This window comes from Streptomyces sp. NPDC051582, assembly GCF_040681715.1.
GTDB lineage: Bacteria > Actinomycetota > Actinomycetes > Streptomycetales > Streptomycetaceae > Streptomyces.
On the sequence record NZ_JBFAZJ010000034.1, the window covers coordinates 1 to 57671 of the forward strand.

The window sequence follows — 57671 nt, forward strand, 5'->3', positions numbered from 1 at the left end:
CGCGGTGGCGCCCAGCTCCTTGGCGATCAGGCCCTCCTGGATGCCGACCAGCGCGGTCGCGTGCGTCAGGTTCGGGAAGTACCCGATCCGGACCTGCGACGCCGACAGCTTCCTGCCGCCGCCGGCCGCGACGTCCGCCCTCTTGTCCTGCGCCTGGTCGGCCTGGGACCCGTAGCCGCAGGAGGCGAGTGCGCCGATCAGCAGCGGCAGGGCGGCAGCGGCGACCAGGCCGCGGCGCAGGGCGGTGAAGGTGGTTCGGGTGGCAGGCACGGGAGGGCTTCCTCTCGTAGCGTCATCTCATGACGCACGTCTTCGTCTGCGGAGCAAGGGCAGGTGGTGCTCGTGGGGGCTGAGCGTCATCGCGCACATCGCGCCACCCCTCCCTGGCCGCTGCCGAGGCGGCCGCTGCCCACGCGGCCGCCTTCCTTGGCGAACGTGGAGTAGATGTCGGAGGGCATGGGCTAGAAGTCCCAGCCTTCGTCGTCGGCCTGGACGGTCGTCCGGGCCTGCGAGGCGAAGGACTCGCCCGCCATGCCCGCCGCCAGGGTGGTGCCGTCGGCCGGGTCGATCAGCAGGAAGGAACCGGTGCGGCGGGAGTCGGCGTACGCGTCGAGCGCGAGCGGCTCGGCGGTCCGTACGACGACACGGCCGATGTCATTGGCCACCAGCTGCCCGGGGTTCGGGTGCTGGGACAGGTCGTCCAGGGTCAGCCGCGAGGGGATCTCCTTGACGATGGCCTTGACCGTGCGCGTGGTGTGCTTGAGCAGCACCCGTGCACCCACGGCCAGCGGCTGGTCCGCGACGTGGCAGACGGTCGCGATGACGTCCTGAGTGGTGGCGGGCGGGTTCGCGGACGGCGCGATCAGGTCGCCGCGCGAGATGTCGATGTCGTCGGCGAGGCGGACCGTCACCGACTGCGGGGCCCACGCGATGTCCACGCTCTCGCCGAGGGCGTCGATCCCCGCGATCACCGAGGTACGGCCCGAGGGCAGGACGGTGACGGCCTCGCCGACGCGCAGCACGCCGGAGGCGATCTGGCCCGCGTAGCCGCGGTAGTCGGGGTGCTCGGCGGTCTGCGGGCGGATCACGTACTGCACCGGGAAACGGGCCGGGCAGGCGGTGAGGTCGTGGCTGACCGGGACGGTCTCCAGGTGCTCCAGCACCGTCGGGCCGCCGTACCAGTCCATGTGGGCGGACGGCTCGACCACGTTGTCCCCGGCGAGCGCCGAGATCGGGATCGCGGTGATCTCCGGGACGCCCAGGTCGGAGGCGTACGCGGTGAACTCCTCGGCGATCTTGGCGAAGACCGACTCCTCGTAGCCCACCAGGTCCATCTTGTTGACGGCCAGGACCACGTGCGGAACGCGCAGCAGGGCCGCGACGGCGGCGTGCCGGCGGGTCTGCTCGATCACGCCGTTGCGGGCGTCGACCAGGACCACGGCCAGGTCGGCGGTGGAGGCGCCGGTGACCATGTTCCGCGTGTACTGCACGTGCCCGGGGGTGTCGGCGAGGATGAACCGGCGCCGGGCGGTGGCGAAGTAGCGGTACGCCACGTCGATCGTGATGCCCTGCTCCCGCTCGGCCCGCAGGCCGTCGGTCAGCAGCGCCAGGTCGGGGGCGTCCTGACCGCGCTGGGCGGAGACGGCCTCGACGGCCTCCAGCTGGTCCGTCAGGATCGACTTGGAGTCGTGCAGCAGCCGTCCGACCAGCGTGGACTTGCCGTCGTCGACGGAACCGGCGGTCGCGAAGCGCAGCAGCGTGGTCGCTGCAAGGTCGGCAAAGTCGGCGACCTGATCGGTGGTGGAGCTCATGTCTAGAAGTACCCTTCGCGCTTGCGGTCTTCCATCGCGGCCTCGGACATCTTGTCGTCGGCGCGGGTCGCGCCCCGCTCGGTGAGCCGGGAGGCGGCGATCTCGGTGATCACGGCGTCCAGCGTGGTGGCGTCGGAGTCGACGGCACCGGTGCAGGACATGTCACCGACGGTGCGGTAGCGGATGAGGCGCGTCTGGGGCGTCTCGCCCTCCTTGGGGCCTCCCCACTCGCCGGCCGTCAGCCACATGCCGTTGCGCTGGAACACCTCGCGCTCGTGGGCGAAGTAGATCTCCGGGAGCTCGATCTCCTCGCGGGCGATGTACTGCCACACGTCCAGCTCGGTCCAGTTGGACAGCGGGAACACGCGCACGTGCTCGCCGGGTGCGTGGCGGCCGTTGTAGAGCTGCCACAGCTCCGGGCGCTGGCGGCGCGGGTCCCACTGGGAGAACTCGTCCCGCAGGGAGAAGACGCGCTCCTTGGCGCGGGCCTTCTCCTCGTCGCGGCGGCCGCCGCCGAACACGGCGTCGAACTTCAGCTGCTGGATCGCCTCCGTGAGGGGGACGGTCTGCAGCGGGTTGCGGACCCCGTCCGGGCGCTCGCGCAGCTTGCCGGCGTCGATGTACTCCTGGACGGAGGCCACGTGCAGGCGCAGGTTGTGCTTGGCCACCGCGCGGTCGCGGTAGTCGAGGACCTCGGGGAAGTTGTGCCCGGTGTCGACGTGCAGCAGCGTGAACGGCACGGGCGCCGGCGCGAACGCCTTGAGCGCCAGGTGCAGCATGACGATGGAGTCCTTGCCGCCGGAGAAGAGGATCACCGGCTTCTCGAACTCGCCCGCGACCTCGCGGAAGATGTGCACGGCCTCCGATTCGAGGGCGTCGAGGTGCGACAGCGCGTACGGCGCGTCCGTCTCGTCGTGGACGTGTGCGACGGTGGCCGTCATGCCAGACCCCTCTCGGTGAGCAGCGCGTGCAGGGCCGAAGCCGACTCCTGCACGGTCTGCGTGTGCGACTCGATGCGGAGGTCCGGGGAGTCCGGAGCCTCGTACGGGTCGTCGACGCCGGTCAGACCGGAGATCTCGCCCGCCGCCTGCTTGGCGTACAGGCCCTTCACGTCACGCTCGGAGCAGACCTCGACCGGGGTGGCCACGTGGACCTCCAGGTACGAGGTGCCCTCGGCGGCGTGCCGCTTGCGGACCGCCTCGCGGCTGTCCGCGAACGGCGCGATCACCGGCACGAGCGCCTTGACGCCGTTGCTCGCGAGGAGTTCGGCGACGAAACCGATCCGCTGCACGTTGGTGTGGCGGTCCTCCCGGGTGAAGCCCAGCCCGGCGGAGAGGAACTCGCGGATCTCGTCTCCGTCGAGGACCTCCACGCGGTGGCCCTCGGAGCGCAGGCGCTCGGCCAGCGCGTACGCGATGGTGGTCTTGCCCGCGCTCGGCAGCCCGGTCAGCCACACGGTGGCGCCCTGGTCGCTCACGCTCATCTGCTTGTTCTCCGTCGCGTCCATGAGAGAAATGGGGTCGGTCATCAGCCGTGCAGTCCGCACTCGGTCTTGGCCCGGCCGGCCCAGCGGCCGGCCCGCGCGTCCTCGCCCTCCGCCACGCGGCGGGTGCAGGGGGCGCAGCCGACGGAGGCGTAGCCGTCCATCAGCAGCGGGTTGGTCAGGACCCCGTGCTCGGCGACGTAGGCGTCCACGTCGTCCTGGGTCCAGCGGGCGATCGGGGAGACCTTGACCTTCTGCCGCTTCTCGTCCCAGCCGACCACCGGGGTGTTCGCCCGGCCGGGGGACTCGTCGCGGCGCAGGCCCGTCGCCCACGCGTCGTACGCGGTCAGGCCCTCTTCCAGCGGCTTCACCTTGCGCAGCGCGCAGCACAGGTCGGGGTCGCGGTCGTGCAGCTTCGGGCCGTACTCCGCGTCCTGTTCGGCCACCGTCTGCCGCGGGGTCAGGGTGATGACGTTGACGTCCATCACGGCCTCGACCGCGTCACGGGTGCCGATCGTCTCCTCGAAGTGGTAGCCGGTGTCGAGGAAGACCACGTCCACGCCGGGGAAGGCGCGGGAGGCCAGGTGGGCGACGACGGCGTCCTCCATGGAGGAGGTGACGCAGAACTTCCGGCCGAAGGTGTCGGCCGCCCAGCGCAGGATCTCCAGCGGCGACGCGTCTTCGAGGTCGCGCCCGGCCTGCTCGGCGAGGTCCTTGAGACTCACGTCTTGCTCGGTGGTCATATCTCGTCCCCTCCAGCGGTGTCGGACCGGACACCCCGGGCCAGCAGCCCGAGGTACTTCAGCTGGAAGGCCCGGTTGCAGGCCCTGCATTCCCAGGCGCCGTGGCCCGTCTCGTTCGGGAACAGGTCCTCGTCGCCGCAGTACGGGCAGTGGAAGGGTGCCGCTCGCTCGCTCACGACAGGGCCTCCTCGGAAGCCCGCGCCGCCCAGGTGGCGAAGCGTTCGCCGGACTCGCGCTGCTCCTGGAAGCGCGTGAGCACCCGCTCGACGTAGTCGGGCAGTTCGGCCGAGGTGACCTTCAGACCGCGGACCTTGCGGCCGAACCCGGCCTCCAGTCCGAGCGCGCCGCCCAGGTGGACCTGGTAGCCCTCGACGCGGTTGCCGTCGTCGTCCAGGACCAGCTGGCCCTTGAGACCGATGTCCGCCACCTGGATACGGGCACAGGCGTTGGGGCAGCCGTTGATGTTGATGGTGATCGGCTCGTCGAACGCCGGGATGCGGCGCTCAAGTTCGTCGATGAGGGCGGCGCCGCGCGCCTTGGTCTCGACGATCGCCAGCTTGCAGAACTCGATGCCCGTGCAGGCCATCGTGCCGCGGCGGAACGGCGAGGGGCTGACCCGCAGGTCCAGGGATTCCAGGGCGGAGACGAGCGAGTCGACCTGGGCCTCCTCGACGTCCAGGACGATCATCTTCTGCTCGGCGGTGGTACGGACCCGGCCCGAGCCGTGCGATTCGGCGATCTCGGCGATCTTGGTGAGCGTGGAGCCGTCCACCCGGCCGACGCGCAGGGCGAACCCGACGTAGAAACGGCCGTCCTGCTGCCGGTGGACGCCCACGTGGTCGCGCCACTGCCCGGCCGGCTGCGCGGGGGCGGGGCCGTCGGTGAGCGGCCGCTTGAGGTACTCGTCCTCCAGGACCCGGCGGAACTTGGCCGGGCCCCAGTCGGCGACGAGGAACTTCAGCCGGGCGCGGGTGCGCAGGCGGCGGTAGCCGTAGTCGCGGAAGATCGAGATGACGCCCTCGTAGACGTCCGGGACCTCGTCGAGCGAGACCCAGGTGCCCAGGCGCACGCCCAGCTTGGGGTTGGTGGAGAGCCCGCCGCCGACCCAGACGTCGAAGCCGGGGCCGTGCTCCGGGTGCTCCACGCCGACGAACGCGATGTCGTTGATCTCGTGCGCCACGTCGAGCAGCGGCGAGCCGGAGATCGCGGACTTGAACTTGCGGGGCAGGTTGGAGAAGTCCGGGTTGCCCACGATGCGGCGGTAGATCTCGTCGATGGCGGGCGTGCCGTCGATGATCTCGTCCTCGGCGATGCCGGCGACGGGGGAGCCGAGGATGACGCGGGGCGTGTCACCGCAGGCCTCGGTGGTGGAGAGGCCGACGGCCTCCAGGCGGCGCCAGATCTCCGGGACGTCCTCGATCCGGATCCAGTGGTACTGGACGTTCTGGCGGTCCGTGATGTCGGCGGTGCCGCGCGCGAACTCCTGCGAGATCTCGCCGATGACGCGCAGCTGCTCGGTCGTCAGCCGGCCACCGTCGATGCGGACCCGGAGCATGAAGAACTCCGCGTCCAGCTCCTCGGGCTCCAGGACGCCGGTCTTGGTGCCGTCGAGGCCCTCCTTGCGCTGGGTGTACAGACCCCACCAGCGCATCCGGCCCCGGAGGTCGTTGGGGTCGATCGAGTCGAAACCCGCCTTGGAGTAGATCGTCTCAATGCGTGTCCGCACGTTGAGACCGTCGTCGTCCTTCTTGAACTGCTCGTTGCCGTTGAGGGGGGTGTGGTGTCCGACGGCCCACTGGCCCTCGCCGCGGTGACGGCCGGTCTTGCGGCGCGCGGCGGCTGCGGGAGCTGCGGCTGCGGTCGTTTCGGGGGTGGCGGCCATGGCGGTACGTCCTTCTTCGGCGGCTCGTTGCAAGGGCAGGGGGAGGGGCGGCGAGTGCCCCTGTCATCAGCCCTGCCGCTGAGCAGGTGCGGCCGATCGCCACCCGATTTCCCGGTTGTGCCGGTGGTCAGGGCGGTGTTCTGCCTTCAGGGGACTGCGGGCGGCTGCGCCTCCGCTACGACGGTGTGCGGGGCGCTGTGCCGGGGCTGCGCGGCGGTGGCTGGTTCCGTCAGCGCGCCGAACAGATGGCACTGGACATGCGGCCGAGGTCGACGTGCCGCCGACTCACCAAGGCAATTCCAGCTCCATTCATGGCGGAAGCGTGTCATGTGCCGATTGGAGGAGTCCACTACTGTCCACAATCCGGACGATGTAGTCCCGTATTTCGAGATGGCGTGACGCCCGTCACGTTGTGCGGGTGCACGGGGGGCGGCCCGGAAGGAGTCCCTCCGGCCGCCCGCGCCGCAGCCGTGTCCCGACCCCCTGGGCCTGGTGTGCCTTGCGCCCTATGCCTTGCGCCTTGCGCCTTGCGCCCTATGCGCCCGGCCAGGGGCCGGGGGTGGGGGCGCTCTCCTTCTGCTCCGTCTCCGTCTTGAAGAGCTTGAAGCCGCGGCGGAGGTAGTTGTCCATCGCGGTCGGGCCGTCCTGGCTGCACGTGTGCAGCCAGACCCGCGTCGTCGCCTCGCGCCCCGGCCAGCGCTCCGCCAGGGACCAGGCCGCCTCGACGCCCAGCGTCAGCAGGTGGCCCCCGATGCGGCGACCGCGGAAGTCGGGGAGCAGCCCGAAGTACATGATCTCCACCACGCCGTCGGCCTGCGGGTCGAGCTCCACGTACCCCGCCGGCGTCCCGCGCTCGTACGCCACCCAGGTCTCCACACCGGGACGGCCCAGCTGCTCCACCCACTGCGCCCGGGTCAGGGACAGCCGGTCCGTCCAGTGGATGTCACCGCCCACCGAGGCGTAGAGGAAGCGGCTGAACTCCGGCGAGGGGACCTCCGCCCGCCGGACCGTGATCTCAGGTCCTGGGACGGCGGCCCGGGCCAGGTCCTGCGGCGAGGCCATTTCCAGGGACCAGGTGGTGAGTGTGATGGTGCTCATGCAGGTCAGGGAATCACGCCGGCCCCCGCCCGGCCCAGCCGGGCCCTGACCACCGCCGGCGCCGTCGAGTGCGGCAGCAGCGCCGCCGGGTCCTCGGGTCGGATCAGCTCCACCTCGACGTCGTCCGCGAAGCGGTACGGCCGGTGCGTCAGCACCCCGGCCAGGTGTCTGCGTACCCGGGACAGCTCCGCCCTTACCGTCACCGTTCGCGTCGGATCCCCGAACAGCTCCGCCGCCAGCTCCGCCGCCGACCGCCCGCGCGGGCTCTCCGCCAGCAGGAACAGCAGCTCCGCGTGGCGCGGGCTCAGCTCCTGGGACCAGCTCCCGGCGGCCCCGTACACCGTCGCCGACCAGGCGCGCGGCCGGCTCAGGTCCAGCACCACCCGGCTCGCCGCCGCGGCCGTGCCCGGCGCCTGCGCGACGCGCAGCAGCCAGCCGCCCGGCAGCGGCTCCACCACGCAGTCCCCGAGCTGCGCCACCCACACCCGGCCGGGCCCGAACCCCTTCGGCAGCGCGATCCGGTCGGTCGGGGCCAGCCCCGTGACCGCCGCCGACCAGCCCTGGGGGTCCACCGCCAGGGCCCGCCCCGGCAGCCGGGCCAGCAGCGGCGAAGCGACCGCCCGCAGCCGCTCCAGCGACTCCAGGTGCCGGATCCGCAGCTCCCGCTCCGCGAGGCGGGCCACCGAGCTCACCCACGCCAGCGTGGCCGGGTGCATGGTGGCCAGCGGCCCGCTGACGTCCACCACGCCCAGCAGCCGCCCGTCGCGCGGGTCCCGCACCGGCGCCCCCGCGCAGGTCCAGTCGTGGTGGCTGGAGACGAAGTGCTCCGCCGAGAAGACCTGGACCGGCTGCCGGGTCACCAGGGCGGTACCCACCCCGTTCGTGCCGACCACCGCCTCGTCCCAGTCGGCGCCCACCGAGAACCCGAGCCGGTCCGCCTTGCGCAGGATCGAGGAGGCCCCCTCCCGCCACAGCAGCCGCCCCTCCGCGTCGGCGACGACCATGATGTGCAGCGCCGTGTCCAGCGCCGGCAGCAGCCCCTCGCGCAGCACCGGCAGGATCTCCCGCAGCGGCGAGACGTGCCGCCGCTCCTCCGTCTCGGCCGCCGACAGCATCCGCGAGCGCGCGTCCCGGTCCGGGTGCACCCCGCCGGCCAGCATCCGGCGCCAGGACTCGGCGATCTGCGGGCGGGGTTCCGCCGGCGGCCGGTCCCCCGCCAGCGCCGCCGCCCGTACGCCCTTGAGCAGACGCGCGGCCTCCCGCGCGTCCATGGCCGAGATGCGTGCCACATCGACCGTGCTGCCTGCGGTGTAGGCCACCGGAACCTCCCCGTGCGGAACGAAAGGCAGAGAACGCAGAGAACGCAGAGAACGCCGAGAGTGCCGAGAACTCAGAGGACTCAGAGGACTCAGAGGGTTGCAACGGTATGCAACTCTCGCCGATGACCGGGCACCCGACCGAAACTGTCCGTACGTCGCCTCGCGGCGTGACAGCTCCTCCTCGGGGCTTTCGGATCAGGGGTGGTGCCGAGTCGGCGCGGCGCCACCCCTGCTCCCGGTCGGCGGGCCCGGATCCCGGCTCGGACCTGTTTGGGGACAGGTACCCGAACCTAGCCCGCGATCCGCGCCCGTTCGACCAGCGCGCCCAGATGCAGGCTGTGCGGCAGCGTGCCGAAGGCCGCGCCCCAGTCGCCGCCCAGACGCGAGGCGCAGAACGCGTCCGCCACCTCCGGCGGCGCCCAGCGCACCAGCAGCGAGCCCTGGAGCACCAGGGCCATGCGCTCCACCACCCGGCGCGCCCGCGCCTCGATGCCCTCCAGGTCCGCGAGCTCCGTCAGCAGCCCCTTGATGGCCGAATCCAGCCGGTGGTCGGCGCCGCGCGCCCGCCCGACCTCCTGGAGGAAGGCGTTCAGCGCCATCGGCTCCCGCTGCAGGGCCCGCAGCACGTCCAGGGCCTGCACGTTGCCCGACCCCTCCCAGATCGAGTTCAGCGGGGACTCGCGCAGCAGCCTCGGCAGCCCGGACTCCTCGACGTAGCCGTTGCCGCCCAGACACTCCAGGGCCTCCGCCACCATCGGCGTACACCGCTTGGTCACCCAGTACTTCGCGGCGGGCACCGCGATGCGCAGGAAAGCCCGCTCCTGCTCCGTCCCGGCGTCGTAGGCGGCCGCCAGGCGCAGCCCCAGCACCGTCGCCGCCTCCGACTCCAGGGCGAGGTCGGCCAGCACGTTGCGCATCAGCGGCTGCTCGATGAGCCGTGCTCCGAAAGCAGAGCGGTGCTCCGCATGGTGCACGGCCTGCGTCAGCGCCTGCCGCATCTGCGCCGCCGCGCCCAGCACGCAGTCCAGCCGGGTCGCCGAGACCATCCCGATGATGGCCCGCACCCCCCGACCCTCCTCGCCGACCCGTCGCGCCCACGTCCCGTCGAACTCCACCTCGGCCGAGGCGTTCGACCGGTTGCCCAGCTTGTCCTTCAGCCGCTGGATCGCGAACACGTTGCGCGTGCCGTCCGGGAGCACCCGCGGCACCAGGAAGCACGTCAGACCGTCCCCTCCGGAGGAGGCCACCTGCGCCAGTACCAGGAAGGCGTCCGACATCGGCGCCGAGCAGAACCACTTGTGCCCCGTCAGCAGGTACTCGCCCGACGCGTCCAGGGGCTTCGCCGCCGTCGTGTTCGCCCGTACGTCGCTGCCGCCCTGCTTCTCCGTCATCCCCATGCCGAACAGCACCCCGGCCTTCTGCGCCGCCGGCCGCAGGTCCTGCTCGTACACGTGCGAGGTCAGCCGCGGCTCCCACTCCGCCGCCAGCTCCGGATCCGTCCGCAGCGCCGGTACCGCCGCATGGGTCATCGAGACCGGACAGCCGTGCCCCGCCTCCGCCTGGGACCACACGAGGAACCCGGCCGCACGGCGCAGGTGTCCGGCCGGGCGCCCCCACGCGTCGGTCAGCCCGGCGCCCACCGCGTGCCCCAGCAACCGGTGCCAGGCCGGGTGGAACTCCACCTCGTCGATCCGGTTGCCGTAGCGGTCGTGCGTGTGCAGTTCCGGCGGGTTCTCGTTCGCCATCGCACCCCACCGCAGGGCCTGCGCCGAACCCGCGGTGCGCCCGAGCTCGTGGAGCTCCTCCCGCACCTCTCCGAGGAGTTCGGGCGCCGCGGCCGCGAGGTGGCGCTCCACTCCCTCCCGCAGTGCCCGGTCGGTGCCGTAGACGTCGTAGCCCACCAGGGGAGGGACCTGGTTGGTGACTGTGTGGGTGGTGGCTGCCATGCGGATACCGTAAGGACGTGCAGCCAGCAAAAGAAACACCCGAGCGGGTCCACGAGCGGGTCCCCGGGCGACTCCACCGGGCCCGTGCCCTCTACCGCAACGTCTCCAAGCGCAAGATGGCGTGGCTGCTGCTGAAAGACACCGTCAACTCGTGCATCGAGTACCGGATCCTCGGCCTCGCGGCGGAGGCGGCGTTCTTCACGCTGCTCTCGCTGCCGCCGCTGTTCCTGGGCCTCCTGGGCCTCCTCGGCTACGTCGACGGCTGGACGGGCGGCACCTTCGTGGCCTCCATCGAGGAGAACATCCTCAACGCGGTCGGCACCGTCCTCTCCGACCGGGGCGTCAACGACATCGCGAAACCGATGCTCGACGACGTCACCAAGGCCGGCCGCCCGGACCTGATCTCCCTCGGTTTCGCCTTCGCCCTCTGGTCGGGCTCGCGCGCCGTCAACGTCTTCATCGACACCATCACCGTGATGTACGGGCTCGACGGCCAGCGCGGCATCGTCAAGACCCGGCTGCTCGCCTTCCTGCTGTACGTCGTCGCCCTGGTGATCGGCGCCGTCGTGCTGCCGCTGATGGTGGCCGGGCCCGACGCGGTCGTCCGCTGGGTGCCCTGGAGCACCGAGGTGATCGCCGTCCTGTACTGGCCGATCGTCACCTTGCTGTCCATCGCCTTCCTGACCACGCTCTACCACGTGTCCGTACCCGTGCGCTCCCCGTGGATCGAGGACGTCCCGGGCGCGCTCGTGGCGCTCGCCATGTGGGTGCTGGGCTCGTTCCTGCTGCGGATCTACCTGACGAACACCGTCGAGGGCCCGACCATCTACGGCTCGCTGGCCGCCCCCGTGGCCGTCCTGCTGTGGATCGGCGTGTCCGCCTTCGCCGTGCTCGTCGGCGCGGCCGTGAACGCCGCCATCGACCGCGTCTGGCCCTCGGTGGCCACCGCCGCGGCCCGCGAGGCGAACGAGCGGGCCCGCGAGGCGGAGGCCGCACAGCTGATCGCGCGCGCCGCCGCCTGGCGGGCCCTGGCCGAGGGCGAGTCGGAGGACGACGAGGACGGGGACGGCGCGATGCCCTCCGAGTTCCCGGAGCGCTGGTCGAAGTTCCTGCCGCCGGAGGACTACTCGGCCCGGCTGCGCAAGCACTGACCTCGACCGGCCCCGCCCAGCCCGGCCCAGCCCAGCCCGGCCCAGCCCAGCCCAGCCCGGCCCGGCCCGGCCCGGGGCGAAGGCGTAGCGTGGCGGCTGTGTACGAGGAACGGCCGTCCCCGCTGGTGCCCGGCGCGGTCGTCTGGCGGCGCACCGGAGCCCCGGGCGGGCCCGTGCTGCCCGACGGCTGCATGGACCTGCTGTGGGTGGGCGGGCGGCTGCTGGTGGCAGGCCCCGACACCGGGCCGCACCCCGCCGGGGAGGTGCCGGGCGGCGCCTTCGCCGGGCTGAGGTTCGCCCCGGGAACGGCGCCCGCGCTGCTCGGCGTCCCGGCGCACGAGCTGCGCGACCGCCGGATCGAGCTCGCCGACCTCTGGCCGGAGCCGCAGGTGCGCGCCCTCGCCGAGCGGATGAGCGCGTACGAGGACCCCGGCGCGGGGCTGGAGCGGCTGGCCCGCGGCCGCGCGGCGCGGAGCGCTCCCCCCGACCCCCTGGCCTCGCGCGTGGCCGCCGGGCTCCGCGCGGGGGAGTCCGTCGCCGCCGTGGCGGCGGTGGTCGGCCTCGGGCCCCGCCAGCTCCACCGGCGCTCCCTCGACGCCTTCGGCTACGGACCCCGCACGCTCGGGCGCGTGCTGCGGCTCCAGCGGGCGCTGGAGCTGGCCAGGCGGGGGCTGCCGCAGGCCGAGGTGGCCCACCGGGCCGGCTACGCCGACCAGGCCCACTTCGCCCGCGAGGTCCGGACGCTGGCCGGGACCACTGCGGGGGCCTACGCGGCGGCCTACGCCCCGGCCGGGTCCGCGGCCGGCTCCTGAGCGGCGGCGAACAGGGACACCGCGCAGCCGTCCGGGTCGAGCACGGCGGCGTAGCGCTGCCCCCAGACGGCGTCCCAGGGCTCCAGATGGCCCTCGTACCCGGCGTCCGTCAGCTCGGCGTACACCGCGTCCACCTCGGCGGGGGACCCGCACAGGAATGCGAGCTCCCGCCGGCCGCCGCCGGTGGGCGGGGTCCAGGACGGGTCGAAGGAGCGGACCACGTCCTGCGTGTCGAAGCCGATCCGGAGCCCGCCGGGGAGGACGGTTTCCACGTGCGGCTGCTCCTCCGCGCCGGCCGGGAGGTCCAGGCCCAGACGGCGGTAGAAGGCGAGCGAGGCGGCCATGTCGGAGACGACGAGGCCGATCATGTCGAGTCGGGGAGTCGTTCGGGAAGTCATGCGGCCAGGCTAGGAGCGGACCGGCACGCCGGTCTTGAACGAATCGGACACGCTCCCGGCCGAGTGGCCGAGTGGCCGAGTGGCCGAGTGGTGGAAAAAGAAGCCCGAAAAGAAACCCGAAAAAGAGTTGGCGCGCTCCGGAGGCCACTTGCTACGGTGATCCGGTTCCCGCCGATCGGTGCGGAACTGCCAGTACGTGCATGACCCGGAGGTGAGTTCGTTGATGACTGTCGTTGCGCAGGGCGCTGCCCGCATCCAGAAGGCCATCAATGTCACTTCCGTGGTCTCCGGCTGACCTCACACCTCTTCGCGCGCCGCTGAGCGCGCGCTGCCGGGGCCACCCTGTGAAGGGTTTCCCTTGTCTTTCTCTTCTTCCCACCCGTCTTCTTCCTCCGCGTACGCGTCCGCCCTCGCCCCCTTCGGCTGGGACGAGGCGTGGGAGGCCGAGTACGCCCCGTACACCGGCCAGGACCTGGTGCCCGGCCGTGTGGTGCGCGTGGACCGCGGCCAGTGCGACGTCATGACCGCGGACGGCATCGTCCACGCCGACACCGCCTTCGTCACCCCGCACGACCCGCTCCGCGTCATCTGCACCGGCGACTGGGCCGTCGTCGAGGCGGCCGGCAACCCCAGGTACGTCAAGACGTACCTGCCGCGCCGGACCGCCTTCGTGCGCTCCACCTCCTCGAAGCGGTCCGAGGGACAGATCCTCGCCGCCAACGTCGACCACGCGATCATCGCGGTCTCCCTGGCCGTCGAGCTGGACCTCGGCCGCATCGAGCGCTTCCTGGCCCTCGCCTGGGAGTCCGGGGCGCAGCCGCTGGTCGTCCTGACCAAGGCCGACCTCGTACCGGACCCGGTGACGCTCGCGCACCTGGTCCAGGACGTGGAGACCACGGCGCCCGGCGTCGCGGTCCTCACCGTGTCCTCGCACACCGGGGAGGGCACGGACGTACTGGCGGCGATCGTCGCCGGCGGTACGAGCGTGCTGCTCGGCATCTCGGGCGCGGGCAAGTCCACGCTGGCGAACGCGCTGCTCGGCTCCGACGTCATGGCGGTCCAGGCCACCCGCGACGCGGACGGCAAGGGCCGGCACACGACGACCACCCGCAACCTGCTGGCACTGCCCGGCGGGGGCGTCCTCATCGACACGCCCGGACTGCGGGGCGTCGGCCTGTGGGACGCCGGGACCGGGGTCGGCCAGGTCTTCTCGGAGATCGAGGAGTACGCGGCCGACTGCCGCTTCCACGACTGCGTGCACGAGGCCGAGCCGGGGTGCGCCGTGCTCGCGGCGGTCGACAACGGCGAACTGCCGGAGCGGCGCCTGGAGAGCTACCGCAAGCTGCTCCGCGAGAACGAGCGGATCGTCGCCAAGACGGACGCCCGCCTCCGCAACGAGATCCGCCGGGACTGGCGCATCAAGTCGGCGGAGGGCCGCGCCAATTACGCGGCGAAGCGCGGCGGCCGGCACTGAGCCCCGCCCCCGGGCGCCTGCCCCTCCCCCGAGGAGGGCAGGTGCCCGGGCACCCACGGGTCAGGCCTCGTCCAGGCCCCACGCGAACACCCGGTCCGGGTGGATCCGGATCACCTCCGGGCTGAAGTGCGGGCCCAGCGCGTGCGGGCCCACCTCCAGCGTGGCCCGGCCGCGGATCTCGACGCCGCGGACCTTCCAGGGCCGGGTGCTCGCCAGATCGTCCACCACGAGCGAGAGCCGCGGGTTCTTCTCCAGGTTGCGCCACTTCTTCGTCGACCCCATGGCCATGCCGCCCACCAGGACCGTTCCGTCCTCCTGCGGGAAGAACCCCACGGGGTTGGCCTGCGGCTGCCCGGTCGCGTCCACCGTCGCCAGCCGCCCCAGCCGCTGCGAGCGCAGGTACGCCAGCTGCGTCTCGCTGAAACCCTCGAACTCCGTCATGGAACCCAGCCTCGCAGCGCCCCGCACCCCCCGCATCGGGCCTGCGGCCGAGCAGACGTAGATCCATGGCCCTACGCCGTGAGCCCGGCACGATCCGAACGGCGCGGCCCGAGCCGCCCCGCCCGCCCGAGCCGCCCGACCGCCCCGCCCGCCCCGAGTCAGTCCGCCACCACCGCGCCGAGCCAGGCGCCCACCACCATCAGGCACGCGAGCAGTTCCACCAGCACGCTCGTGCCCACCGCCCGCATCACCGCCCGTACCGAGGCCCAGGCCTCGCCGTGCGTGCCCAGCCGCAGCCGCTCGCACAGGTAGATGCCGCCCATGAAGCCCGGAACCGCCCCCAGCACCGGGATCACCACGAAGCCGAGCAGCGCGCCCGCGCCCGCGTACGCCGCCATCCGGCGGCTGACCCCCACCCCGCGCAGCTGCCGCGGCGGCAACTGCCACTTGACCACCTGGACCACCAGCAGCAGCGCCGTCGTCGCGACCAGCAGGGACCATGCGAGCGCCGACCGCTCGTGCAGCGCCCACCACATGACCCCCGCCCAGACCAGCCAGGTGCCCGGAACGCCCGGGACCAGCACCCCGAGCACCCCGAGCAGGAGCACCAGCCCCACCAGGAGCAGCTGAGGCAGATCCATGCGCTCAGCCTGACCGACCGTGGCCCATCGGGCCACCCAGCCATCCGGCCGCCAGGCCACTCCTACCGGGCCACCCAGCCCCTCTCGTACGCGTGCCAGCCCAGCTGGAGCCGCGTCGTGACCCCGGACAGCTCCATCAGGCCCTTGACCCGCCGCTGCACCGTCCGCAGCCCCAGCTCCAGGTGCTTCGCCACGCTCGCGTCCGTCATCCCCGCCAGCAGCAGCGTCAGGATCTCCAGGTCCGTGGTGTCCGGCACGCCCCCCGACTCCTCCGCCGAACCCGTCGCCCCGAGCCGCAGCGGCAGCGCCTCGCGCCACACCGCCTCGAAGAGCCCCATCAGGGACTCCAGCAGACCCGACGCGTGCACCACCAGCGCCGCCGGCTCCGCCCCGCGCGCCGTCAGCGGGACCATCGCCAGGGAGCGGTCGGCGATCACCAGCTTGGTCGGGACCTCGCCCGTCACCCGGACCTGTTCACCCCGCGCGAGCGCGGTCGACGCCTCCCTGATCCCGGTGGGCAGGGCCAGTACCTCCCGCTCGATCACCACCCGGTACGCCACACCCCGCACGGCGGCCCGCTCCTCGGCCTCGTTCTCCATCCCGGTGACCACCTGGGGCCGGCCGCTGACCAGCGCGCACACCTCCTCCGCCGCGCCCAGCTGGAGCTGGTGGAAGCGGTGCGCCACCGCGCTCGCGCCCGTCACCACCTCCACCAGGTCGTGCACCGCCGGCTCGGCGGCCTCCGCCCGGTACTCCTGCGCCAGCAGCGCCGCCGCCAGCTCCGCCTGCTCCAGCTCGTGCCGCTGCTGCGTCAGCAGCGCCCCCAGCGCCACCCCCGGCGGGGCCGCCACCCAGCGCCCGGGCCGGGTGGAGGACTGCGCCGCCAGCCCGTGCCGCTCCAGATGCCGCAGCGCCCGCTCGGTCTGCGGTACCGGCAGGGTCAGCCGGTGCGCGAGGTCGGGCACCTCCGCCGCCCCCAGCGCCACCAGTACGCGGTACGCCGACTCCTGGCCCTCGTCCAGGCCTATGGCGTTCAGCAAGCGGTCCACCCACCCTCTCCACACCGTTCGTGGCGGGAAGCGGCCACGGCGCAAACCCGCCGCGGACATCATCGCCGCACCTCCCGCCTCTCTGCCAGGGTGACGCCACCGCAGCACCAACATCCGCCGGTCAGAAGCCACTTGCGGGCAGCTTTGCCGTGCAATGCAGCAGTTGGCCGGAATTCACCTGGGGAGAGCGATGCGCCCGATATCGCGTACGGCGGTGGGAGCGGCCGCCGCGGCCGTCCTGGCCGTCACCGCCATCGGCCCGTCGGCGGCACAGCCGATCGACGGAGCGCCCGGCGGAGCAGGGAAGAGACCGATCACGGGGAGCGAAACGGCCGGGGGACAGCCCACGGCCACGGTCACCGTGACCCTGGTCACCGGCGACCGGATCCTGGTCTCCACCGACCCGGCCGGGCGCCCCGCCGCCACCGCCATGCCGCGCGAGGACGGCTCGCAGCCGCTCGTGCAGACGCGCCAGAACGGCAAGGACCTCTACGTCTACCCCGAGAGCGCGGTCAAGGCCCTCGCCGCCGGCAAGGTCGACCACGAGCTCTTCAACGTCACCGGCCTGATCCGGCAGGGCTACGACGACGCCCGCACCAAGAAGCTCCCGCTCATCGCGGTCTACGACGGATCCCCGGACCTGGCGCGCAGCACGCCGCCCGCCCCCCGCGGCGCCGAGCGCTCCCTCGTGCTCGGCTCGATCGGGGCCGTCGCCCTCGCCGCCGACAAGCAGCAGGCCGCCGCCTTCTGGGCCGACGTCACCGACACCCGCTCCCGCGCGGCCGGCGGTCTGAAGAAGCTGTGGCTGGACGGCAAGGTCCGGGCGAACCTGGAGCGTTCGACGAAGCAGGTGAACGCGCCCGCCGCCTGGGCGGCCGGCTACGACGGCAAGGGCACCAAGGTCGCCGTCCTCGACACCGGCACCGACCTGGAGCACCCGGACCTCAAGGGCCGGGTCTCGGCGTCGAAGAACTTCACCGACTCCGACACCGACGCGGACCGCCAGGGCCACGGCACCCACACCATCTCCACCGTCGGCGGCTCCGGAGCCGAGAGCGGCGGCGCCAAGAAGGGCGTCGCGCCGGGCGCCGAACTGCTGAGCGGCAAGGTCCTGGACGACCAGGGCTACGGCCTCGATTCGTGGATCATCGCCGGCATGGAGTGGGCCGTCGAGAGCAAGGCCGACGTGGTCTCCATGAGCCTCGGCGACCCCTCGCGGACCACCTGCGACGACCCCATGTCGGCCGCCGCCGAGCGGCTCGCGCAGAGCGGCTCCACCCTCTTCGTCATCGCCGCAGGCAACTCCGGCCCCGGCAACAACACGGTCTCCTCGCCCGGTTGCGCGCCCAGCGTGCTCACCGTCGGCGCCGTGGACCGCGACGACACCACGGCCTCCTTCTCCAGCCGCGGCCCCGCCGGACTCCAGCACACCCTCAAGCCCGAGATCGCCGCCCCCGGGGTCGGGATCTCCGCCGCCGCCATGGGCGGGCGCGGGGTGTACGCGTACCAGTCCATGTCCGGCACCTCGATGGCCACCCCGCACGTCGCGGGCGCCGCCGCCATCGTCAAGCAGCGCCACCCCGACTGGACCGCCCGGCAGGTCAAGGCCGCCCTCGTCGGCTCCGCGAACTCCGGTGTCCCCGGGGACGTACGCCAGACCGGCGGCGGCCGCCTCGACGTGAAGGCGGCCGTCGACACCACCGTGACGAGCGCCCCGGCCGTGCAGGGCGGCTCGTACGCCTGGCCGCAGGACCGCAGCGACCGGACGGGCGTCGACATCCCGTACACCAACGCGGGCACCCGGCCCGTCACCCTGGACCTCGCCGTCGAGAAGGTCACCGGCAACGACGGCTCGGCCGTCCGCAGCCGGATCGCGGCCCTGGACCGCACTGCGGTGACCGTCCCGGCCGGCGCCACCGTCAAGGTGCCCCTCGCCCTCGACCCGGCGGCCCGGCTGGAGCGCTCCCAGTACGGGGACGTCACCGGACGCGTCGTCGCCACGGCCGACGGAGTGCACGTCTCCACGCCCTTCTCGCTGTACGTGGAGCCGGAGACCGTCACCCTGCGGGTGAAGCTGATCGACCGCGCGGGCAAGCCGGCCGCCGGACCCTCCTCCCTCGACGTCATCGGCACCGACGACGCCAGCGGGGAGCGCCGCTTCAACGACGGGGCCGCGGACCAGGTCTACCGGGTGCGCCCGGGCTCCTACTTCCTCTCCGCCTTCGTCGGCACCCCCGACGCCGGCGACGGGGCCGCGCTGTACGACTCCCTCGCCTACCTGGGCCGCCCCCAGACGGAGGTCAAGAAGGACACCGTGGTCGTGCTGGACGCCCGCAAGGCGGCCCGGCTCTCGATCGCGACCGACCGGCCCACCGAAGCCCGCAGCACCACCCTCGCCTTCTCCCGGTACTGGGACCGGTCCTGGCTGCACGCGGGCACGGCGATGGGCGGGCGGACGATCCGCGGGTACTACGCCTCGGTCGAAGGCCGGGCGCACGAGGGCGAGTTCGAGTTCGGCAGCTACTGGCGGGCGGCCGCTCCGCTGATCTCCGAGCTGAAGGTCGCGGGCGGCCCGGCGCTGCACCCGATCACCGCCTCGACGGGCAGCGACAACCTCGACGGAGCGGGCAGCGCGCCGCTGGTCGACGCGGGCGCCGGTACGCCCGAGGAGCTCGCGGCCGCGGCTGTGAAGGGTGCGATCGTCCTGGTCAAGGCGGTGGACGGCTCGTTGTACGAGGTCGCGGACCACGCCAGGGCGGCCGGTGCCAAGGCCGTCCTCGCCCACCGCGAGGCCCCCGGCCGCTGGACCGGCTTCACCGGCTACACGGGCGGCTCGCTTCCGGCGCTGACCATCGAGCGCGGGGAGGCGCAGGCACTGCTGGCGCGGCTCGCCGCGGGCAAGGTCACGCTCAACTGGAAGGGCGGCGCGAGGAGCCCCTACGTCTACAACCTCGCGCAGGTGGAGCAGGGCGAGGTGCGGGGGGACCGGACCTACCGGGTGCGGGACCGCGACCTCGGCGCGGTGGAGTCCACGTACCACTCGATGGGCGTCGCCGCCGACTTCACCGACCTGACCGGCGCGTACCGGCCGCTCGGCAACGCCGTGTACTTCGGCGGTCTGGACACGGTCGCCGTACCGGGCGAGCGCACCGAGTTCTACTCCGCCGGGGACACGGCCTGGGACCACCTGGTCTCCAGCAGCTTCCCCTGGGGCGAGCTCATGACCGACCGGCAGCGCACGTACGCCAAGGGCTCCGAGCGGAGCGAGAGCTGGTACGACGGGGTCATCGGGCCGGTCGCCGGGCGTGACCTCGCGGGCAGGCCGCAGCTGGCCGCCGAGCGGCAGGGCAACCTGATCGGCTTCGCCTCCGCGATGTGGGGCGACAGCGGACACTTCGCGCAGCCGGGCTCCTTCGGGGACGCCGGGGGGCTGGTCCTGAAGCGGGACGGAGAGCAGATCGGCGACAGCTGGTACCCGTCCGGGGTCTTCGAGGTCCCGGCGCAGGAAGCCACGTACGAACTGACGCAGCAGATCGAGAAGTTCGGGCAGCCGGCGCGGACCTGGCAGCGTTCGCAGGCGGTGACCACGACGTGGACCTTCCGCTCGCACCAGGATCCGGCCCAGTACTCCCAGTCCCTCCCGATCCTGTTCCCGTCGGTCTCGATCCCGGCGGACGGCATGAAGACGCTGCCGGCGGCGAACGGGCAGACGATCGGGCTGGGGGTCACGGGGCACGCGGGGTACGCGCCGGGGGCGCTGAAGTCGGCGAAGCTGGCGTACTCGTACGACGGTGAGCACTGGACGCAGGCGGCCGTCACCGAGCGGAACGGGCGGTGGTCGGCGGTCGTCGACCACGCCGGCGCCGAAGCCGGCCGGCAGGTTTCGCTGAAGGTGGAGCTCACCGACGTGAACGGCGCGGCCGTCGCCCAGACGGTCGTGCGGGCGTACGACATCCGTTAGGTCGTACGAGAGATACGGAAGGGGTCCACCGGGCGGCGGCCCGGAGGACCCCTTTTCGCGTATTCGACGTTTTCTGCCGCTGCGGGGGGCCAAGAATGGGCCCATGAGTCAGCAGGGCGCGGACGACTGGTGGCAGAAGCTGTACGGAACCCCGGACCCGGACCCGGCCCCCACCCCGGACCCGGGCGACACCCTGGAATCCCGCTTCCGCTCGGCGTCGTCCCTCACACACCGGGTCCCGCACCAGGGCCCGCCGGGGCCGGCCGGGTCCGTGGCGCCGGGAGCCGAGCCGCCGGGAGCCGAGCCGCCCGCGCCGCCGGGAGCCGCGCCACCCCCGCCCGCCGCCCCTCCGGGCCCCGCCCCGTCCGTGCCACCGGCGGCCGGGGCCGGGCGCCGGCCCGGGGCCGTACCGCCCGAGTGGGGGCCGGGTTCCGTGCCGCCGGTGCCGCCGGTGCCGCCGGTGCCCTCCGTGCTGCCCCGGCCGCGCCGGGAGGCCGATCCGGAGCCGGGGCCGCCGCCCCGGGACCCCCGGGAACCGGGGATGACGGGGTACGGCCTGGGCAGTGTGACGGTGCCGCCGGTGCTCCCGGAGGAACCGTCCGAACGGCCGGTCCGGCACTGGGGCGCCCGGCCCGGCCCGGCCCCCGGGACCACTCGCCCCGATCCCGATCCCGAGGCCGCAGCCGCGACCGGTCCGGGAACCCGGCCCTGGCGCGAGCCCTCGCCCGGGGCCGGCCCCGCACGCGATCCGGGCTCCGACGCCGAGCCTGCGGCTCCGTGGGAGGCCCCCGGCGGCCGGCCGGTCGCCGGTCCGCGGCCCGGCTCCGAGCCTCCGGCCGGTCCGGGAGGGCCGTCCCGGACCGGGACAGGCCCCGAGCCGTCGACCGGACCCGGCGCCGGGACGAGCGCGGACCGGGAGGCGGACGCCGGCACGGAGCCTGCGGCGCCATGGGAAGCCCCCGGTGCCCGGCCCGGCTCCTGGCCTGCCGAGGCCCCGCCCGCGGCCGATGTGACGGCCCGCGCCGACGTCCGGCCGCTGGCCGGGGATCCCGTTGCCGGCGAGCCCTGGTCCGGGGCCGGTGTCGATGCCGGTGTCGGGGGTGGGGAGCGGCCCGTCGTGGGGTTCCTCGGGGACCGGGCGCCCACGTACGCCGCCGAGCCGGGGGCCCTGCCCGTCGCCGATCCCGGGGCGCTGGACGAGCTCGTGCCCGACACCGTGCTCGAAGGGGCCCGGCACGGGGCGTACACCCTGCGGGCCACCTCCGTGCGCGGGGACTCCGCCCGGTTCCGCGGCGAGGCCCGGCGGGACTTCCTGCTGACCGCCCGCTTCGGCACCGGCGACGACGCCCTCGTCGTCGCCGCCCTCGCCGGAGGCGACCGCTCCGCCCCCGGGGCGGCCGAGGCCGCCGCCGAGCTGTGCCGGTGGATCGCCTCCGCCGTCGGCCGCAGCCGCGAGCGCCTCGCCGACGACATCCGCGCCGGCCGGCGCGAGGCCCTGCGCTCAGGGCTCCAGCGGCTCACGGACCGCGGCTACGGCCGCCTGCGCGCCCACGCCGCCGAGCTCGGGCTCCCGGAGGAGGCGTACACCGCCGGCCTGCGCGTCCTGCTGCTCCCCATCGACCCCGAGTGCAAGACCCGCGTCTGTTTCGGCTCGGGCGCCGGCGGCCTGTTCCGGCTCCGGGACGGAGCGTGGCAGGACCTGGAGCCGGAACCCGCCGGGGACTCCGCCGACGGGTTCCGGTTCCGCGCCGCCGCGGCCCGGCCCCGCGACACCCTGCTCCTGTGCTCCGGCGGGCTCGCCGACCCCATGCGCGAGGAGGCTCTGCTTTCGGCCGAGCTCGCGGCCCGCTGGGCCGACCCCGAGCCCCCCGGCCTGGCGTCCTTCCTCGCGGACACCCAGCTCCGCCTCAAGGGCTACGCCGACGACCGGACGGCAGCCGCCGTCTGGGAGGCGTGATCGCGCTGGTGCGGGGTGCTCGCGCGGGAGCGGCCCCGCAGCACATGGCTGCGGGGCGCCCAGTGGGGTTGCGTAGGGTCAGTCGACCATCTGCCCGTCCTTCGAACCGCCCACGCACGTCATCCCGACCACCTTTCCGCCGGCGTCCGTGCACTCACCCGGGGTGAGGCTCTCGGTGTGGGCGGTGGCGGTGGCGTTGTGGGTGGCGGCTGTGGCGGTGGCGGCACCTGCGAGGCCGAGCCCGGCGAAGGATGCCGTGGCGATGACGGCGACGAAAATTCGTCGAATGCGCATGTGGGTCCCCTTTCGAGGATTGGCTTGGTTGGGCCACTGACCAGCTTGATCTTCACCCGTTCGGGCGGCGCGTTGGGTTACTCCATTCGGGTGAATCCGGTGGAGCCGGACCGGCTGCCGGCGGGGTGCGGCGTTCACCGTCGGCACGGGCATGTGCAACGTGTGGGCGGCGCGCTATCTTTCCCCGAACGGAAAGCGGCGCGCGGTGCGCCGGTCGCGGCCGTCAAGTGGTGTCGATGCCGGGTGACGGCGGTTCTCCCTGCTGATGGGAGATTTCCTCACCCCGGTGCAGTACGACCTGCCCGTCAAAGTGGTCCTCTTCGACAACTCACCCTGCGAAATGGCCTAGTTGCAGATGCCGGTTTCCGGCCTTCCTTCGTGCGGAACGGCCCGCCACCACCCGGATCGCGCGGCGACCGGCCCTGCGGCGGGGGCGTTCGGAGCCCGGGAGGAGGGGGCCCGGGCAGCTCGCGGGGGCTCTGAGGGGCGGGTTCCGGCACGAGGGGCCCGCCGCGGTGGACGGGGCGACCGGTTTCGGCGCCCTGTCGGTTCCCACCGGGATCGGTGTCGAGAGGGTGACCGGTTTCGCTCTTTCCGACGAAGGACCCTGCTTCGAAGTGGCGCGGGAAGGATGATCCGGATGGCTCGATCCGGCCCGTGCGACGTGCCGCCCCCGCAAGCCCGCAGGAGTGCGGATTGCCCCGGCGGGCATGCATCCCCGTAGACCAGTTCGAGACCACGGGAACTTACGGGGGAGGACATCGCCGTGCGGGTGGGGGCGAAGACCGGGAAGCAGTGGGGGAGAGGGCGGCCAGAACCGCGTGAACCGTCCGTCCAGGACGGGAGAGCGGTGGACGCGCTGGAGATCACCCGAAGCATACGCCGGGCGGATCACAAGGCGGTGGGCGAAGTGCGCAGGGCGTTACGGGAGTTGATGCGCCACCGGTGTCCGGCCGATACCGCCGAGGTGGCCGAGCTGCTGATCACCGAGCTCGTCACCAACGCCCTCGTCCACACCGACCAGGGCGCCGAGGTGTCCGCGAGGCTCGCCGCGGACCGGCTGAGGGTGGAGGTCCGGGACTACGTCTCGCGCCGGCCCCGGCCGTACGTACCGACCGCCGACGACGGTACGCACGGCCGGGGACTGATGCTGGTGCAGGCCCTCGCGGACGCCTGGGGCGTGGACGCGCCCGTCCAGGCGGGCGGCAAGGTGGTGTGGTTCGAGTTGGGCGGCGCCCTCGGGGGCCGGGCCTACTCCGGGGCGTACGACGCGGGGCCCGCCTGAAAGGCGGGCCCCGTGGGGTCGTTCCGGCGTGCGGTCATCAGCCGAACTGCTGCTCCAGATCCTTGAGTTTGCGTTCGAGCGAGTCGAGACGGGGGATGGTCTGGGTGTCGTCCTCGGCGGTCAGGTCCACCGTCCGATTGCCGGTCACCTCAGCGGTCTCGGGGCCGTGTACGGCCTGCAGGGAGGGCCGGCGGGGCGGGGCGGGCAGCTGTCCCGTTTCCGGTATGGCCGGCTCCGCGCCGACCGGCGCGGAGCCCGACCCGGGGGCCAGCCCCGGCACGTCGACCTGGCGGGCGCGGGATCGTCCGAACGCCCGGTTCTGCCTGCCCAGGGCCTTGATGCGGGCCCGGTCCAGACGGTTCTGATCGCGCCGGCGGTGGCGGTCCTGCTCCCGCTCGCGCTTGTCCTCGCGTACCTCGTCCACCGCCTCGTCGAGGGTGCGGACCCCCTCCAGCAGCATGAGCGACCAGGCGCCGAAGGTCTCCCGGGGGGCCCGCAGCCAGCGGACCATCCGGATCTGCGGCAACGGCCTGGGGATCAGGCCCTGTTCGCGCAGGGCGGCCCGGCGGGTCTGCTTGAGGGCGCGGTCGAAGAGGACGGCCGCCGAGAGCGACATGCCGGAGAAGAACTGCGGAGCGCCGTCGTGCCCGATGCCCCGCGGCGCGTGCACCCAGTTGAACCAGGCGGCCGCGCCCGCGAACAGCCAGACCAGCATGCGGGAGCCGAGGGCCGCGTCTCCGTGGCTCGCCTCGCGGACGGCGAGCACCGAGCAGAACATGGCGGCGCCGTCGAGACCGAAGGGGACCAGGTATTCCCAGCCCCCGGAGAGGTTCAGGTTCTGCCGGCCGAAGCCGACGAGCCCGTGGAACGAGAGCGCCGCGGCGACCGCCGCGCAGCAGAACAGCAGGACGTAGGAGGCGGTTCCGTAGACGGCTTCCTTGCGCCGCCGTCGTTCTTCGCTGCGCTCCCAGGTGTCTTCGGCCGCGGCCTTCTCGCCTTCCCGCTTGCCCCGGGCCAGTACCGCAACTGCCGCAAGTACGCCCAGGATCAGCAGGCTGCCGGGCAGCAGCCAGTCCAGCGATATGTCGGTCAGTCTCATGCGGATGTCCCTTGCCTCTGCCTCGCGTGTGCGGCCTTCGGGAGCCATGGTGACGCAGGAGATCGGCCCGGCATGCGGGTTTCGGGGCAAGTGGACGCCATCGGGGGGTGGGGCCCGCCGGATAGGGTGTTGTGGCTCGAACTACCGCTCGTACGACCGGAGTCGAGTTCGATTACGGTCAGTCGTACGAGTGGGTTCAGAGGTCAGGCGGCAGCCGTGAGGCGGACGATGCGGTCCGCGTCACAGGTGCGGGGACAGGTGGTGCAGGTGTCCTCGGGCCGGATCGTGTAGAAGAGGCAGCAGCTGGCCCGGTCCCGGGTCGCCAGCCGTTCGCCGCGGGGGCCGGAGAGCGTGCGGAACGCCGCGCCGGCGGCGTACGGGGCCGTCCGGCCGGGCAGCAGCGCCTCCAGCTCGGCCATGGCCCGGTCCTCCTCGTCCACGAGCTTGCCCAGGTGCCAGACGCCCGAGACGATCTCGTCGGTCACCATGCCCCACAGGGCGCGGCGGCCGCGCCGCATGCGCGGGCCGAAGCCGTCCAGCAGCGGTTCGAGGTGGTGGGCCACCGCAGCCCGTACCTCGGCGCGCAGCGCCTCCTCGTCGGGCACGACACGGGCCCCGGGGAGAGCGGCCGCCGGATCGTCCGGCAGGCAGGCGAAGGACTCGACGCGCACGCTCATGCGGCCCCGGGTCCGGTGGAACGCCACGTCCCGCGCCGACAGGCGGGGTACCCGGCGGTCGAGGAACCAGGGGGCCGTGATGAGCAGGCAGGCGGGCCAGGCGTACCGGTGCAGCCCGAAGGTGGCCACCACGTCGGGGCGGGCCTGGCGGCCGTAGTCCCGCAGGACCTGGGCGTCGTCCCAGGCGAGGTAGCCGTCGACCTCGGCCCCGCCGGCCGCGAGCGCCTCCGCGCCGATCCACCCCACACCGCGGGGGGCGGGCTCGTGCGCCGCGCGTTCGACGACCCGGAGGCGGTCGTACGCCTTCGACAGGCGTGCGTACGCGTCCGCCACCGGGGAGCCGGCCGGGGGCAGGGCGACGACGGAGCTGTCGGGCATGGCGGGACCACCGATTCACACGGGCGAAAGTAAGAGAGGTAAGCCTTACCTTAGCTGATCTAGGGCGGCCGTACCAGCACCTGCCGGACCGGTTCGCCTATTCTCGGGAGGCACGCGTCAGGTCGAGACCCCGAGGAGGACCGAGTGCGCGAAGCGGCCCGCGTCGGGGTGGAGGCGCTGATTCCGGCGCAGAAGGTGCTGCGGCATTCGGTGCGCGGGCAGGTGCTCGACGCGCTGCGCGCGGCGCTCGTCGACGGGGAGCTGGTGCCGGGGGAGATCTACTCCGGGCCCGCTCTGGGGGAGCGCTTCGGCGTCTCCGCGACGCCCGTGCGCGAGGCGATGCAGCAGCTGGCGCTGGAGGGGGCGGTGGAATGCCTCCCGAACCGCGGCTTCCGGGTGCTCTCGCGTACGCCGCGGGCGATGGCCGAGCTGGCGGAGGTACGGGCCCTGCTGGAGGTACCGGTGGTGCTGCGGCTGGCCCGTGCGGTCCCGGCGCAGGCCTGGGCGGCGCTGTGGCCGGCGGCGTCGGCGGCCGCCGGGGCCGCCGAGGCCGGTGACCCCGCGGGGTACGCCGACGCGGACCGGGCCTTCCACCGGGAGCTGCTGTCGCTGGGCGGGAACGAGCAGCTGGTCTCCGTGGCGCAGGACCTCCACCGGCGGTCCCGGTGGCCGCTTCCCGGCGTTCCGCGGGCCCGGCGGGCGGAGCTCGTGGCGGACGCGGCGGAGCACACGGTTCTGCTGGAGGCCCTGATTGCGGGTGATCTCCCGCTGGTGGAGCAGGTGCTCCGCAGGCACTGCGGCGTGGGCTGAGCCGGGGCGGCCCCGCGGGGGCGGCCCAGCGGGGCCGTTGCCCCACCCGCCGCGGCCCCGGACATCCCGGCCGCCCCCGGCCCCGCCTCCGCCCCGGCCTACACGCCCGCGGGGCTGGGCCTGTCCGGGTGGAGCTGGTCCGCCAGCCAGGTGGGGATGCCGCCCAGGAGGTGGAACAGGCGGCGGGCCTCCGCGCGCAGGCGGGCCGCTTCCGGTTCCTGTTCGGCTTCGGCCAGGGCCGCCAGCGCGGGGGCCGTACCGATCAGGAAGCCCAGGTCCTCGCGGATCCGCAGGGACTCCGCGAAGCCCTGGCGGGCCTCCGCCACCTCCCCGTCCCGCAGCGACAGCGCCGCCAGGTGGCGCCAGGTGAAGGACAGCAGCAGGGTGTCCCCGTGCGCCAGCGCCCCGGCATGGGCCCGGCGGTACGCGGGACGGGCCGACTGCGGGGCGTCCGCGAGGTGCTCCGCGACCAGCCCCCGCCGGAAGTCCAGCAGCGGGCGGGTCCGGGATCCGGGGGACAGCAGCGCCGCCGCCCGGCCCAGCGCCGAGCGGGCCTCGTCCGAGCGGTCGCGGACCCCGAGCACGGTCGCCGCGTACGCCAGCTGCCCGCGCTCGCAGGCCGCCGCGCCCCGCTCGTCGTCGTCGTGGGCCACCGCCTCCGCGACCCGCAGGGCGTCCTCCGCCTCGGCCCAGCCCTGCCCGGTGAACAGGCACCGCTCGACCAGCAGCGCGGTCCGCTGCACGGCCGCGCCGGCGTCGTGCAGGTGAGGCGTCAGCAGGGCCGCCGCGTCGCTCCAACAGCCGCGCGAGCGCAGCCGCCATATCGCCCGCTGGAGGGGATCGTCTCCCCCGGTAGATCCGGCACCGGACATGGCGGTATCCGCCACATTGCCCTCCCCAAAGCAACCAAGCAGCACGTCGTTGAGCCCTGGGGCGAAATGAGAGCACGGATCGGAGCCTTCGGCCAAGGGGTCGGGTGAACTCTTTCACAAAGTCCGGACGACGTGTCAGGGGCCCCGCGCCGGCTCCCGGCCGCGCGGGCGGCCCCCCGGGCCGGATCCGCTCAGCTCATCCGCAGTGCCAGGAAGAAGTCGAGCTTGTCCTCCAGCCGCGAGAGGTCACGCCCCGTCAACTGCTCGATTCGCCCGACCCGGTACCGCAGCGTGTTGACGTGCAGGTGCAGCCGCGTCGCGCAACGCGTCCACGAGCCGTCGCAGTCCAAGAACGCCTCCAGCGTCGGGATGAGCTCCGCGCGGTGGCGGCGGTCGTAGTCGCGCAGCGGGTCCAGCAGGCGCGCCGTGAAGGCGCGGCGCACGTCGTCCGGGACGAACGGCAGCAGCAGCACGTGCGAGGCCAGTTCGTGGTGGCCGGCCGCGCAGACCCGGCCCGGGCGCGCCGCGGCGACCCGGCGGGCGTGCCGGGCCTCCTCCAGCGCCCCGCGCAGCCCCTCGGCGGAGTGCACGGCCGCGCTGACGCCCAGCGTGAGTCGGCCGTCGTCGGCGAGGCCCGCCTGCAGGGGTTCGCGTACGACGGAGAGCAGCTCGTCGGCGTGCAGGGCGCGGTCCGGGCCCTTCTCCTCGCCCGGCTCCGCGGGGAGCGCGGGCAGCGGTACGAGGGCGATGGCCTCGTCGCCGGCGTGGGCCACGGCGATGCGGTCCGAGGGCTCGGGCCCCGAGACGGACGGGTCGACGAGGATCTCCTCCAGCAGCGACTGGGCCACCGGGCCGCCGGGGATGTCCCCGCCGTCCCAGTCGACCCGCGCCACGACGACCTGCCAGTGCGGGGCGGTGCCCAGCCCGGGCAGCAGCACCGGGGCCGCGACCCGAAGGCGGGCCGCGATCTCGGCGGGCGCGGCGCCCGTCTGGACCAGCTCCAGCACCTCCTGGGCGAGCCGGCGGCGCACCGTACGGGCCGCGTCGCGCCGGTCGCGCTCGACGGCGATCAGCTGGGTCACGCCCTGGAGCAGGTCGAGCCGCTCGGCCGGCCAGTCGCCGGCGTCCGCCTCGACGGCCAGCAGCCAGTCCGAGAGCACGCTTTCGCGCACGTCACGGGCCCCGGGGCCGCCCGGGCCGCGGCCCGCTCCCCTGATCGGGAAGAGGGAGTACGTAATACCCTGGATGGAGATCCGGTGCGGGCCCCTGCGCCCGGTGCGGACCGCCGCCAGGTGTTCTCCGGCCAGGGCCGCACACACGCCCGGCGCCAGGGGTTCGCCCGCGCCGGCGATCTGCCGGCCCGTGGGGGACAGCACCCAGGCGCGCAGATCGAGGTCGGTGGTGAGCAGATCGAGCACCACATCGGGTCCACCGCCCGCGGGACCCGAGGTCATCAGGCGGCGATGGCGGTCCACGACCGCCGCGAGATCGCCCGCGCGCTCGCCGGAGACCTGCCGCACCACGTACTCCGTGATCGTGGCGAATGCAACGTCTTCGTTCACAGCGAACAACGGCAGCCGGTTGCGCCGACAGGCTGAAACGAGATCGTCGGGGATGTCCCCGAGCTCGGCCTCGCCGGCCGCGAGGCCCGCGACGCCCGCACTCGCGAGGATTCGTACGAACGGCTCGGAATCGGCCGAATTTCTTCGCCACGCCAGGCCGGTGAGGACGAGTTCGCCCCCGGTGAGGTATCGGCTGGGATCTCGTAGGTCGGTCGTCATGACGCCGCGGACCGTCCGGTCGAGTTCGTCCTCGCCGCCCAGCAGCCGCAGCCCCAGCGCCTCGGTTTCCAGCAGTGCGCGCAGCCGCATGGTGTCGCCGCCGATCTGTCTCGAATGTTGCCGTTGGAAATCGGGCAGGTCGTTGCATCCTGCCTTTCATACGAATCTACAAGACGAGGGAGGCCGCCAGCCAACTCCTTCATGGTTTCGGTGACTGCACCCGAGGGACGCACGGCTTGTGTACTGACTCCACACCGCGTTAACAGCACGTGAACGACCAGTCGAGGGCCCGAGGGCCTCCTGGCTTGAAGTGAACGACACGATGAAGAAGAAGAGAGCCGCACATGGACTTCCTTCGCCCCGCCAGCTGGGAGGAGGCACTCGCCGCTAAGGCCGAGTACCCCACAGCTGTGCCGATTGCGGGTGGCACCGACATCATGGTCGAGATCAACTTCGACCACCGTCGGCCGGAGTACCTCCTGGACCTGAACCGCATCGGTCTGCTGCGGGAGTGGGAGGTCGGCGAGGACGTGGTCCGGCTGGGCGCCTCCGTTCCGTACACGCAGATCATGGAGAACCTGCGCACGGAGCTCCCCGGTCTCGCGCTCGCCTCGCACACGGTCGCGTCCCCGCAGATCCGCAACCGCGGCGGCGTCGGCGGCAACCTCGGTTGCGCCTCGCCGGCCGGTGACTCCCACCCCGCGCTGCTCGCTGCGGGCGCCGAGGTCGAGGTGGAGTCCGTACGCGGCTCCCGCCTGATCCCGATCGACGAGTTCTACACCGGCGTGAAGCGCAACGCGCTCGCCGCCGACGAGCTCATCAAGACCGTCCACGTGAAGAAGGCGGACGGTCCCCAGCAGTACTCCAAGGTCGGCTCCCGCAACGCGATGGTCATCGCCGTCTGCGCGTTCGGCCTGGCGCTGCACCCCGAGACCCGTACGGTCCGCACCGGCATCGGATCGGCCGCGCCGACCCCGATCCGTGCGAAGGCCGCCGAGGAGTTCCTGAACGCCGCGCTCGAAGAGGGCGGTTTCTGGGAGTCCGGCAAGGTCATCACCCCGTCGATCGCCAAGCAGTTCGGTGACCTCGCCACCGGCGCGGCCAACCCGATCGACGACGTCCGCGGCACGGCGAAGTACCGCCGTCACGCGGTAGGCATCATGGCTCGCCGCCAGCTCGTCTGGACCTGGGAGCAGTACCGCGGAACCGGCCACGGCCGCTCGCTCGAAGGGGCTGCGTAATCATGCGCGTCAATTTCACCGTCAACGGCCGTCAGCAGGAAGCCGACGACGTCTGGGAGGGCGAGTCCCTCCTCTACGTGCTGCGCGAGCGGCTCGGCCTGCCGGGTTCGAAGAACGCCTGTGAGCAGGGCGAGTGCGGTTCCTGCACCGTCCGTCTCGACGGCGTTCCCGTCTGCTCCTGTCTGGTGGCGGCCGGCCAGGTCGAGGGTCGCGACGTCGTGACCGTCGAGGGTCTGGCGGAGTTCGCCAAGCAGCGCGAGGAGCACGGCCACGGCGGTGCCTGCGGCACCGGCGGCGGCTGCGGCTCCAAGGGCGGCGTCACCCTGGACGCGGCCAAGCAGTGGCAGGCCAAGCCCGCCGACTCGCAGACCGGCGAGGGTGTGGAGCTCTCCAACATCCAGCAGGCCTTCATCGACGCCGGCGCCGTGCAGTGCGGCTTCTGCACCCCCGGTCTGCTGGTGCAGGCCGACGCGCTGCTCGAAGAGAACAGCTCCCCGTCCGACCAGGACATCCGTGAGGCCCTGTCCGGCAACCTCTGCCGCTGCACGGGCTACGAGAAGATCCTCGACGCGGTCCGCCTGGCGGCCGCACGTCAGGGAGAGGCGGTCTGACCATGGCTCAGAACACCCGCACGGTACCGGCCGGCACGCCGACCAACGTCACCCAGAAGCACAACAAGGGCGGCATCGGCGAGTCCACGCTCCGCCCGGACGGCACCCTCAAGGTCACCGGCGAGTTCGCGTACTCCTCGGACATGTGGCACGAGGACATGCTGTGGGGCCAGACGCTGCGCAGCACCGTCGCCCACGCCGAGATCGCCTCGATCGACATCTCCGAGGCCCTCGCGATGCCGGGCGTCTACTCGGTGCTCACGTACGACGACCTGCCGGCCGAGATGAAGAACTACGGCCTGGAGATCCAGGACACCCCGGTGCTGGCCAACGGCCGGGTGCGCCACCACGGTGAGCCGGTCGCCCTCGTGGCCGCCGACCACCCGGAGACCGCGCGCCGCGCGGCCGCCAAGATCAAGATCGACTACCGCGAGCTGCCGCTCGTCACGGACGAGGCCTCCGCCCTCGCCCCGGACGCGCCGCTGATCCACCCGGGCCGCGACGACCACCACTCCGGTCACGTCCCGCACCCGAACGTCGTGCACCGCCAGCCGATCATCCGCGGCAACGTGGAGGAGGCCCGCAAGCGCGCCGACGTCATCGTCGAGGGGGAGTACACCTTCGGCATGCAGGACCAGGCCTTCCTCGGCCCGGAGTCCGGCCTCGCCGTACCCTCCGAGGACGGCGGCGTCGACCTCTACGTCGCCACCCAGTGGCTGCACTCGGACCTCAAGCAGATCGCCCCGGTCCTCGGTCTCCCTGAGGAGAAGGTCCGCATGACGCTCTCGGGCGTCGGCGGTGCCTTCGGCGGCCGCGAGGACATCTCGATGCAGATCCACGCCTGCCTCCTGGCCCTGGCCACGAACAAGCCGGTCAAGATCGTCTACAACCGGTTCGAGTCCTTCTTCGGCCACGTGCACCGCCACCCGGCGAAGCTGTACTACGAGCACGGCGCCACCAAGGACGGCAAGCTCACGCACATGAAGTGCAAGATCGTCCTGGACGGCGGCGCGTACGCGTCGGCCTCCCCGGCGGTCGTGGGCAACGCCTCCTCGCTGTCGGTCGGTCCGTACGTCCTGGAGGACGTGGACATCGAGGCGATCGCGCTCTACACGAACAACCCGCCCTGCGGCGCGATGCGCGGCTTCGGCGCCGTCCAGGCCTGCTTCGCGTACGAGGCCCAGATGGACAAGCTCGCGGCGAAGCTGGGCATGGACCCGGTCGAGTTCCGCCAGCTGAACGCCATGGAGATGGGCACGATCATGCCCACCGGCCAGGTCGTGGACTCCCCGGCGCCCGTCGCCGAGCTGCTGCGCCGGGTCAAGGCCCGCCCGCTGCCGCCGGAGCGCCAGTGGGAGAGCGCCGGCGAGGGCGCGGACGTCCGTGCGCTGCCGGGCGGCCTGTCCAACACCACCCACGGCGAGGGCGTCGTGCGCGGCGTCGGCTACGCGGTCGGCATCAAGAACGTCGGCTTCTCCGAGGGCTTCGACGACTACTCCACCGCCCGCGTGCGCCTGGAGGTCATCAACGGCGAGCCCGTCGCGATGGTCCACACGGCCATGGCGGAGGTCGGCCAGGGCGGTGTCACCGTCCACGCGCAGATCGCCCGTACGGAGCTGGGCGTCACACAGGTCACCATCCACCCGGCCGACACGCAGGTCGGCTCCGCCGGTTCCACGTCCGCCTCGCGGCAGACGTACATGACCGGTGGCGCCGTGAAGAACACCTGCGAGGCCGTCCGCGAGGCGCTCCTGGAGATCGGCCGCCGCAAGAACGGGTCCTACCACCCGGCCTGGGCGACCGCCGAGCTGCTCCTCGAAGGCGGCAAGATCGTCACCGACGGCGGCGAGGTCCTCGCGGACATCGCCGACATCCTGGAGGGCGAGGACGCGATCGACCTGGAGCTGGAGTTCCGGCACCGGCCGACCGTCGCCTTCGACCTGAAGACCGGCCAGGGCGACGGCCACGTCCAGTACACCTTCGCCGCGCACCGCGCGGTGGTCGAGGTGGACACCGAGCTCGGCCTGGTCAAGGTCGTCGAGCTGGCGACCGCGCAGGACGTCGGCAAGGCCCTGAACATGCTCTCCGTGGTCGGCCAGATCCAGGGTGGCACCACCCAGGGCCTGGGCGTCGCGATCATGGAAGAGATCATCGTGGACCCGAAGACCGCGAAGGTGCGCAACCCCTCCTTCACGGACTACCTGATCCCGACCATCCTCGACACCCCGACCATCCCGGTCGACGTCCTGGAGCTCGCCGACCCGAACGCGCCGTACGGCCTTCGCGGCATGGGCGAGGCCCCCACCCTGTCGTCCACCCCGGCCGTCATCGCGGCGATCCGGGCGGCGACCGGTCTGGAGATCAACAAGACGCCGATCCGTCCGGAAGCCCTCACCGGCACCCTCTAGGACGGCACGGTCCGGGGGCCGCGAGGCCCCGCCGCAAGGCCCCCGGACCCCTACAGACTCTCCGGGCGGTGTGACACCGGGAACGTCACACTTCCTGTCCCACCGCCCGGAGCCAGAAGTCCGGAGTACGAAAACCGCACCGCTCGCGGTCGTTCCACCGGCAGCACCCCCACGGAAACACCCGGTCGCCCCGGCACCCCGGAGCCGCCACCAGCAGCACACCAGTACCGCAGAACCCCCGCAGTACCCGCAGTACACGCAGTGCATTTCGCGTCGCCTCGGGCCGTCACCCCGGGTCGTGCAGCCAAACGGAGTTTCCCAAATCCCGCGTCTCCAATCTTTATGCGGGTGCCCCTTTGAACCTTGGGAGTTAGGCACCATGACCCAGTCGTCTGTGGAGCCCAAGACCAGCGCGGAAGAGGCCGGCGACGGCTCTCGCAACCCCGCCGGGCGTTCTTGGCTCGACCGGTACTTTCACATCACGCACAGAGGTTCCAACGTCGGCAATGAGATTCGTGGCGGAGTCACGACCTTCATGGCCATGGCGTACATCCTCTTGCTCAACCCGCTGATCCTCTCCGGCAAGGACGTCGCCGGAGACACCATGAGCCAGAAGGCTCTGATCACCGCCACGGCCTTCGCCGCGGCCCTGACCACGCTCCTCATGGGCTTCGTCGGCAAGGTGCCGCTGGCCCTGGCCGCGGGCCTGTCGGTCTCCGGGGTGCTCTCCTCGCAGGTCGCGCCCCAGATGACCTGGCCGCAGGCCATGGGCATGTGCGTGATGTACGGCGTCGTGATCTGTCTCCTGGTCGTCACCGGCCTCCGAGAGATGATCATGAACGCGATCCCCCTCGCGCTCAAGCACGCCATCACCATGGGCATCGGCATGTTCGTCGCCCTGATCGGCCTCGTGAAGGCCGGCTTCGTCGGCAACGGCGGGGAGTTCTCCCCCCCGGTCCAGCTCGGCCCGATCGGCCAGCTCTCCGGCTGGCCCGTCCTGATCTTCTGCATCACCCTGCTCGCCATCTTCATGCTCCAGGCCCGCAAGGTCCCCGGCGCGATCCTGATCGGCATCGTCGGCGGCACCGTGATCGCCGCGATCGTCAACGTCGTCGCGGACGTGGACCCGAAGGCCTGGAAGAACGGTGCGCCGACCCTGGACGGGTCCGCGGTCTCGATGCCGGACTTCTCGCTCTTCGGCCAGGTCTCCTTCGGCGGCTGGGGCGACGTCGGCGCCATGACGATCGGCATGATCGTCTTCACTCTCGTGCTCGCCGGCTTCTTCGACGCGATGGCCACCATCATCGGCGTCGGCACCGAGGCCAAGCTGGCCGACGACAAGGGCCGCATGCCGGGCCTGTCGAAGGCGCTGTTCATCGACGGTGCCGGCGGCGCCATCGGCGGCCTGACCGGCGGTTCCGGCCAGACCGTGTTCGTGGAGTCCGCCACCGGCGTCGGGGAGGGTGCCCGCACGGGCCTCGCCTCCGTCGTCACCGGCCTCTTCTTCGCGGCCTGCCTCTTCTTCACCCCGATCACGCAGATCGTCCCGGGTGAGGTCGCTTCCGCGGCCCTGGTGGTCATCGGCGCGATGATGATGCAGAACGCCCGCCACGTGGACTGGGCCGACAGCGCGACCGCCATCCCGGTCTTCCTGACCGTGGTGCTCATGCCCTTCACGTACTCGATCACCGCGGGCGTCGCCGCCGGTGTGATCTCCTACGTGGCCATCAAGATCGCACAGGGCAAGGCCCGTGAGATCGGTGCCTTCATGTGGGCACTGACGGTGATCTTCGTGATCTTCTTCGCGGAGCACCCGATCGAGGCATGGCTCGGGGTGAAGTAAGGCGGGGCCGGTGATCCGGCCCCGACCCTCCGCGCATCCGATACTGGTAACCGAACCTCTTTGAGGAGGCCGCAATGCTGGACATCGCCGAAGAACTGAACCGGTGGGTCGAGCAGGGACGTGACTTCGCCGTGGCCACGGTGGTGGCGGTCGGCGGGAGCGCGCCCCGGCAGCCCGGAGCCGCGCTCGCCGTCGACAGCGAGGGCACGGCCATCGGATCGGTCTCCGGCGGATGCGTGGAGGGCGCGGTGTACGAGCTGTGCCAGCAGGCGCTGGAGGACGGCGAGACCGTCCGCGAGCGCTTCGGATACAGCGACGACGATGCCTTCGCCGTGGGCCTGACCTGCGGCGGGATCATCGACATCCTCATCACCCCGGTGCCCGTGGGATCCCCCGCCCGGGAGGTGTTCGCGGCCGCGCTGGCGGCCGCGTCCCGCGGTGAGGCCGCGGCGCTCGCCCGGATCGCGGAAGGGCCGGCCGAGCTCCTGGGCCGCGCCGTGCTCGTCCGGGGCGAGGGCGGCCACGAGGGCGGTTTCGGGGGACACCCCGAGCTGGACCGCACCATCGCCGAGGAGGCCCGCGCCATGCTCGACGCCGGCCGCACCGGCGTGCTGGAGATCGGCGCCGACGGGCGGCTGTGCGGAGAGCCGCTCAAGGTGCTCGTCGAATCCAGCGTCCCGCCGCCGCGGATGATCGTCTTCGGTGCGATCGACTTCGCGTCCGCCCTGGTGCGGATCGGCAAGTTCCTCGGCTACCACGTCACCCTGTGTGACGCCCGGCCCGTCTTCGCGACGAAGAACCGTTTCCCCGAGGCGGACGAGATCGTCGTCGAATGGCCGCACCGCTACCTTCGGGCCCAGTCCTCGGCGGGCGCGGTGGACGGCCGGACCGTCCTGTGCGTGCTCACCCACGATGCCAAGTTCGACGTCCCGCTCCTCGAACTGGCCCTCAAGCTGCCCGTCGCCTACATCGGCGCCATGGGCTCCCGCCGCACCCACGAGGACCGCAACAAGCGCCTGCGGGGCGTCGGCGTGACCGAGCTGGAGCTGGCCCGGCTGCGCTCCCCGATCGGCCTGGACCTCGGCGCCCGCTCCCCGGAGGAGACCGCGCTGTCCATCGCCGCGGAGATCGTCGCGAACCGCCGCGGGGGCTCGGGCGCGGCCCTCACCGGAGCGCACATACCGATCCACCCGGACATCTCGAAGACGGTGATCGGCCGGATCGGATCGGTCGCCTGAGGCGCCGAGGCACCCGCGGAAGTACCCGCACGGCTATCGGCCGAGGTACGGACGGACAGGGCGCGACCCCGTGAGGGTTGCGCCCTTTTGCTGTTCCGCCTATTTTACCGGCCGGTAACAGCGCCTTCCTGTAACGGAGTTGAGCGGATGTCCCGCACCGCACGCACCGCCCGTACGGCACGCACCGCCCGCACCCCCGTCCGTACGCTCCTCGCCGGCTGCGCCCTGGCCGCGGCCTCGCTGGCGGGCGGCCCGGCCTCGGCGTCCGCACCGGCCGCCGGAGCCGCCGCCGGCGCGGACGTCCGCGAGGTGCTGTTCGTCGGCAACAACTGGGAGGGCACCGCGGATGTGCTCGCCTCCACCGGCGATCTCGCCAAGGTGGGCCGGATCAACATGATCCCCGACAAGGAGGAGCGGCTCCGGGAGATCTACCTCAACCCGATCAAGCTCGCCTTCTTCCTCGGCATCCGCGGCGGCGCGGGCGAGGGCCACGACCAGTTCGTGGACGACATGTACACCACCCCCGACGGCTCCGCCGTGGTCGCCTCCCGTCCCAGCTTCGCCGACGTCGTCTCGATCGACGTCCGCACGGGCCGGATCAACTGGCGCTTCCCCGTCTCCGGCTTCCGCTCCGACCACATGGCGGTCTCGCCGGACGGCACCCGCGTCGCGGTCTCCGCCTCCACCGCCAACACCGTGCACGTCCTCGACATGGCCACCGGGCGCCAGCTCGGCTCCTTCCCGACCGGCGACAAGCCGCACGAGAACACCTTCAGCCGCGACGGCCGCTTCCTGTGGAACAGCTCCATCGGGGACGTGACCTCCGCCCTCGACGCGCCGTGGCTGGACTGGACGAAGGGCGACCGGAAGATCACCGTCGTGGACGCGCAGACCTTCCGCACGGTCCGGGTGATCGACATGCGCGAGCGGCTCGACGCCTTCGGCCGCTCGGACCTCTCCGACGCCGTCCGGCCGATGTCCTTCACCCCCGACGAGTCGAAGCTCTACTTCCAGGTGTCCTTCTTCAACGGGGTCGTGGAATACGACGTGGCCACCGACCGGATCACCCGGATCAAGGAGCTCCCCCGCCACCCCGCCACCAACGCCGACCGCACCACCTGGGTCAACGACTCCCGCCACCACGGCATGTCGATGAGCCCGGACGGGACCAAGCTCTGCGTCGCGGGCACCATGGACGACTACGCCACCGTGGTGGACCGCGCCTCGCTCACCGAAGGGCCGCTGGTGCCCGCGAACAAGCCGTACTGGGCCACCGTCGACGGGGACGGCACGGCCTGCGTGATCTCCGAGAGCGGCGCGGACCAGGTCACCGCCATCGACTTCGCGACCGGCGCCAAGCGGGTGTCCGTCCCGGTCGGAGACCACCCCCAGCGCGTCCGGATCGGTCACGTCCCCACGGGCTGGACGGGCCCGCGGTAGCGGCGCCCGCCGGCCACCCCGGCCCTTATGGGGTGACCGGTCCGCGATGACCGATTAGTCTCCCGATCATGGTGGACATCCGTGAGGTACCCGAAGCCGACATCGACCGCGCTCTGGAGCTCGCGTACCTGGTCTTCCACGACCGCCCCGAAGAGGAGGGCCGCGAACGCCACCACGCCCTCCTGCGCACCTGCGCGCGCCTCGGCGCGTACGACGGGGACGCGCTGGTCGGGTTCATGGCCGCGCACGACTTCCGGCTCTCGGTGCCCGGGGCGGACCTGCCCTGCCCCGGGCTCACCTTCGTCAGCGTCGCCCCCACCCACCGCCGCCGCGGCGTGCTCACCGCGCTGATGGACGAGCAGCTGCGGCGCACGGCGGCCGCGGGCAGCCCGATCGCCGCACTGTGGGCCTCCGAATCCGCCATCTACGGCCGTTTCGGCTACGGTTCGGCCACCCAGGGCGCGACCATCGAGATCGACTCGACCCGGCCGCTGGCCCTGCGCATCGCACCGGACCCGCGCCCGCTGCGGCTGGTCGACCCGCAGGACGCGCTCGCCGTGATCGGGCCCCGCCACGAGGCGGCCCGCGCCGGACGGGCCGGCCGTCCGACCCGCGACGCGGAGCGCTGGAACGAGTCCTGGCTGTGCGAACAGGACGAGGAGGACGAGGAGTTGAGCCCGCCCCGGATCATCGCCCTCGGCGATCCGGGCGAGCCGATCGCGGGATACGTGCTCTACCGCACGAAGCACGAGGCCGACGGCGGCCCGGCCCGCAGCCCCGGCCTGGTCCGCGTCGACGAACTGGAAGCGGACACCCCGGCGGTGGCCGCCGCCCTGTGGGAGTGCCTGGCGGGCCTCGACCTCACCGGCAGGGTCTCCGCGTGGGGCCGGCCCCTGGACGACCCGCTGCTGCGGTTCGCCGCCGACCGGGACCAGGTCAAGGTCACCGCCCAGTTCCCGGCGCTGTGGCTGCGGCTGGTCGACGTGGGGGCGGCGCTGACCCGGCGGTCCTGGGCCGCGCCGGTGGAGGTGGTGCTGGAGGTGGCCGACGCACGGCTGCCGGCGAACGCGGGGCGCCGCCGGCTGAAGGCGGGGCCGGGCGGGGCCGCGTACGAGGACGCCGCCGCCCCCGCCGACCTGGAGTTCGACGTACGGGACCTCGCGGCCTGCTACCTGGGCGGGACACGGGCCGTCGAGCTGGTCGCCGCCGGACTGGTGGCGGAGCGGACGCCCGGCGCGGCGGCGGCCCTGGACGCGGCCCTGCACACCCCCCTGCTGCCGCACACGGCGGACGAGTTCTGAGGCGTACGGGCCGCGGCCCGGCGGCGGGGGCGGGGGCGGGGGCGGGCGGACCGTCCCCGCCGCCGGGCCGGGCGGGATCAGCCGGGCAGCGAGATCCGGGCGGCCGCCATGCCGAACGAGGAGCTCCGGCCGAGCGGTGCCCCCGGGCTGCGGCCGCCGGTCTTCGGGTGCAGGTCCTCGTCCCGGTACCGACGTACGCTCCGGTGCCAGTTGAGGACCGCGGCCATCCAGTCCTCCAGCTCCCGCACGTACGCGTCGAGCGAGGCCCGTGCCTTCGCGTCGAGCCCGTAGTCCTCGTACAGCAGCGGCAGTTGGTGGTCGCGGATGTGCTCGAACTCCTTGGTGCGCTGCACCATCAGGTCGGCGACGACGGCGAACGCCCGCGGATAGTCGATGTCGAAGAAGTTCTGGGTGACCAGGACGTGGTTGTGCACCTCGCCCTCCACCTCGATCTCCTTCTGGTACGAGAAGAGGTCGTTGGTGATGCACCCGACGTCCGCCGCCGCGCTCTCCAGCGAGCGCATCACCCCGTCCCGGTGGACCTCGGGCGGCACGCCGTCGCCCTCGTGGCCGAGTTTGGCGAGGAACATCGTCATGTACGAGCCGAACGTGAAGCGGCGCATCTCGGCGTAGTCCACCGGGTCCGGAATCCGGTTCACGACCGCGTTGCCGATCTCCCAGACCCAGCTGTCCAGCATGCCGATGACGTGCCCGCGGAACTCCGCACGCACGGCGCGGCTCATCCCGGCGACCGTCCGCGCCCACAGGTCCTTCAGGCTGCGCTCCATCGCGGTGACGGGCTCCGGGGCCTCGGCCGGGTCCACCGGGATCATCGAGATCAGCCGGTCGGTCGCCACCCGGGCGGCTCCCGGGGACTTCGAGCCGGCGAACACCTTGGGGTAGTAGTCGTCCGCGTACGTGCCCCAGGTGAGCCACTGCGCGCTCAGGCACAGTGCCTCGGCGGTGGCGTCGGGGTCGATGCCCGCCGAGCACAGGGCGAAGTCCATGCCGACCAGCTTGTCCTCGTCCCAGATGTCGGAGCCGGGATCGCCGGGCTGCGGCTCCAGCAGGCCCATCTCCCGGGACCAGAGCACCAGTTCGCGGCGGGCCAGGTCCAGGTGCGGGCTGAGGGTGAGGGGGAAGGGCAGCGAGAAGTCGGGCAGCAGCGAAGGCCCCACCTTCTGGAACGGCACGTGTGTGAAGCTGCGCCGGCGCAGCTCCATGGCGCGCGGGGTGAACAGCGAGCGCAGGTCGAGGGCGGCGGTGCCCGGTCCGGTGGGCAGGAAGGGCAGGGTGAGCGGGGCGGCCGCGCCGCCCTTGGCCTCCTTGTTCATGTAGCGGCTGGAGACCATGTGCCATTCGTGGCCGCCGGACTGCCAGTCCTGGAGCCCCTTCGCGTACGCGAGTACGGATGCCGTCTCGACCGGGTCGAGGCCGTGCCGGACGGCGAGCGCGGGGACCTCGGCGAGCGCCGTGTGCTCGAACTGCTGGAGCCTTGAGGTCAGCAGGTCGTTCGAGAGGTCGGCGGCCTCCTGGGTGGTGCAGTCCAGGAAGGTCTCCAGGACCAGGACGGCGTTGGAGAGTTCGCCCTCCTGCTCCACCTCGCGCTGGTAGGAGAAGATGTCGTTGCGGATGTGCACCGCGTCGGAGAAGGCGTCACGGAGCACTTCGAGCGGACGCGCGTGCGCGACCCGGGCCGGGACCTCGGCGGACACGTACTCGATCAGCCCGGCGGACCAGGGGGCGCCGCCGACCTTGCGGCGCATCTCGATGTATTCGAGAGGGTTGGCCACCCGGCCGATGTTGATGTTGTGCAGCTCCCACATCGACTCGTTGAGGAGGTTCCTGGTCGATTCGGAGAACCGTTCCCTCCAGTCCATCGACATCGCGGGCACGGTCCGCGACCACAGGTCCTTGAGGCCCGCCTCGACCGGGTTCGCCGGCTCGGGGAACCCGTCGGCGAGGTCCATCGGCATGAAGGCGGCCAGCCCGTCGAGGTACTTCTTGGCGCCCGCGCGGTCCTGGGTGCGCTTGTAGACCTCCAGGAAGTGGTCGTCGAAGAAGAAGACCCACACGTACCAGTCGGTGACCAGGTCCAGCGCGTCGCCGCCGCAGTCGGGGTGGGTGTACGAGCACAGCAGCGCGTAGTCGTGCGAGTCGAGGTCCCGCTCGTCCCACACGCCCGACCCCTCCAGCATCCCGAAGCCGCGGGCCCAGCGCTTGGTGTGCGCTCGCGCGGCCTCCAGACGGGGGTTCAGGCGCGCCGGATACGGCACATAGAAATCCGGCAGTCGAAACGGCTGTGTCACGGCGGGCTGGACCTTTCGTCCGAGGGCGCGGGGGCTCCCTTGCCTGCGGCCCCCGCACGAGATCAGCAGGGCCTTGCCCGATCCGCTGCCGGGACAAGGAAGAGTTCACCGCTTCAGGTGACACGTGAGCCGTTCCGGGACGCGCGTGGCGCGTGGGGGATACGCACACGGCGAAAGCCGTCCCCCTCGCCCACGGCGGGGGCGAGGAGGACGGCTTCCAGAGAGCGGGGCGCTCGGAGCGGTCTACTCCGAGTCGGCTTCCAGGTTGCCTTCCGTGTCCAGGTAGACCTGGCGCAGGGATTCCAGGATCTGGGGGTCCGGCTTCTCCCACATGCCGCGGGACTCGGCCTCCAGGAGGCGTTCCGCGATGCCGTGCAGGGCCCAGGGGTTGGCCTCCTCCAGGAAGGCGCGGTTGGTCGGGTCCAGGACGTACGTCTCCGTCAGCTTGTCGTACATCCAGTCGGCCACCACGCCCGTCGTGGCGTCGTAGCCGAAGAGGTAGTCGACCGTCGCCGCCAGCTCGAAGGCACCCTTGTAGCCGTGGCGGCGCATCGCCTCGATCCACTTGGGGTTCACCACGCGGGCGCGGAAGACGCGGGAGGTCTCCTCCACGAGCGTGCGGGTCTTGACCGTCTCCGGGCGCGTGGAGTCGCCGATGTACGCCTCCGGGGCCGTGCCCCGCAGCGCGCGGACCGTGGCCACCATGCCGCCGTGGTACTGGAAGTAGTCGTCCGAGTCGGCGATGTCGTGCTCGCGGGTGTCCGTGTTCTTCGCGGCCACCGTGATCCGCTTGTACGCGCTCTCCATCTCCTCGCGCGCCGCCCGGCCCTCCAGTCCGCGGCCGTACGCGTAGCCGCCCCAGACCGTGTAGACCTCCGCGAGGTCGGCGTCGGTACGCCAGTCGCGGGAGTCGATCAGCTGGAGGATGCCGGCGCCGTACGTGCCCGGGCGCGAGCCGAAGATGCGGGTCGTCGCGCGGCGTTCGTCACCGTGGACGGCCAGGTCCGCCTGGGCGTGGGCCCGGATGAAGTTGTCCGTGGCGGGTTCGTCCAGCCCCGCCGCCAGCCGTACCGCGTCGTCCAGCAGGCCGATGACGTGCGGGAACGCGTCCCGGAAGAAGCCCGAGATGCGCAGGGTCACGTCGATGCGGGGACGGCCCAGCTCATCGAGCGGGATCGGCTCCAGGCCCGTGACGCGGCGCGAGGCCTCGTCCCAGACCGGGCGGACGCCGAGCAGGGCGAGCGCCTCGGCGACGTCGTCGCCGGAGGTGCGCATCGCGCTGGTGCCCCACAGGGACAGGCCGACGGAGGCCGGCCATTCGCCGTTGTCCGTGCGGTAGCGGGTGAGCAGGGAGTCGGCCAGGGCCTGGCCCGTCTCCCACGCGAGGCGGGAGGGAACGGCCTTCGGGTCGACCGAGTAGAAGTTCCGGCCCGTGGGAAGGACGTTCACCAGGCCGCGCAGGGGGGAACCCGAGGGGCCCGCCGGGACGAAACGGCCGTCGAGGGCCGCCACCACGTGCGTGATCTCGTCCGTCGTGCCCGCCAGGCGCGGAACGACCTCCCGGGCCGCGAAGTCCAGTACGGCCGCCACGTCGCCCGAGTAACCGGCCGCGACCGAAGCCACCGCCTCCGGCGCCCAGTTCGCGTCCTCCATCGCCTGCACCAGCGCGCGGGCCGCCTCCTCCGCCTCGTCGGCGGTGGTACGGGTGGCGGCGGACTCGTCCAGGCCGAGCGCCTCGCGCAGGCCGGGCAGGGCCGTCGTACCGCCCCAGATCTGGCGGGCGCGCAGGATCGCGAGGACCAGGTTGACCCGGGCCTCGCCGGTCGGCGCACCGCCCAGGACGTGCAGTCCGTCGCGGATCTGGGCGTCCTTGACCTCGCACAGCCAGCCGTCGACGTGCAGCAGGAAGTCGTCGAAGCCGTCGTCGTCCGGGCGCTCGTCCAGCCCCAGGTCGTGGTCCAGCTTCGCGGCCTGGATCAGCGTCCAGATCTGCGCGCGGATCGCCGGCAGCTTCGCCGGGTCCATCGCGGAGATCTGCGCGTACTCGTCGAGGTGCTGCTCCAGGCGCGCGATGTCCCCGTACGACTCCGCGCGCGCCATCGGCGGCACGAGGTGGTCGACCAGGGTGGCGTGCACCCGGCGCTTGGCCTGGGTGCCCTCGCCCGGGTCGTTGACCAGGAAGGGGTAGATCAGCGGCAGGTCGCCCAGCGCGGCGTCGGGCGCGCACGCCGCCGACAGGCCGGCGTTCTTGCCCGGCAGCCACTCCAGGTTGCCGTGCTTGCCCAGGTGGATCATCGCGTCGGCGCCGAAGCCGCCGTCCTGCGCGCCCGCCTGGATCCAGCGGTACGCGGCCAGGTAGTGGTGCGAGGGCGGCAGATCGGGGTCGTGGTAGATCGCGATCGGGTTCTCGCCGAAGCCGCGCGGCGGCTGGATCAGGATGAGCAGGTTCCCGCGGCGCAGCGCGGCGAGGACGATGTCGCCCTCAGGGTTCGCGGAGCGGTCCACGAACATGTTGCCCGGGGCCTCGCCCCAGTGCCGCTCCACGCTTTCGCGCAGCTCGGCCGGGAGCTCGGCGAACCACCGCTTGTAGTCGGCGGCCGGGATCCGGACCGGGTTGCGGGCCAGCTGCTCCTCGGTCAGCCAGTCCTGGTCGTGGCCGCCGGCCTCGATCAGGGCACGGATCAGCTCGTCGCCGTCGCCGGAGACCAGGCCCGGGATGTCCTCGACGGGACCGAAGTCGTAGCCGCCCGCGATGAGCGTGCGCAGCAGCTCCACGGCGCTGGCCGGGGTGTCGAGGCCGACCGCGTTGCCGATGCGGGAGTGCTTGGTGGGGTACGCGGACAGGACGAGCGCGACCTTCTTGTCGCGGCGCTCGATGTGCCGCAGCCGGGCGTGCCGGACGGCGATCCCGGCGACGCGGGCGGCGCGCTCGGGGTCGGCCACGTACGCCGGCAGCCCGTCCTCGTCGAGCTCCTTGAAGGAGAACGGGACGGTGATCAGGCGGCCGTCGAACTCGGGGACGGCGACCTGCGTCGCGGCGTCGAGCGGGGAGAGGCCCTCGTCGTTCTCCTCCCAGGTACTGCGCGAGCCGGTCAGGCACAGGGCCTGGAGGATCGGCACGCCGAGCCCGGCGAGCGCGCCCGCGTCCCAGGACTCGTCGTCGCCGCCGGCCGAGGCGGTGGCGGGCTTGGTGCCGCCGGCCGCGAGCACCGTGGTCACGATCGCGTCCGCCGACTCCAGTTCGGCGATCAGCTCCGGCTCGGGCGCGCGCAGGGAGGACACGTACAGCGGTACGGGCGTGCCGCCGCTCTCCACGATCGCGTCGCACAGCGCGTGCACGAAGGCCGTGTTGCCGCTCATCTGATGGGCTCGGTAGTACAGCACCGCGATGCGCGGGCCGTACGGGCGCACCGGCGTGCGCTCCAGCGGGCCCCAGGTGGGCGCGGCGGCGGGCGGCTCGAAGCCGTGGCCGGTCAGCAGCACGGTGTCGGAGAGGAAGCGGGCCAGCTGGTCCAGGTTGGCGGGGCCGCCGTGCGCGAGGTAGCCGTGCGCCTCGGCCGCGATGCCGATCGGGACCGTGGAGGCCTCCATCAGCTGGGCGTCCGGGGCCTGTTCGCCGGTGAGGACGACCACCGGGCGGGTCTGCGCCGGCGCCAGCAGCAGGTCGAGGCCTTCCTGCCAGGCGCGCAGGCCGCCGAGGAGGCGTACGACGACCAGGTCGACGCCGTCGAGCAGGGCGGGGAGGTCGTCGAGGGGAAGGCGGGAGGGGTTCGCGAACCGGTACGGCACGGGGCCGTCCGCGGCGCGGGCGCTGAGCAGATCGGTGTCGGACGTCGACAGCAGCAGGATCATGCGGCGGCATGCCTTCCTCGGGGTTTCCGCGCCCCGGGCAGTGTGGACAGCGGGAGTTCCTGACTCACCCGGCGGATCGCTCCGCGGGTTCACAGTGGCGGGACCGCGCCGGATTCGCACCGGGCTTCCTCCCAGCGGGCCACGTGGCTCCGCCGGTGGTCATCTTAGGTGGCGTTCTCCCTGGCCGGGAGTGGGGGTGGTCCGCGCACGGGGAGCGGATCGGGGCAGGTCGGGCGGAGCATGGGGCGCAGGGGGCGGGTGGTGACGGACACAGGTCGAGTTCGGGGAATCGTGGGTATGCTCGCCGCCATGCCGCCCCAGCCCCCTTCCGCCGCAGTGCGGGACGAACCGGTCATACGTGACCGCGGTGACGCCTGCCCCGGTGCGCTGAGGCTGCACGCGGCGGACGACGGGTACCTGGCCCGGATCCGGATACCCGGCGGGATGCTCGACGCGGCCGCGGCCCTGCTGCTGGCCGACGCGGCGGACCGGCTCGGTGACGGGCACATCGACCTCACCTCGCGCGGCAACGCGCAATTGCGGGGGCTCGGCGCGAGCTGCGGCGGCGAACTGCAGGCCGTGCTCGTGCGCGCCGGACTGCTGCCCGCCCCCACCCACGAGCGGGTCCGCAACATCGTCGCCTCGCCGCTGACCGGCCTGGACCGGCGCGCCCTGCCCGACGTGGCCCCCTGGGTCGCGGAGCTGGACCGGCTGCTGTGCGCGAGCGCGCCGGCGGCCGGCCTGTCGGGGCGCTTCCTGTTCGCCCTCGACGACGGCCGCGGCGACGTGACCTCGCTCGACGGCGATGTGAACCTGACCGCCGTCCGAGGCGGGGGCGGGGACCGGGCGCTGCTGTGGACCGCCGACCCGGCGGACGCGCTGCTGGTGGGTTCCGCCGACGCGGCGCGGTCCGCGCTCGTGGCCGCCGAGTACTTCCTCGACGCGGTGCGGGAAGCGGGCACCCGGGCCTGGCGGGTGTCGGAGCTGCCCGCCGAACAGGCTCTGTCTGCCGATGAGTTGGCCGTCCGGCTGGCCGCCGCCGGGATCCCGGCCTCCGCCGTGCGGGACGCCCCGGCCCCCCTGCGCGGACCGGCCCCCGAACCGGGCGTGGTCGAGGGGCCCGACGGGGCCGCCGCGCTCAGCGTGTTCGCACCGCTGGGCCGCCTGACCACCGCGCAGTGGCGCGAACTGGCCGGGCTCACCGGCCGCGTCCGCCTCACCCCCTGGCGCGGGATCGTCATCCCCGGCCTGGCCGCCGGAGCCGCCGAGGACGCGCTCGCCGCCCTCACCGAAGCCGGGCTCGTGACCGGCCCCGACGACCCCTGGCGGTCCGTCACCGCCTGTACGGGGCGGCCCGGTTGTGCGAAGTCCCGTGCGGACGTACGCGCCGACGCGCGCGCCGTCGTGGCGCAGGGACGACCGCACCCGCAGGGGACCCGCCCGCTGCCCGTGCACTGGTCCGGCTGCGAACGCCGGTGCGGGCACCCCCGCGGCACCGCCTGGGCGGACCTGGTCGCCACCGCCGAAGGGTACGACCTGTCCGCGGCCGGACACGCACCGCGCCGGGCCCTCCCGGCCTCCGAACTTCCCGCGGCCCTCGCGGCCGTACGCCGCACCACCTCCCACGACGCAGCGAAGAAATGAGCGAGTACACAGTGTTCGAGTACGAGAAGGACGGCGCGGCCATCTACCGCCAGTCCTTTGCGACGATCCGCGCCGAGGCGGACCTCTCCGGGCTGCCCGCCTCCGTCGCCCAGGTCGCGGTGCGCATGATTCACGCCTGCGGAATGACCGACCTGCCCCAGGACCTCGGCTACACCCCGGAGGTCGTGCTCCGCGCACGGGCCGCGCTGCACGCCGGCGCGCCGATCCTCTGCGACGTCCAGATGGTCGCCAGCGGGGTCACCCGCAAGCGGCTGCCCGCCGGCAACGAGGTGATCTGCACCCTCTCCGACCCCGCCGTGCCCGCCCTCGCCGCCAAGACGGGGACCACGCGCAGCGCCGCCGCGCTCGAAGTCTGGCGTGACCGCGGCCTGCTGGAGGGCTCCGTGATCGCCGTCGGCAACGCGCCGACCGCGCTGTTCCGGCTGCTGGAGATGATCGAGGAGGGCGCCCCGCGCCCCGCCGCCGTCATCGGCGTCCCGGTCGGCTTCATCGGCGCCGCCGAGTCCAAGGACGCGCTCGCCGCCCACGCGAGCGGACTCGACCACCTGATCGTGCGCGGCCGGCGCGGCGGCAGCGCCATCGCCGCCGCCGCCGTCAACGCGATCGCGAGCGAGGAAGAATGAGCAGCGCAGCCGGCGACGCGGCACGCCCCGGGAAGCTGTACGGCGTCGGGCTCGGCCCGGGCGACCCCTCCCTGATGACCCTGCGGGCCGTCGAGGTGATCGCCGAGGCGCAGGTCATCGCGTACCACAGCGCCCGCCACGGCCGCTCGATCGCCCGCTCGATCGCCGCGAAGCACCTGCGCGCCGACCACGTCGAGGAGCCGCTGGTCTATCCGGTCACCACCGAGACCACCGACCACCCAGGCGGCTACCAGGGCGCGATGGTGGAGTTCTACGAGGCCTCCGCGGCCCGGCTCGCCGCGCACCTGGACGCCGGGCGGACCGTCGCCGTGCTCGCCGAGGGCGACCCGCTCTTCTACGGCTCGTACATGCACATGCACAAGCGGCTCGCCGACCGGTACGAAGCCGAGGTGATCCCGGGCGTGACCTCGGTGAGCGCCGCCGCGGCCCGCCTGGGCACCCCGCTCGTCGAGGGCGAGGAGGTGCTGACGATCCTGCCCGGCACCCTGCCCGAGGAGGAGCTCACCGCCCGCCTCGCCGCCACCGACTCCGCGGTCGTGATGAAGCTCGGCCGCACCTTCCCCGCCGTACGCCGGGCGATGGAGGGCAGCGGCCGCCTCGCGGAGGCCCGCTACGTGGAGCGCGCCACCATGGAGGGGGAGCGGACCGGCGTCCTCGCCGACACCGACCCCGACACCGTCCCGTACTTCGCCGTCGCCGTGGTGCCCAGCCGCATCGGCAACCCGGGCGGCGTGCCGTCCGGGCCCGGCGAGGTCGTCGTCGTCGGCACCGGGCCGGCCGGGCCGCTCTGGCTCACCCCCGAGACGCGGCGGGCGCTGGCCGACGCCGAGGTGCTCGTCGGGTACACCACGTACCTGGACCGGGTCCCCGCGAAGCCGGGCCAGGTCCGGCACGGCTCCGACAACAAGGTGGAGTCGGAGCGCGCCGAGTTCGCGCTCGACCTCGCCCGGCGCGGGAAGCGCGTGGCCGTGGTCTCCGGCGGCGACCCGGGCGTCTTCGCGATGGCCACCGCCGTCCTGGAGGTCGCCGGGCAGCCGGAGTACAAGGACGTGCCCGTACGGGTCCTGCCGGGGGTGACCGCCGCCAACGCGGCGGCCGCCGCGGCGGGGGCCCCGCTCGGCCACGACTACGCCACCATCTCCCTGTCGGACCGGCTCAAGCCGTGGGAGGTCATCGCGGAGCGGCTGCGCGCCGCCGCCGCGGCCGACCTGGTGCTCGCCCTGTACAACCCGGGCTCGCGCAGCCGGACCCGGCAGGTGGCCCAGGCCAAGGAGCTGCTGCTGGAGCTGCGTTCGGAGCGGACCCCGGTGGTCGTCGCGCGGGACGTGGGCGGCCCGGAGCAGTCGGTACGCGTCCTCGCGCTCGGTGAACTGGAGCCGTCCGAGGTGGACATGCGCACGATCCTGCTGATCGGTTCCTCGCAGACCCAGGTCACCGAGCGGCCGGACGGCTCCCGCGTGACGTGGACCCCGCGCCGCTACCCGCAGGCCTGACCGGCCGGCCGGCTGCCCGGCCCCGGGCGTGGCGACACGTCCGGGGCCGGGGCGCTCAGCACTGCCAGAGGAAGGCCGCCAGGCCGCAGGGCTCGCAGGCGTGCGCATAGGCGCTGCCGGAGCCGAAGTTGGGGGCGGTCAGGGGATCCGGACCCTCCTCCAGCTGCGCGACGAACTCCATCGGCCCCCCACAGCCCGCGCAGTCGGGCGTCTCGTCGTACTGGAGCCAGTCGGGGGCGCCGCCGAGTTGCCCGAGCACCTGGCGGCGCGGGCGCCCGCTCCGCTCGGACCAGGCCTTCGCGGCGGCGTGGTACTGCGGCTCGGCCACGGTCACCCGCTCGACGGTACGCACGGCCCCGAGCCGGCGGACGTCGTCGGCCGGGTCGTCCTCGTCCTCCTCCGGGTCGTCGTCCTCTTCGTCCTCGGAAGCGGGCAGCGCGGGCAGCGGTATCGGCACCAGCCCGGCCTGCGGGAAGAGGTACGCCCTGTTGCCGCCGGCCGTCGCGCTCCATTCGTCGCACGAGCCCGGGTCGTTCGCGCACATGAAGACGGCGAGGACCCCGCGCCCGCCGTCGAGGACCAGGTGCGCGATGAACTGCAGCGGCCCCGAGCAGGCCGCGCAGATGGGCCACGCGGTGCCCGCGGGGGCCAGCGGATGGCCCCCGATGCGGATGACGGGGGCATCGGGTGCGGCGGAGCCGTTGTGGACCAGCAAGGTGGTGGCGCTCATACCGAAGAGGGTAGGAACAGCCACTGACAACGGCCGGGCGGGTCAGGCGGAGGCCGCCGCGAGCCACTCCAGGGCCGCGGCCGTGTCCCCCGCCTCCTCGACCCCCTCCGGGACCGGGGGCCTGCGGACCACCAGGACCGGGATCCCGGCCTCGCGGGCCGCGGTCAGTTTGGGGGCGGTCGCGGAGCCGCCGCTGTCCTTGGTGACCAGGACGTCGATCCGGTGCCGCGCGATCAGCTCCCGTTCGCCCTCCAGGGTGAACGGGCCCCGGTCGAGCAGGACTTCGAGCCGCGGCGGGACCGGGGCGGCCTGGGGGTCCCCCCGGACGAAGTCCGGGGGAGGATCCACCGAACGCGCCAGGAACCAGGTCTCGGTGAGGTGCGCGAAGGTGTGCAGGCCCATGCGGCCGGTGGTCAGGAACGCGCGGGAGCCGAGGCCGGGCAGCCGTTCGGCCGCCTCGTCCAGCGAGTCCGCGAAGGTCCAGTCGTCGCCCGGCCGCGGCGTCCAGCCGGGGCGTCGCAGCGCCAGCAGCGGCACCCCCGTGAACGCCTGCGCCTCGGCGGCGTGGAAGCTCATCCGCTCCGCGAACGGGTGGGTGGCGTCCACGACGCGGGTGACGTCGTGGGCGACGATCCAGGCGGCCAGGCCCGTGACGCCGCCGAAGCCGCCGATCCGCGTATCGCCCGGCGGGAGCACCGGCGAGGCGACCCGGCCCGCGAGCGAGGTGGTCACACGGCAGGAGGGGTCGGCGGCCAGCGCCTCCGCGAGGCGGCGGGCCTCCGTGGTGCCGCCCAGGATCAGGACGTGGCGGGCCGGGAGGGGGGCCGGTTCAGCAGACATGCCGGTCGCGCTCGGGGGAGTACAGGTGGCTGTCGCGGAACTGCTCGGCGCCGAGCGTGCGGCCGACCAGGATGACCGCGGTGCGGACCAGGCCGGCCTCCTTCACCTGGGCGGCGATGTCGGTCAGCGTGCCGCGCAGGATCAGCTCGTCGGGGCGGCTGGCCATCGCCACCACCGCCGCCGGGCACTCCGCCCCGTAGTGCGGCAGCAGCTCGGCGACGACCCGGTCCACGTAACGCGTGGCCAGGTGCAGCACCATCAGCGCCCCGCTGCGGCCGAGCGTGGCCAGGTCCTCGCCGGGCGGCATCGCAGTGGCCTGCTGGGCGATCCGGGTCAGGATCACCGTCTGGCCGACGGTGGGCACCGTCAGCTCCCGCTTCAGCGCTGCCGCCGCCGCGGCGAAGGCCGGGACGCCGGGCACCACCTCGTAGGGGATGCCGGCCGCGTCGAGCCGCCGCATCTGCTCCGCGACCGCGCTGAAGACCGACGGGTCGCCGGAGTGCAGCCGCGCCACGTCCTCGCCCGCCGCGTGGGCCCGGACGCACTCGGCGACGATCTCGTCGAGGTTCAGCTGCGAGGTGTCGACCAGGCGGGCGTCCGGCGGGCACTCGGCCAGCAGTTCGCGCGGGACCAGGCTGCCCGCGTACAGGCAGACCGGGGCGGCGGCGAGCCGTCGGGCACCGCGCACCGTGATCAGGTCGGCGGCGCCGGGGCCCGCACCGATGAAGTACACGGTCATGTCGTCTGGTCCTCTTCCTCGTTCTGGTCCTGCGCTGTGGGATCGTCCGGCCGCGCGTCCGGCCGGGGCCAGGGCTTCGTCACGGTCCACTGGGTGACCGGCATCGCCTGCCGCCAGCCCGTGAAACCCCCGACCGCCACCGCGTGCGCGACGGCCAGTTTGACGAGGTCGCCGCCGTGGCGCCGGTAGCGCTCGGTGAGGACCGCCTCCGACTCCAGGGTCACGGTGTTGACCACCAGCCGGCCGCCGGGGGCCAGCGCCGCCCAGGCCGCGTCCAGCAGCCCCGGGGCGGTCAGCCCGCCGCCGATGAACACCGCGTCGGGGGCCGGGAGTCCGGCGAGGGCGCCGGGCGCGGCGCCGGTGACCACGCGCAGCCCCGGGACACCGAGCGCCGCCGCGTTGCGGGTGATGCGGGCGGACCGCTCCGGGAGGCGCTCCACGGCCACCGCGCGGCAGGAGGGGTGCGTGCGCATCCACTCGATGCCGATCGAGCCGGAGCCGCCGCCGATGTCCCACAGCAGTTCGCCGGGGGCCGGGGCGAGGGCGCACAGGGTGGCGGCCCGGACGTGGCGCTTGGTGAGCTGGCCGTCGTGCTCGTACGCGGTGTCGGGCAGGCCGGGGGTCGCGCCGAGCCGCGGGACGGCGCCGTCGCGGTCCCGGCGGCAGTCCACGGCCACCACGTTGAGGGGGTCGCCGGGCGCGTGGTCCCAGCTCTCGGCGCGTCCCTCGCAGGTGTCCTCGCGCTCGGAGCCGAGCTGTTCGAGCACCCGCATCCGGCTCGGACCGAAGCCCCGCTCCCGAAGCAGAGCGGCGATCTCGTTCGGGGTCACCGCTCCGGCGCTGAGCACCAGCACCCGCCGCCCCTCGTACAGCGCGGCCGCGAGCCGGGCCACCGGGCGGCCGACCACCGTGACCACCTCGGTGTCCTCCACCGGCCAGCCCAGCCGGGCGCAGGCGTACGAGACCGAGGAGGGGTGCGGGTGGACCCGCAGGCCGTCCGGCCCGAGCTCCTCGGCCAGGGCCCGGCCGATCCCGTAGAACATGGGGTCGCCACTGGCCAGCACGGCGATCCGGCGGCCCGCGTGCTCGGCCATCAGCTTCGGCACGGCGGGCCGCAGCGGGCTCGGCCAGGCCACGCGCTCGCCGGCGCAGTCGCCGGCCGGCAGCAGGTCCAGCTGGCGCGGCCCGCCGATCAGCACCTCGGCCCCGGTCAGCGCGGACCGCGCGGCGGCGGTGAGCCCGGCCCAGCCGTCGGCGCCGAGGCCGACGACCGACACGGGTATGGGGAGCGGCGGTGCGGAGCTCACTGCGCGGTACCTCGGGAACGGGAAGGGGAGCGGGCGGACGGACCCGCAGCCTACTGGCCCGGGGGACCGGCCCCCGGCTCCGCCCCCGCGACGGGGGAGGTCTACCCTCGGTAACCCCAAGGTGACCGCACCGTGCACCCCACCGTCCCACCGTCGCGAGGGAGCTCACATGCCTGGCTGGAACGCCGAGAACATCCCCGACCAGAGCGGCCGCACCGCCGTCGTCACGGGTGCCAACAGCGGGATCGGCTACGTCACCGCCCGCGAGCTCGCCCGGCGCGGGGCCGACGTGGTGCTGGCCTGCCGCAGCGCGGCCCGGGGCCGGGCCGCGGTGGTCCGGCTGCGCGCCGAGGTCCCGGGGGCGCAGGCGGAGTTCCTCCCGCTGGACCTGGCCGACCTGGCCTCCGTACGGGAGTTCGCGCACGTCCACGGGCAGCGCCGGCGCTCCCTCGACCTGCTCGTGAACAATGCGGGCGTCATGGCCCTGCCGTACGGGAAGACCGCCGACGGGTTCGAGACCCAGTTCGGCGTCAACCACCTCGGCCACTTCGCGCTCACCGGACTGCTCCTGCCCCAGCTGCTGTCCGCCGCCCCCGGGGCCCGGATCGTCACCGTCTCCAGCGGGTTCCACGCGCTCGGCGACGTCGACCTCGACGACCTGAACGGCGAGCGCGGCTACCGGCGCTGGATCGCGTACGGCCGCTCCAAGACCGCGGGTCTCCTCTTCACGCACGAGCTGGCCCGGCGCCTCGAAGCGGCGGGCTCCGGGATCGTCGCGGCCGCCGCGCACCCCGGCTACGCCTCGACCAACCTGCACGCCGGGGCCTCGCTGCAGGAGGGCCACCGGCCCATGTCGCGGCTGATGGGCCTCGGCGCCGCCGTCCTCGCCCAGCCGGCGGCCTCCGGCGCGCTGCCCACCCTGTACGCGGCCACCGCGCCCGCCGTACGGCCCGACGCGTTCTACGGGCCGCGGCTCGGCTGGCGCGGGGCGCCCGCCCCCTCCTGGCGGGCGAAGTGGACCTTGGACGACACCTCCGGCGAACGGCTCTGGGCCGCCTCGGAGAAGCTGACCGGCGTCGCGTACGGGATCCCCGCGCGCTGAGCGGGCGGCGGTACGGGTCCCGGGGAGGGCGCCCCCGCGTGAGCCCCCCGTCCGCCCCCGGGGTGCCTCGGGGCGCCCCGGACGGGACCTGATCCGCCGCGCGGCCGGCGCGGGAGACTCGGCGCCATGGACGACGACACGGACAACCACCCAGAGGTCCACGAAGCCCACGATCACGCGGTGGTCCTCGGCGCAGGCCTGGCGGGGCTGCTGGCGGCGCGGGCACTCGCCCAGCGGTTCGCGCGCGTGACCGTGGTGGAACGGGACGAACTGCCGGACACCGGACCGGCCTTCAGGCCCGGTGTGCCGCAGTCCCGGCACGTGCACGTGCTGTGGTCGCGGGGCCTGGACCTGATGGAGGGGCTGCTGCCCGGGGTCACCCGCGAACTGCTGGCGGCCGGGGCGGCGCTGCTGGAGACGCCGCGCGACTTCCTGTGGCTGAGCCCGGCCGACTGGTTCCACCCGGTTCCCGGGTCCCGGATCCTGATCGGCAGCCGGGAGCTGCTCGACTGGACGGTTCGCCGGGAGGTGCTGCGCGACGAGCGCATCCAGGTCCGCTCCGGCGCCATGGTGACCGGGCTCGTCGCCGGGCCGGACGGCCGCTCCGTCACCGGCGTGCGGCTGCGCGAGGGCGACCCGCTGCCGGCCCGCTTCGTGGTCGACGCGACCGGGCGGACCTCCCGGGCCCCGGCCTGGCTCGCCGCCCTCGGCCACCCGGCCCCGGCCACCACCCGCTACGACTCCCACCTCGGCTACTCCAGCCGCTACTACGAGATCCCGCCGGATCCCGCGCGCCGCTGGCAGGGGATCTACGTACAGGGCCGCCCCGAGAATCCGCGCGGCGGCGTGCTGGTGCCCCTCGACGACGGCCGCTGGCTGGTGACGCTGACCGGCAACGGCGAACACGCGCCGCCGACGGGGGAGGAGGAATTCCTCGACTTCACCCGGAGCCTGCGCTCCCCGGTGCTCTACGACGCCCTCCGCGACGCCAAACCGCTCTCCGCGCCGACGAGCTACCGCAACACCGCCAACGAATGGCGCCACTTCGAGCGCCTCGACCGCTGGCCGGCCGGATTCGTCGTGATCGGCGACGCCGTCTGCCGGGTCAACCCCGTGTACGGGCAGGGGATGACGGTGGCCGCCCTCGCGGCGGACGCGCTGGCCGGCGCCATCCGGGGCCTGGCGCCGCGGGAGATCGCCGCGGCTTCCCGGCGGATCCAGCGCCGTACGGCCGCCGCCTCCGACGTGGCCTGGCAGATCGCCACCAGCGAGGACATGCGGTATCCGGAGACCGACGGGCCGCCGCCCGACCGGGCCACCAAGGTCCTCCAGGCCTACATGTCCCGGGTGATCGTGGGCGCCAACGCCGACCCGGAGATCTCCCGGCCCTTCTTCGGCGTGCTGTCGCTGGCGCTCTCGCCGAACACGCTGCTCAGCCCCGGCACCGTGATCCGGGTCCTGTCCAAATGGCGGCTGCCCACGTCCCCGCAGACCGCCGACTACCCGGCGCACCACAAGGCCCCGGCGGACTCGGGGTCATAGGAGCGGCATCACCGGCGGGCCGCCACGGCACGCTCGTACACGGCCCGCACGCCATCGCCGAACAGGCTGCTGTACGAGGTCTTCTCGTCGCCGCCCCCGTCGCGGCCGCCGACCACCCCGATCAGGGTGTGCGCGTCGGTCAGCACCGGACCACCGCTCGTGCCGTCGGGTACGTCCGCGCAATCCAGCCGCAGTTGCGCGGGCCCCTCGGCACGGGCGGTGTTGAAGCACTCCACCGGGTATTCGGTGGCATTCGGATAGCCCACGACGCGGGCGGGCGCGGGCAGTTCGGGCCCGAACCGGATCCTCAGGGCCCCGGTGGCGTCCTCCAGCCGCTCGCCGGGGTGCCCGGGGCGGCGCATGCGCAGGAAGGCCACGTCGTAGTCGGGGTCCTGATCCTCGGTCCAGCGGGGGTCGACGTCGATCCGGGTGGGCACCCAGACCCCGTACGGGGCCTCCCCGTCGCGGTATCCGGGGGCGAAGGCGAGGTTCGTACGGAATCCGAGGATCCCGCGGTACACGCAGTGGGCGGCGGTGGCGACGAGGTCGCCGCCGGGGGAGTGGACCACGCTCGCCGAGCAGTGGTGGTCCTGGTCCGCGTCCTCGCCGGGGGAGAACAGCGCCCCGATCGCGGACTCCGCGGCGGCGGGCCGCGCGACCAGCGGGTCGGAGGGCCGCCAGCCGCCCGCGTCCCGCCCCTCCGTGCCCGGTGCCTCCGCGTCCCGCCCCTCCGTGCCCGGTGCCTCCGCGTCCCGTGCCTCCGCGTCCCGTGCCTCCGTGCCCCGCGCGGCCGGGCCCGTCGGCGGGACCTCCCGCGCCGGGCCGGCCAGCACGGCGGCCGCCGCGCGGTCGGCGGACTCGGCGGCCTGTACGTAGCTGCCCTCCGCGGGATCCCCGTCCGCCACGTACGCCGCCATGCCGTACAGCTTCCACAGCAGCCCGGCGCACCCGATCAGCACGGCGCAGCCGACGCCGGCGAGCAGGGTGACCCGTACGGTCCGCCCGCGAACCCTGGTGAACATGCCGTGCCACTCTCCGCCGGAAGACGCCGGTCGGCGTCCCGAGCGGCTCCCTGTTCGACGGACGGGGCGACGGCGGCGGTTCCGGACCGGAACGTGTCCGTCCTCACAGCCGGGGTCCCGGCCCGCCCCCGTCATCCGGTGTCCTTCCGCCCGTCACTCAACTCGCCTACCCTCCGGGCGAGTTGCGCATCGGCGCATCGACCGGGCGGACAGGAGCCGAAAGCATGAGATTGCGGAACCGGATGGCGGGCGCGGTGACGGCGGGCCTGGCGGCCCTGGCCCTCGTCCTCGGTACGGCCCCGGCGGGGGCGGCCGGGGCCAAGGCGGCAGGAGCCGCCGCCGACCTCCCGTACGCGGGATCGACGGGCGTCGGCGTGCACAACGCGTACGAGAAGGCGAAGTACCCGTACTTCGCGGACGCCCTCGACTCGGGCGCCGCGATGCTGGAACTCGACGTGTGGACCAACTTCTTCGGCAGCTCCTGGCGCGTCTCCCACGACAACCCCTTCGGCAACGACAACAACTGCGAGAACGCCACCAGCCCCGCCCAGCTGCGCACCAAGGCCCGCAACCAGAACCTCGCGGGCTGTCTTTCCGACATCCGCAGCTGGCACGACGCCCACCCCGGGCACCGCCCGGTCGTCCTCAAGCTGGAACTCAAGGACGGGTTCGCCGCCAACCTGGGCCGCGGCCCGGCCGAGCTCGACGCGCTGCTGAACTCGAAGCTCGGCGACGCCGTGTACGGCCCCGGCCGGCTCGCCGCCGGCCACGTCGACCTGGACACCGCCGCCCGGGCCGGCGCCTGGCCGAGCCGCGCCGCGATGGCCGGGAAGTTCCTGGTGGAGCTGATCCCCGGCACGCTGGAGGAGGGCAACGCGAACGACACGCTGTGGACCGACCGGGAGTACGCGCAGCACCTGCGCTCCCTCGCGGCCGCGGGCCGGCTCGACCAGGCCGCCGCCTTCCCCGCGGTGCACCGGGC

The 57671-nt window shown here is 73.4% G+C and carries 46 protein-coding genes, 1 pseudogene and 1 riboswitch (1 of these 48 running past the window's edge); of the genes and pseudogenes, 20 read left to right on the top strand and 27 right to left on the bottom strand.

The annotated features are described in order from the left end of the window. The 11 genes and pseudogenes from AB0M92_RS32530 to AB0M92_RS32580 form a co-directional block, all read right to left on the bottom strand. A pseudogene (locus AB0M92_RS32530) lies at window positions 1-270 on the bottom strand (sulfate ABC transporter substrate-binding protein); the annotation flags it as partial. Between the two features lie 191 nt (window positions 271-461). Further along, window positions 462-1811, bottom strand: a complete 1350-nt coding sequence (locus AB0M92_RS32535) for a GTP-binding protein (protein ID WP_366105935.1) — start codon at window positions 1809-1811, stop codon at window positions 462-464. A 2-nt stretch (window positions 1812-1813) separates the two neighbouring features. Further along, window positions 1814-2752: a sulfate adenylyltransferase subunit CysD gene (gene cysD, locus AB0M92_RS32540; RefSeq protein ID WP_366105936.1), complete on the bottom strand. Its 939-nt coding sequence runs from the start codon at window positions 2750-2752 to the stop codon at window positions 1814-1816. Beyond that, entirely contained in the window at window positions 2749-3318 is a 570-nt protein-coding gene (gene cysC, locus AB0M92_RS32545) for an adenylyl-sulfate kinase (protein WP_366105937.1), read from the bottom strand. The genes cysD and cysC overlap by 4 nt, the downstream gene beginning before the upstream one ends. Window positions 3319-3338: 20 nt before the next feature. Next, entirely contained in the window at window positions 3339-4037 is a 699-nt protein-coding gene (locus AB0M92_RS32550; protein ID WP_366105938.1) for a phosphoadenylyl-sulfate reductase, read from the bottom strand. Next, window positions 4034-4213 carry a hypothetical protein gene (locus tag AB0M92_RS32555; RefSeq protein WP_359167585.1) on the bottom strand — a complete coding sequence of 60 codons (180 nt, stop codon included), beginning with the start codon at window positions 4211-4213 and terminating at the stop codon, window positions 4034-4036. The genes AB0M92_RS32550 and AB0M92_RS32555 overlap by 4 nt, the downstream gene beginning before the upstream one ends. Then, complete coding sequence (locus AB0M92_RS32560) at window positions 4210-5919, bottom strand: nitrite/sulfite reductase (protein ID WP_366105939.1); 1710 nt, start codon at window positions 5917-5919, stop codon at window positions 4210-4212. Before AB0M92_RS32560 ends, AB0M92_RS32555 begins: the two co-directional genes overlap by 4 nt. 229 nt (window positions 5920-6148) lie before the next feature. Continuing rightward, a complete protein-coding gene (locus AB0M92_RS32565; protein WP_351782709.1) occupies window positions 6149-6232 on the bottom strand; it encodes a putative leader peptide in 84 nt (27 codons plus the stop codon). Between the two features lie 221 nt (window positions 6233-6453). Further along, window positions 6454-7017 carry a GNAT family N-acetyltransferase gene (locus AB0M92_RS32570; protein ID WP_366105940.1) on the bottom strand — a complete coding sequence of 188 codons (564 nt, stop codon included), beginning with the start codon at window positions 7015-7017 and terminating at the stop codon, window positions 6454-6456. A gap of 5 nt (window positions 7018-7022) precedes the next feature. Beyond that, complete coding sequence (locus AB0M92_RS32575) at window positions 7023-8288, bottom strand: GAF domain-containing protein (RefSeq protein WP_366105994.1); 1266 nt, start codon at window positions 8286-8288, stop codon at window positions 7023-7025. Window positions 8289-8626: 338 nt separating this feature from the next. Next, entirely contained in the window at window positions 8627-10282 is a 1656-nt protein-coding gene (locus AB0M92_RS32580; protein ID WP_366105941.1) for an acyl-CoA dehydrogenase family protein, read from the bottom strand. Between the two features lie 17 nt (window positions 10283-10299). Between AB0M92_RS32580 and AB0M92_RS32585 the strand changes: the two genes are divergently transcribed. After that, the gene (locus AB0M92_RS32585; RefSeq protein WP_366105942.1) at window positions 10300-11433 is read left to right on the top strand and encodes a YihY/virulence factor BrkB family protein; all 1134 of its coding nucleotides are present in this window, start codon (window positions 10300-10302) and stop codon (window positions 11431-11433) included. Between the two features lie 89 nt (window positions 11434-11522). Then, complete coding sequence (locus AB0M92_RS32590) at window positions 11523-12245, top strand: helix-turn-helix domain-containing protein (protein WP_366105943.1); 723 nt, start codon at window positions 11523-11525, stop codon at window positions 12243-12245. Here the strand turns inward: AB0M92_RS32590 and AB0M92_RS32595 are convergent. Beyond that, complete coding sequence (locus tag AB0M92_RS32595) at window positions 12212-12643, bottom strand: VOC family protein (protein ID WP_366105944.1); 432 nt, start codon at window positions 12641-12643, stop codon at window positions 12212-12214. The two genes, AB0M92_RS32590 and AB0M92_RS32595, sit on opposite strands and share 34 nt — an antisense overlap. Window positions 12644-13001: 358 nt before the next feature. On the opposite strand from AB0M92_RS32595, the gene rsgA reads away from it, so the two are divergent. Further along, the gene (gene rsgA / locus AB0M92_RS32600; RefSeq protein ID WP_366105945.1) at window positions 13002-14117 is read left to right on the top strand and encodes a ribosome small subunit-dependent GTPase A; all 1116 of its coding nucleotides are present in this window, start codon (window positions 13002-13004) and stop codon (window positions 14115-14117) included. A 60-nt stretch (window positions 14118-14177) separates the two neighbouring features. Here rsgA and AB0M92_RS32605 read toward each other — a convergent pair whose 3' ends face one another. The 3 genes from AB0M92_RS32605 to AB0M92_RS32615 all read right to left on the bottom strand — a co-directional run bounded on the left by AB0M92_RS32605 (window position 14178) and on the right by AB0M92_RS32615 (window position 16239). Next, window positions 14178-14558, bottom strand: a complete 381-nt coding sequence (locus AB0M92_RS32605; RefSeq protein ID WP_366105946.1) for a PPOX class F420-dependent oxidoreductase — start codon at window positions 14556-14558, stop codon at window positions 14178-14180. Window positions 14559-14716: 158 nt separating this feature from the next. Further along, window positions 14717-15199 carry a DUF456 domain-containing protein gene (locus AB0M92_RS32610; protein ID WP_366105947.1) on the bottom strand — a complete coding sequence of 161 codons (483 nt, stop codon included), beginning with the start codon at window positions 15197-15199 and terminating at the stop codon, window positions 14717-14719. 62 nt (window positions 15200-15261) lie between these two features. After that, a complete protein-coding gene (locus AB0M92_RS32615) occupies window positions 15262-16239 on the bottom strand; it encodes a helix-turn-helix domain-containing protein (RefSeq protein WP_366105995.1) in 978 nt (325 codons plus the stop codon). Between the two features lie 199 nt (window positions 16240-16438). Between AB0M92_RS32615 and AB0M92_RS32620 the strand changes: the two genes are divergently transcribed. Both AB0M92_RS32620 and AB0M92_RS32625 read left to right on the top strand, forming a co-directional pair. Then, window positions 16439-20209: a S8 family serine peptidase gene (locus AB0M92_RS32620; protein WP_366105948.1), complete on the top strand. Its 3771-nt coding sequence runs from the start codon at window positions 16439-16441 to the stop codon at window positions 20207-20209. 103 nt (window positions 20210-20312) lie between these two features. Continuing rightward, a complete protein-coding gene (locus tag AB0M92_RS32625) occupies window positions 20313-22166 on the top strand; it encodes a protein phosphatase 2C domain-containing protein (RefSeq protein ID WP_366105949.1) in 1854 nt (617 codons plus the stop codon). A 78-nt stretch (window positions 22167-22244) separates the two neighbouring features. On the opposite strand, the gene AB0M92_RS32630 is transcribed toward AB0M92_RS32625, so the two are convergent. Next, entirely contained in the window at window positions 22245-22460 is a 216-nt protein-coding gene (locus tag AB0M92_RS32630) for a hypothetical protein (RefSeq protein ID WP_366105950.1), read from the bottom strand. Window positions 22461-23394: 934 nt separating this feature from the next. Between AB0M92_RS32630 and AB0M92_RS32635 the strand changes: the two genes are divergently transcribed. After that, complete coding sequence (locus AB0M92_RS32635; protein ID WP_366105996.1) at window positions 23395-23745, top strand: ATP-binding protein; 351 nt, start codon at window positions 23395-23397, stop codon at window positions 23743-23745. A gap of 37 nt (window positions 23746-23782) precedes the next feature. Here AB0M92_RS32635 and AB0M92_RS32640 read toward each other — a convergent pair whose 3' ends face one another. After that, window positions 23783-24844 (bottom strand): DUF2637 domain-containing protein, encoded by a 1062-nt coding sequence (locus tag AB0M92_RS32640; protein WP_366105952.1) that lies wholly within the window; start codon window positions 24842-24844, stop codon window positions 23783-23785. Between the two features lie 203 nt (window positions 24845-25047). Continuing rightward, entirely contained in the window at window positions 25048-25899 is an 852-nt protein-coding gene (locus tag AB0M92_RS32645) for a (2Fe-2S)-binding protein (protein ID WP_366105954.1), read from the bottom strand. A 144-nt stretch (window positions 25900-26043) separates the two neighbouring features. Here AB0M92_RS32645 and AB0M92_RS32650 point away from each other — a divergent pair, with 144 nt between their 5' ends. Continuing rightward, on the top strand, window positions 26044-26709 hold the full coding sequence (locus AB0M92_RS32650; protein ID WP_366105955.1) for a GntR family transcriptional regulator: 666 nt from the start codon (window positions 26044-26046) through the stop codon (window positions 26707-26709). A 98-nt stretch (window positions 26710-26807) separates the two neighbouring features. Here AB0M92_RS32650 and AB0M92_RS32655 read toward each other — a convergent pair whose 3' ends face one another. Then, complete coding sequence (locus tag AB0M92_RS32655) at window positions 26808-27596, bottom strand: hypothetical protein (protein WP_366105956.1); 789 nt, start codon at window positions 27594-27596, stop codon at window positions 26808-26810. 176 nt (window positions 27597-27772) lie between these two features. After that, window positions 27773-29452 (bottom strand): PucR family transcriptional regulator ligand-binding domain-containing protein, encoded by a 1680-nt coding sequence (locus AB0M92_RS32660; protein WP_366105957.1) that lies wholly within the window; start codon window positions 29450-29452, stop codon window positions 27773-27775. A 254-nt stretch (window positions 29453-29706) separates the two neighbouring features. Here AB0M92_RS32660 and AB0M92_RS32665 point away from each other — a divergent pair, with 254 nt between their 5' ends. From AB0M92_RS32665 to AB0M92_RS32695, 7 genes are all read left to right on the top strand, one after another. Then, complete coding sequence (locus AB0M92_RS32665) at window positions 29707-30603, top strand: xanthine dehydrogenase family protein subunit M (protein ID WP_030155403.1); 897 nt, start codon at window positions 29707-29709, stop codon at window positions 30601-30603. Between the two features lie 2 nt (window positions 30604-30605). Then, window positions 30606-31214, top strand: a complete 609-nt coding sequence (locus tag AB0M92_RS32670) for a (2Fe-2S)-binding protein (RefSeq protein ID WP_366105958.1) — start codon at window positions 30606-30608, stop codon at window positions 31212-31214. Window positions 31215-31216: 2 nt separating this feature from the next. Further along, window positions 31217-33622, top strand: coding sequence for a xanthine dehydrogenase subunit D (gene pucD, locus AB0M92_RS32675; RefSeq protein ID WP_366105959.1), 2406 nt, complete (start codon window positions 31217-31219; stop codon window positions 33620-33622). 379 nt (window positions 33623-34001) lie between these two features. Further along, window positions 34002-35465: an NCS2 family permease gene (locus AB0M92_RS32680; protein WP_366105960.1), complete on the top strand. Its 1464-nt coding sequence runs from the start codon at window positions 34002-34004 to the stop codon at window positions 35463-35465. A 74-nt stretch (window positions 35466-35539) separates the two neighbouring features. Continuing rightward, on the top strand, window positions 35540-36703 hold the full coding sequence (locus AB0M92_RS32685; RefSeq protein ID WP_366105961.1) for an XdhC/CoxI family protein: 1164 nt from the start codon (window positions 35540-35542) through the stop codon (window positions 36701-36703). 147 nt (window positions 36704-36850) lie between these two features. Next, window positions 36851-38143 (top strand): YncE family protein, encoded by a 1293-nt coding sequence (locus AB0M92_RS32690; protein WP_366105962.1) that lies wholly within the window; start codon window positions 36851-36853, stop codon window positions 38141-38143. Between the two features lie 68 nt (window positions 38144-38211). Then, the gene (locus tag AB0M92_RS32695; protein ID WP_366105963.1) at window positions 38212-39444 is read left to right on the top strand and encodes a GNAT family N-acetyltransferase; all 1233 of its coding nucleotides are present in this window, start codon (window positions 38212-38214) and stop codon (window positions 39442-39444) included. 77 nt (window positions 39445-39521) lie between these two features. Here the strand turns inward: AB0M92_RS32695 and AB0M92_RS32700 are convergent, their stop codons facing one another. Further along, window positions 39522-41753 carry a germacradienol/geosmin synthase gene (locus tag AB0M92_RS32700; RefSeq protein ID WP_366105964.1) on the bottom strand — a complete coding sequence of 744 codons (2232 nt, stop codon included), beginning with the start codon at window positions 41751-41753 and terminating at the stop codon, window positions 39522-39524. Between the two features lie 243 nt (window positions 41754-41996). Beyond that, window positions 41997-45605 (bottom strand): cobaltochelatase subunit CobN, encoded by a 3609-nt coding sequence (gene cobN / locus AB0M92_RS32705; protein ID WP_366105965.1) that lies wholly within the window; start codon window positions 45603-45605, stop codon window positions 41997-41999. 32 nt (window positions 45606-45637) lie between these two features. Next, a riboswitch (cobalamin riboswitch) is annotated at window positions 45638-45775 on the bottom strand. A 139-nt stretch (window positions 45776-45914) separates the two neighbouring features. Between cobN and cobG the strand changes: the two genes are divergently transcribed. Genes cobG through AB0M92_RS32720 form a run of 3 tightly spaced genes read left to right on the top strand, consistent with a single transcriptional unit; the run spans window position 45915 to window position 49407 of the window. Beyond that, complete coding sequence (gene cobG / locus AB0M92_RS32710; protein WP_366105966.1) at window positions 45915-47249, top strand: precorrin-3B synthase; 1335 nt, start codon at window positions 45915-45917, stop codon at window positions 47247-47249. Then, a complete protein-coding gene (locus AB0M92_RS32715) occupies window positions 47246-47893 on the top strand; it encodes a precorrin-8X methylmutase (RefSeq protein WP_366105967.1) in 648 nt (215 codons plus the stop codon). Before cobG ends, AB0M92_RS32715 begins: the two co-directional genes overlap by 4 nt. Beyond that, window positions 47890-49407: a precorrin-2 C(20)-methyltransferase gene (locus AB0M92_RS32720; protein ID WP_366105968.1), complete on the top strand. Its 1518-nt coding sequence runs from the start codon at window positions 47890-47892 to the stop codon at window positions 49405-49407. The genes AB0M92_RS32715 and AB0M92_RS32720 overlap by 4 nt, the downstream gene beginning before the upstream one ends. 55 nt (window positions 49408-49462) lie before the next feature. Here AB0M92_RS32720 and AB0M92_RS32725 read toward each other — a convergent pair whose 3' ends face one another. Genes AB0M92_RS32725 through cbiE form a run of 4 tightly spaced genes read right to left on the bottom strand, consistent with a single transcriptional unit; the run spans window position 49463 to window position 53023 of the window. Beyond that, window positions 49463-50137, bottom strand: a complete 675-nt coding sequence (locus AB0M92_RS32725; protein WP_366105970.1) for a hypothetical protein — start codon at window positions 50135-50137, stop codon at window positions 49463-49465. A gap of 42 nt (window positions 50138-50179) precedes the next feature. Beyond that, the gene (locus tag AB0M92_RS32730; RefSeq protein ID WP_366105972.1) at window positions 50180-50977 is read right to left on the bottom strand and encodes a cobalt-precorrin-6A reductase; all 798 of its coding nucleotides are present in this window, start codon (window positions 50975-50977) and stop codon (window positions 50180-50182) included. Next, window positions 50967-51716, bottom strand: coding sequence for a precorrin-4 C(11)-methyltransferase (cobM, locus tag AB0M92_RS32735; RefSeq protein WP_366105973.1), 750 nt, complete (start codon window positions 51714-51716; stop codon window positions 50967-50969). The genes AB0M92_RS32730 and cobM overlap by 11 nt, the downstream gene beginning before the upstream one ends. After that, window positions 51713-53023: a precorrin-6y C5,15-methyltransferase (decarboxylating) subunit CbiE gene (cbiE, locus tag AB0M92_RS32740; RefSeq protein WP_366105974.1), complete on the bottom strand. Its 1311-nt coding sequence runs from the start codon at window positions 53021-53023 to the stop codon at window positions 51713-51715. Before cbiE ends, cobM begins: the two co-directional genes overlap by 4 nt. 169 nt (window positions 53024-53192) lie before the next feature. On the opposite strand from cbiE, the gene AB0M92_RS32745 reads away from it, so the two are divergent. Then, a complete protein-coding gene (locus AB0M92_RS32745) occupies window positions 53193-54125 on the top strand; it encodes an oxidoreductase (protein WP_366105975.1) in 933 nt (310 codons plus the stop codon). A 126-nt stretch (window positions 54126-54251) separates the two neighbouring features. Continuing rightward, window positions 54252-55667, top strand: a complete 1416-nt coding sequence (locus AB0M92_RS32750) for an FAD-dependent monooxygenase (protein ID WP_366105976.1) — start codon at window positions 54252-54254, stop codon at window positions 55665-55667. 8 nt (window positions 55668-55675) lie between these two features. Here the strand turns inward: AB0M92_RS32750 and AB0M92_RS32755 are convergent, their stop codons facing one another. Continuing rightward, window positions 55676-56689, bottom strand: coding sequence for a trypsin-like peptidase domain-containing protein (locus tag AB0M92_RS32755; protein WP_366105977.1), 1014 nt, complete (start codon window positions 56687-56689; stop codon window positions 55676-55678). A 224-nt stretch (window positions 56690-56913) separates the two neighbouring features. Here AB0M92_RS32755 and AB0M92_RS32760 point away from each other — a divergent pair, with 224 nt between their 5' ends. Continuing rightward, window positions 56914-57671, top strand: partial view of a phosphatidylinositol-specific phospholipase C domain-containing protein gene (locus AB0M92_RS32760; protein ID WP_366105978.1) — the 5' portion only. The gene runs 304 nt beyond the window's last position; only the first 758 of its 1062 coding nucleotides appear in the window; it begins with the start codon at window positions 56914-56916; its stop codon lies beyond the right edge, outside the window.

Bases quoted from the DNA above. Each gene is read 5' to 3' on its own strand.
- AB0M92_RS32535 (WP_366105935.1), bottom strand. From the start codon at position 1,811: ATGAGCTCCACCACCGATCAGGTCGCCGACTTTGCCGACCTTGCAGCG.
- cysD (WP_366105936.1), bottom strand. From the start codon at position 2,752: ATGACGGCCACCGTCGCACACGTCCACGACGAGACGGACGCGCCGTAC.
- cysC (WP_366105937.1), bottom strand. From the start codon at position 3,318: ATGGACGCGACGGAGAACAAGCAGATGAGCGTGAGCGACCAGGGCGCC.
- AB0M92_RS32550 (WP_366105938.1), bottom strand. From the start codon at position 4,037: ATGACCACCGAGCAAGACGTGAGTCTCAAGGACCTCGCCGAGCAGGCC.
- AB0M92_RS32560 (WP_366105939.1), bottom strand. From the start codon at position 5,919: ATGGCCGCCACCCCCGAAACGACCGCAGCCGCAGCTCCCGCAGCCGCC.
- AB0M92_RS32565 (WP_351782709.1), bottom strand. From the start codon at position 6,232: ATGAATGGAGCTGGAATTGCCTTGGTGAGTCGGCGGCACGTCGACCTC.
- AB0M92_RS32570 (WP_366105940.1), bottom strand. From the start codon at position 7,017: ATGAGCACCATCACACTCACCACCTGGTCCCTGGAAATGGCCTCGCCG.
- AB0M92_RS32575 (WP_366105994.1), bottom strand. From the start codon at position 8,288: ATGGACGCGCGGGAGGCCGCGCGTCTGCTCAAGGGCGTACGGGCGGCG.
- AB0M92_RS32580 (WP_366105941.1), bottom strand. From the start codon at position 10,282: ATGGCAGCCACCACCCACACAGTCACCAACCAGGTCCCTCCCCTGGTG.
- AB0M92_RS32595 (WP_366105944.1), bottom strand. From the start codon at position 12,643: ATGACTTCCCGAACGACTCCCCGACTCGACATGATCGGCCTCGTCGTC.
- AB0M92_RS32605 (WP_366105946.1), bottom strand. From the start codon at position 14,558: ATGACGGAGTTCGAGGGTTTCAGCGAGACGCAGCTGGCGTACCTGCGC.
- AB0M92_RS32610 (WP_366105947.1), bottom strand. From the start codon at position 15,199: ATGGATCTGCCTCAGCTGCTCCTGGTGGGGCTGGTGCTCCTGCTCGGG.
- AB0M92_RS32620 (WP_366105948.1), top strand. From the start codon at position 16,439: ATGCGCCCGATATCGCGTACGGCGGTGGGAGCGGCCGCCGCGGCCGTC.
- AB0M92_RS32625 (WP_366105949.1), top strand. From the start codon at position 20,313: ATGAGTCAGCAGGGCGCGGACGACTGGTGGCAGAAGCTGTACGGAACC.
- AB0M92_RS32630 (WP_366105950.1), bottom strand. From the start codon at position 22,460: ATGCGCATTCGACGAATTTTCGTCGCCGTCATCGCCACGGCATCCTTC.
- AB0M92_RS32635 (WP_366105996.1), top strand. From the start codon at position 23,395: ATGCGCCACCGGTGTCCGGCCGATACCGCCGAGGTGGCCGAGCTGCTG.
- AB0M92_RS32640 (WP_366105952.1), bottom strand. From the start codon at position 24,844: ATGAGACTGACCGACATATCGCTGGACTGGCTGCTGCCCGGCAGCCTG.
- AB0M92_RS32645 (WP_366105954.1), bottom strand. From the start codon at position 25,899: ATGCCCGACAGCTCCGTCGTCGCCCTGCCCCCGGCCGGCTCCCCGGTG.
- AB0M92_RS32660 (WP_366105957.1), bottom strand. From the start codon at position 29,452: ATGCGGCTGCGCGCACTGCTGGAAACCGAGGCGCTGGGGCTGCGGCTG.
- AB0M92_RS32665 (WP_030155403.1), top strand. From the start codon at position 29,707: ATGGACTTCCTTCGCCCCGCCAGCTGGGAGGAGGCACTCGCCGCTAAG.
- AB0M92_RS32670 (WP_366105958.1), top strand. From the start codon at position 30,606: ATGCGCGTCAATTTCACCGTCAACGGCCGTCAGCAGGAAGCCGACGAC.
- pucD (WP_366105959.1), top strand. From the start codon at position 31,217: ATGGCTCAGAACACCCGCACGGTACCGGCCGGCACGCCGACCAACGTC.
- AB0M92_RS32680 (WP_366105960.1), top strand. From the start codon at position 34,002: ATGACCCAGTCGTCTGTGGAGCCCAAGACCAGCGCGGAAGAGGCCGGC.
- AB0M92_RS32685 (WP_366105961.1), top strand. From the start codon at position 35,540: ATGCTGGACATCGCCGAAGAACTGAACCGGTGGGTCGAGCAGGGACGT.
- AB0M92_RS32690 (WP_366105962.1), top strand. From the start codon at position 36,851: ATGTCCCGCACCGCACGCACCGCCCGTACGGCACGCACCGCCCGCACC.
- AB0M92_RS32695 (WP_366105963.1), top strand. From the start codon at position 38,212: ATGGTGGACATCCGTGAGGTACCCGAAGCCGACATCGACCGCGCTCTG.
- cobN (WP_366105965.1), bottom strand. From the start codon at position 45,605: ATGATCCTGCTGCTGTCGACGTCCGACACCGATCTGCTCAGCGCCCGC.
- cobG (WP_366105966.1), top strand. From the start codon at position 45,915: ATGCCGCCCCAGCCCCCTTCCGCCGCAGTGCGGGACGAACCGGTCATA.
- AB0M92_RS32715 (WP_366105967.1), top strand. From the start codon at position 47,246: ATGAGCGAGTACACAGTGTTCGAGTACGAGAAGGACGGCGCGGCCATC.
- AB0M92_RS32720 (WP_366105968.1), top strand. From the start codon at position 47,890: ATGAGCAGCGCAGCCGGCGACGCGGCACGCCCCGGGAAGCTGTACGGC.
- AB0M92_RS32725 (WP_366105970.1), bottom strand. From the start codon at position 50,137: ATGAGCGCCACCACCTTGCTGGTCCACAACGGCTCCGCCGCACCCGAT.
- AB0M92_RS32730 (WP_366105972.1), bottom strand. From the start codon at position 50,977: ATGTCTGCTGAACCGGCCCCCCTCCCGGCCCGCCACGTCCTGATCCTG.
- cobM (WP_366105973.1), bottom strand. From the start codon at position 51,716: ATGACCGTGTACTTCATCGGTGCGGGCCCCGGCGCCGCCGACCTGATC.
- AB0M92_RS32745 (WP_366105975.1), top strand. From the start codon at position 53,193: ATGCCTGGCTGGAACGCCGAGAACATCCCCGACCAGAGCGGCCGCACC.
- AB0M92_RS32750 (WP_366105976.1), top strand. From the start codon at position 54,252: ATGGACGACGACACGGACAACCACCCAGAGGTCCACGAAGCCCACGAT.
- AB0M92_RS32755 (WP_366105977.1), bottom strand. From the start codon at position 56,689: ATGTTCACCAGGGTTCGCGGGCGGACCGTACGGGTCACCCTGCTCGCC.